The sequence below is a fragment of the Helicobacter felis ATCC 49179 genome, assembly GCF_000200595.1.
Lineage (GTDB): Bacteria > Campylobacterota > Campylobacteria > Campylobacterales > Helicobacteraceae > Helicobacter > Helicobacter felis.
Genome location: NC_014810.2, coordinates 112,610 through 170,280, shown reverse-complemented (window position 1 = coordinate 170,280; position 57,671 = coordinate 112,610). Strand labels below are relative to the sequence as shown.

General features: G+C 44.4%; 52 protein-coding genes, 2 rRNA genes and 1 pseudogene (2 of these 55 running past the window's edge). 38 read left to right on the top strand and 17 right to left on the bottom strand.

The features are described from left to right. The 5 genes from HFELIS_RS00910 to trpD form a co-directional block, all read right to left on the bottom strand. Window positions 1–1,870: the 5' portion of an acetate and sugar kinases/Hsc70/actin family protein gene (locus HFELIS_RS00910; protein ID WP_013468656.1), read on the bottom strand. Its footprint begins 803 nt before the window's first position; only the first 1,870 of its 2,673 coding nucleotides appear in the window; its start codon is at window positions 1,868–1,870; its stop codon lies off the left edge, out of view. Window positions 1,871–1,878: 8 nt separating this feature from the next. Beyond that, window positions 1,879–3,078, bottom strand: coding sequence for a coiled-coil domain-containing protein (locus HFELIS_RS00905; protein WP_013468655.1), 1,200 nt, complete (start codon window positions 3,076–3,078; stop codon window positions 1,879–1,881). Window positions 3,079–3,464: 386 nt separating this feature from the next. Further along, entirely contained in the window at window positions 3,465–4,661 is a 1,197-nt protein-coding gene (gene trpB, locus HFELIS_RS00900) for a tryptophan synthase subunit beta (protein WP_013468653.1), read from the bottom strand. Further along, a complete protein-coding gene (trpCF, locus tag HFELIS_RS00895; RefSeq protein ID WP_013468652.1) occupies window positions 4,661–6,019 on the bottom strand; it encodes a bifunctional indole-3-glycerol-phosphate synthase TrpC/phosphoribosylanthranilate isomerase TrpF in 1,359 nt (452 codons plus the stop codon). Before trpCF ends, trpB begins: the two co-directional genes overlap by 1 nt. Beyond that, a complete protein-coding gene (gene trpD, locus HFELIS_RS00890; protein WP_013468651.1) occupies window positions 6,012–7,022 on the bottom strand; it encodes an anthranilate phosphoribosyltransferase in 1,011 nt (336 codons plus the stop codon). The genes trpCF and trpD overlap by 8 nt, the downstream gene beginning before the upstream one ends. Window positions 7,023–7,100: 78 nt before the next feature. Here trpD and HFELIS_RS00885 point away from each other — a divergent pair, with 78 nt between their 5' ends. The 15 genes from HFELIS_RS00885 to ybeY all read left to right on the top strand — a co-directional run bounded on the left by HFELIS_RS00885 (window position 7,101) and on the right by ybeY (window position 19,374). After that, window positions 7,101–7,892: a glycosyltransferase family 25 protein gene (locus tag HFELIS_RS00885; RefSeq protein ID WP_013468650.1), complete on the top strand. Its 792-nt coding sequence runs from the start codon at window positions 7,101–7,103 to the stop codon at window positions 7,890–7,892. After that, a complete protein-coding gene (locus tag HFELIS_RS00880) occupies window positions 7,867–8,862 on the top strand; it encodes an A/G-specific adenine glycosylase (protein WP_013468649.1) in 996 nt (331 codons plus the stop codon). The genes HFELIS_RS00885 and HFELIS_RS00880 overlap by 26 nt, the downstream gene beginning before the upstream one ends. A gap of 50 nt (window positions 8,863–8,912) precedes the next feature. Beyond that, entirely contained in the window at window positions 8,913–9,956 is a 1,044-nt protein-coding gene (locus tag HFELIS_RS00875; protein ID WP_013468648.1) for a ribonucleotide-diphosphate reductase subunit beta, read from the top strand. Beyond that, window positions 9,956–10,588 carry a protein-L-isoaspartate(D-aspartate) O-methyltransferase gene (locus HFELIS_RS00870; protein ID WP_013468647.1) on the top strand — a complete coding sequence of 211 codons (633 nt, stop codon included), beginning with the start codon at window positions 9,956–9,958 and terminating at the stop codon, window positions 10,586–10,588. Before HFELIS_RS00875 ends, HFELIS_RS00870 begins: the two co-directional genes overlap by 1 nt. An 8-nt stretch (window positions 10,589–10,596) precedes the next feature. Next, window positions 10,597–11,637: an LptF/LptG family permease gene (locus HFELIS_RS00865; protein ID WP_041303025.1), complete on the top strand. Its 1,041-nt coding sequence runs from the start codon at window positions 10,597–10,599 to the stop codon at window positions 11,635–11,637. Further along, window positions 11,637–12,377 carry a tRNA pseudouridine(38-40) synthase TruA gene (gene truA, locus HFELIS_RS00860; protein WP_013468645.1) on the top strand — a complete coding sequence of 247 codons (741 nt, stop codon included), beginning with the start codon at window positions 11,637–11,639 and terminating at the stop codon, window positions 12,375–12,377. Before HFELIS_RS00865 ends, truA begins: the two co-directional genes overlap by 1 nt. 44 nt (window positions 12,378–12,421) lie before the next feature. After that, window positions 12,422–12,931 (top strand): isochorismatase family protein, encoded by a 510-nt coding sequence (locus HFELIS_RS00855; RefSeq protein ID WP_013468644.1) that lies wholly within the window; start codon window positions 12,422–12,424, stop codon window positions 12,929–12,931. Window positions 12,932–13,154: 223 nt separating this feature from the next. After that, window positions 13,155–13,964 carry an HrcA family transcriptional regulator gene (locus tag HFELIS_RS00850; RefSeq protein WP_013468643.1) on the top strand — a complete coding sequence of 270 codons (810 nt, stop codon included), beginning with the start codon at window positions 13,155–13,157 and terminating at the stop codon, window positions 13,962–13,964. Next, window positions 13,964–14,530, top strand: coding sequence for a nucleotide exchange factor GrpE (gene grpE / locus HFELIS_RS00845; RefSeq protein ID WP_013468642.1), 567 nt, complete (start codon window positions 13,964–13,966; stop codon window positions 14,528–14,530). Before HFELIS_RS00850 ends, grpE begins: the two co-directional genes overlap by 1 nt. Before the next feature lie 22 nt (window positions 14,531–14,552). Then, complete coding sequence (gene dnaK, locus HFELIS_RS00840; protein ID WP_013468641.1) at window positions 14,553–16,415, top strand: molecular chaperone DnaK; 1,863 nt, start codon at window positions 14,553–14,555, stop codon at window positions 16,413–16,415. Beyond that, entirely contained in the window at window positions 16,415–16,648 is a 234-nt protein-coding gene (locus HFELIS_RS00835) for a hypothetical protein (protein ID WP_041302682.1), read from the top strand. The genes dnaK and HFELIS_RS00835 overlap by 1 nt, the downstream gene beginning before the upstream one ends. Then, on the top strand, window positions 16,579–18,042 hold the full coding sequence (locus HFELIS_RS00830) for an MBL fold metallo-hydrolase (RefSeq protein ID WP_013468640.1): 1,464 nt from the start codon (window positions 16,579–16,581) through the stop codon (window positions 18,040–18,042). The genes HFELIS_RS00835 and HFELIS_RS00830 overlap by 70 nt, the downstream gene beginning before the upstream one ends. 174 nt (window positions 18,043–18,216) lie before the next feature. Continuing rightward, a complete protein-coding gene (locus HFELIS_RS09020) occupies window positions 18,217–18,375 on the top strand; it encodes a hypothetical protein (protein ID WP_013468639.1) in 159 nt (52 codons plus the stop codon). Window positions 18,376–18,385: 10 nt separating this feature from the next. Next, window positions 18,386–18,847, top strand: a complete 462-nt coding sequence (locus HFELIS_RS00825) for a putative periplasmic lipoprotein (protein WP_013468638.1) — start codon at window positions 18,386–18,388, stop codon at window positions 18,845–18,847. Between the two features lie 152 nt (window positions 18,848–18,999). Continuing rightward, window positions 19,000–19,374 carry an rRNA maturation RNase YbeY gene (gene ybeY, locus HFELIS_RS00820; RefSeq protein ID WP_231844200.1) on the top strand — a complete coding sequence of 125 codons (375 nt, stop codon included), beginning with the start codon at window positions 19,000–19,002 and terminating at the stop codon, window positions 19,372–19,374. Here the strand turns inward: ybeY and tilS are convergent. Next, complete coding sequence (tilS, locus tag HFELIS_RS00815; protein ID WP_013468636.1) at window positions 19,343–20,371, bottom strand: tRNA lysidine(34) synthetase TilS; 1,029 nt, start codon at window positions 20,369–20,371, stop codon at window positions 19,343–19,345. The genes ybeY and tilS overlap by 32 nt on opposite strands. A 91-nt stretch (window positions 20,372–20,462) precedes the next feature. Between tilS and HFELIS_RS00810 the strand changes: the two genes are divergently transcribed. Next, window positions 20,463–21,776, top strand: coding sequence for an NCS2 family permease (locus HFELIS_RS00810; protein ID WP_013468635.1), 1,314 nt, complete (start codon window positions 20,463–20,465; stop codon window positions 21,774–21,776). On the opposite strand, the gene HFELIS_RS00805 is transcribed toward HFELIS_RS00810, so the two are convergent. Next, on the bottom strand, window positions 21,773–22,462 hold the full coding sequence (locus HFELIS_RS00805; protein WP_041303021.1) for a 16S rRNA (uracil(1498)-N(3))-methyltransferase: 690 nt from the start codon (window positions 22,460–22,462) through the stop codon (window positions 21,773–21,775). The two genes, HFELIS_RS00810 and HFELIS_RS00805, sit on opposite strands and share 4 nt — an antisense overlap. A gap of 190 nt (window positions 22,463–22,652) precedes the next feature. Here HFELIS_RS00805 and hemH point away from each other — a divergent pair, with 190 nt between their 5' ends. The 12 genes from hemH to HFELIS_RS00745 all read left to right on the top strand — a co-directional run bounded on the left by hemH (window position 22,653) and on the right by HFELIS_RS00745 (window position 36,795). Then, entirely contained in the window at window positions 22,653–23,666 is a 1,014-nt protein-coding gene (hemH, locus tag HFELIS_RS00800; RefSeq protein ID WP_013468633.1) for a ferrochelatase, read from the top strand. A 10-nt stretch (window positions 23,667–23,676) separates the two neighbouring features. Beyond that, entirely contained in the window at window positions 23,677–24,312 is a 636-nt protein-coding gene (locus tag HFELIS_RS00795; protein WP_013468632.1) for a SoxW family protein, read from the top strand. Continuing rightward, a complete protein-coding gene (ccsA, locus tag HFELIS_RS00790) occupies window positions 24,302–27,124 on the top strand; it encodes a cytochrome c biogenesis protein CcsA (protein WP_013468631.1) in 2,823 nt (940 codons plus the stop codon). Before HFELIS_RS00795 ends, ccsA begins: the two co-directional genes overlap by 11 nt. 63 nt (window positions 27,125–27,187) lie before the next feature. Continuing rightward, the gene (gene aspA / locus HFELIS_RS00785) at window positions 27,188–28,600 is read left to right on the top strand and encodes an aspartate ammonia-lyase (RefSeq protein ID WP_013468630.1); all 1,413 of its coding nucleotides are present in this window, start codon (window positions 27,188–27,190) and stop codon (window positions 28,598–28,600) included. Then, the gene (locus tag HFELIS_RS00780; RefSeq protein ID WP_013468629.1) at window positions 28,600–29,916 is read left to right on the top strand and encodes a type 1 periplasmic-binding domain-containing protein; all 1,317 of its coding nucleotides are present in this window, start codon (window positions 28,600–28,602) and stop codon (window positions 29,914–29,916) included. Before aspA ends, HFELIS_RS00780 begins: the two co-directional genes overlap by 1 nt. Beyond that, window positions 29,916–30,545, top strand: a complete 630-nt coding sequence (gene thyX / locus HFELIS_RS00775) for an FAD-dependent thymidylate synthase (protein ID WP_013468628.1) — start codon at window positions 29,916–29,918, stop codon at window positions 30,543–30,545. Before HFELIS_RS00780 ends, thyX begins: the two co-directional genes overlap by 1 nt. Beyond that, complete coding sequence (locus HFELIS_RS00770; protein WP_013468627.1) at window positions 30,524–33,109, top strand: DNA polymerase; 2,586 nt, start codon at window positions 30,524–30,526, stop codon at window positions 33,107–33,109. Before thyX ends, HFELIS_RS00770 begins: the two co-directional genes overlap by 22 nt. A 45-nt stretch (window positions 33,110–33,154) precedes the next feature. Next, window positions 33,155–33,577 (top strand): hypothetical protein, encoded by a 423-nt coding sequence (locus HFELIS_RS00765; protein ID WP_231844180.1) that lies wholly within the window; start codon window positions 33,155–33,157, stop codon window positions 33,575–33,577. 91 nt (window positions 33,578–33,668) lie between these two features. After that, a complete protein-coding gene (gene rplM / locus HFELIS_RS00760; RefSeq protein ID WP_407918927.1) occupies window positions 33,669–34,079 on the top strand; it encodes a 50S ribosomal protein L13 in 411 nt (136 codons plus the stop codon). Beyond that, window positions 34,079–34,468, top strand: a complete 390-nt coding sequence (rpsI, locus tag HFELIS_RS00755) for a 30S ribosomal protein S9 (RefSeq protein WP_013468624.1) — start codon at window positions 34,079–34,081, stop codon at window positions 34,466–34,468. The genes rplM and rpsI overlap by 1 nt, the downstream gene beginning before the upstream one ends. Window positions 34,469–34,570: 102 nt before the next feature. Then, window positions 34,571–35,941: an MATE family efflux transporter gene (locus tag HFELIS_RS00750; protein WP_013468623.1), complete on the top strand. Its 1,371-nt coding sequence runs from the start codon at window positions 34,571–34,573 to the stop codon at window positions 35,939–35,941. Window positions 35,942–35,958: 17 nt separating this feature from the next. Next, complete coding sequence (locus tag HFELIS_RS00745) at window positions 35,959–36,795, top strand: J domain-containing protein (RefSeq protein WP_013468622.1); 837 nt, start codon at window positions 35,959–35,961, stop codon at window positions 36,793–36,795. Here the strand turns inward: HFELIS_RS00745 and HFELIS_RS00740 are convergent. Further along, the gene (locus HFELIS_RS00740; RefSeq protein ID WP_013468621.1) at window positions 36,792–37,010 is read right to left on the bottom strand and encodes a YdcH family protein; all 219 of its coding nucleotides are present in this window, start codon (window positions 37,008–37,010) and stop codon (window positions 36,792–36,794) included. The genes HFELIS_RS00745 and HFELIS_RS00740 overlap by 4 nt on opposite strands. A 75-nt stretch (window positions 37,011–37,085) precedes the next feature. On the opposite strand from HFELIS_RS00740, the gene HFELIS_RS00735 reads away from it, so the two are divergent. After that, the gene (locus HFELIS_RS00735) at window positions 37,086–38,312 is read left to right on the top strand and encodes a hypothetical protein (protein WP_013468620.1); all 1,227 of its coding nucleotides are present in this window, start codon (window positions 37,086–37,088) and stop codon (window positions 38,310–38,312) included. An 18-nt stretch (window positions 38,313–38,330) separates the two neighbouring features. Here HFELIS_RS00735 and HFELIS_RS00730 read toward each other — a convergent pair whose 3' ends face one another. The 7 genes from HFELIS_RS00730 to HFELIS_RS00695 form a co-directional block, all read right to left on the bottom strand. Beyond that, entirely contained in the window at window positions 38,331–38,555 is a 225-nt protein-coding gene (locus HFELIS_RS00730) for a tautomerase family protein (RefSeq protein ID WP_013468619.1), read from the bottom strand. 123 nt (window positions 38,556–38,678) lie between these two features. Beyond that, window positions 38,679–39,551 (bottom strand): formate dehydrogenase subunit gamma, encoded by an 873-nt coding sequence (locus HFELIS_RS00725; RefSeq protein WP_013468618.1) that lies wholly within the window; start codon window positions 39,549–39,551, stop codon window positions 38,679–38,681. A gap of 11 nt (window positions 39,552–39,562) precedes the next feature. Then, window positions 39,563–40,201 carry a formate dehydrogenase FDH3 subunit beta gene (gene fdh3B, locus HFELIS_RS00720; protein ID WP_013468617.1) on the bottom strand — a complete coding sequence of 213 codons (639 nt, stop codon included), beginning with the start codon at window positions 40,199–40,201 and terminating at the stop codon, window positions 39,563–39,565. Window position 40,202: 1 nt separating this feature from the next. After that, on the bottom strand, window positions 40,203–43,010 hold the full coding sequence (locus HFELIS_RS00715; protein WP_269446225.1) for a formate dehydrogenase subunit alpha: 2,808 nt from the start codon (window positions 43,008–43,010) through the stop codon (window positions 40,203–40,205). An 18-nt stretch (window positions 43,011–43,028) separates the two neighbouring features. Beyond that, window positions 43,029–43,241: a hypothetical protein gene (locus HFELIS_RS00705; protein ID WP_013468614.1), complete on the bottom strand. Its 213-nt coding sequence runs from the start codon at window positions 43,239–43,241 to the stop codon at window positions 43,029–43,031. Between the two features lie 8 nt (window positions 43,242–43,249). Next, entirely contained in the window at window positions 43,250–43,861 is a 612-nt protein-coding gene (locus tag HFELIS_RS00700; RefSeq protein ID WP_013468613.1) for a molecular chaperone TorD family protein, read from the bottom strand. Continuing rightward, entirely contained in the window at window positions 43,858–45,264 is a 1,407-nt protein-coding gene (locus tag HFELIS_RS00695) for a 4Fe-4S binding protein (RefSeq protein WP_013468612.1), read from the bottom strand. Before HFELIS_RS00695 ends, HFELIS_RS00700 begins: the two co-directional genes overlap by 4 nt. 300 nt (window positions 45,265–45,564) lie before the next feature. On the opposite strand from HFELIS_RS00695, the gene HFELIS_RS00690 reads away from it, so the two are divergent. The 8 genes and pseudogenes from HFELIS_RS00690 (at window position 45,565) to HFELIS_RS00650 (ending at window position 54,125) form a co-directional block, all read left to right on the top strand. Then, window positions 45,565–48,455 (top strand): 23S ribosomal RNA (locus tag HFELIS_RS00690). A 174-nt stretch (window positions 48,456–48,629) separates the two neighbouring features. Beyond that, window positions 48,630–48,745, top strand: a 5S ribosomal RNA gene (gene rrf / locus HFELIS_RS00685). 339 nt (window positions 48,746–49,084) lie between these two features. Next, the gene (locus HFELIS_RS09015; RefSeq protein WP_158305093.1) at window positions 49,085–49,447 is read left to right on the top strand and encodes a hypothetical protein; all 363 of its coding nucleotides are present in this window, start codon (window positions 49,085–49,087) and stop codon (window positions 49,445–49,447) included. Then, window positions 49,377–49,922: a DUF535 family protein gene (locus HFELIS_RS00675; protein ID WP_013468609.1), complete on the top strand. Its 546-nt coding sequence runs from the start codon at window positions 49,377–49,379 to the stop codon at window positions 49,920–49,922. The genes HFELIS_RS09015 and HFELIS_RS00675 overlap by 71 nt, the downstream gene beginning before the upstream one ends. Window positions 49,923–50,289: 367 nt before the next feature. Next, window positions 50,290–51,171: a c-type cytochrome gene (locus HFELIS_RS00670; RefSeq protein WP_013468608.1), complete on the top strand. Its 882-nt coding sequence runs from the start codon at window positions 50,290–50,292 to the stop codon at window positions 51,169–51,171. Window positions 51,172–51,430: 259 nt separating this feature from the next. Continuing rightward, window positions 51,431–51,936 (top strand): annotated as a pseudogene (locus tag HFELIS_RS00665) (pyruvate kinase). 946 nt (window positions 51,937–52,882) lie between these two features. Next, the gene (locus HFELIS_RS00655; protein WP_041302675.1) at window positions 52,883–53,728 is read left to right on the top strand and encodes an outer membrane protein; all 846 of its coding nucleotides are present in this window, start codon (window positions 52,883–52,885) and stop codon (window positions 53,726–53,728) included. A 205-nt stretch (window positions 53,729–53,933) separates the two neighbouring features. Continuing rightward, window positions 53,934–54,125, top strand: coding sequence for a hypothetical protein (locus HFELIS_RS00650; RefSeq protein WP_013468604.1), 192 nt, complete (start codon window positions 53,934–53,936; stop codon window positions 54,123–54,125). Window positions 54,126–54,320: 195 nt separating this feature from the next. Here the strand turns inward: HFELIS_RS00650 and groL are convergent, their stop codons facing one another. Both groL and groES read right to left on the bottom strand, forming a co-directional pair. Continuing rightward, on the bottom strand, window positions 54,321–55,967 hold the full coding sequence (gene groL / locus HFELIS_RS00645) for a chaperonin GroEL (RefSeq protein ID WP_013468603.1): 1,647 nt from the start codon (window positions 55,965–55,967) through the stop codon (window positions 54,321–54,323). Between the two features lie 40 nt (window positions 55,968–56,007). Continuing rightward, the gene (gene groES / locus HFELIS_RS00640; RefSeq protein ID WP_013468602.1) at window positions 56,008–56,346 is read right to left on the bottom strand and encodes a co-chaperone GroES; all 339 of its coding nucleotides are present in this window, start codon (window positions 56,344–56,346) and stop codon (window positions 56,008–56,010) included. A 202-nt stretch (window positions 56,347–56,548) separates the two neighbouring features. Between groES and dnaG the strand changes: the two genes are divergently transcribed. Then, window positions 56,549–57,671: the 5' portion of a DNA primase gene (gene dnaG / locus HFELIS_RS00635; protein ID WP_013468601.1), read on the top strand. 560 nt of this gene lie beyond the right edge of the window; 1,123 of the gene's 1,683 nt are visible here — the first part of the coding sequence; the start codon lies at window positions 56,549–56,551; its stop codon lies beyond the right edge, outside the window.

Here is a 57,671-nt window from a genome sequence, read left to right as displayed (position 1 = left end):
GTTCTTCCTCTAATTCATCAGCCTCGATTTGTTCCTCATCCAAACCATGTAAAAAAGAGCGCAGTTCTTCAGCGATGGTCTGCAAATTGCGCCGTCCCTCGCGTTTGTTGTCAATAAAAGCGCGCAAGGTATGTACATTAGTTACGCGCGCCTCGTAATTGGGCGTAGCGATCACAAAATCTTTTTGGCGCACTTCCTCCATATTGTCTTTAAAGACTTCTAAAGCCAAGAGTTCTAAAAGGTTTTCCCCGCCTAAGTATTTTGCACCCCCTTCGTTAAAGTGGTGCAAATCGTAGTCCTTGTCCTCATCTGCGCTTTTTTGCCAGTAACCAAAATCAAAATCTGTCGTGCCCCCGCCAAAATCAAAAACCCCATAATTGATCGCTTCTGCTCCCAAATGTTTCAGTGTGAAACCAAAGGCTTGCAACGCGCTAATGGCATAAGCGACTGGTTCGCTCACCTTCATCTCCACGATCATTTTTTCTACACGGGTTTTTTCATTCTCTCTTTTACCCTTCACATAGGGGTCAAAAATACCTTGAGGGAGAGATTTTGTTAACCCGCGGATAAAACTCTCTTTAATGTGTGTAACTTGTTCCTTTTCGTATTTGGCAGGATAGGATAAAAGATAGGTCAAATGCGCCCCCTCAGGGTTGCCTCCCATGTTGTTGATATAACGCCCTAAGAGATAAGCGTAAATCTCAACAGGGTCGGGTTTGTTTGCGCCATAGTCGGTAATATCACCCAAATCCCAAGCGATTTCCTCCTTGTCTTGTACCCGCACTTCATTGCCCGTTGTCCCTGCCCATTGTTTGAGTTTGTAGAAAAAGCGGTAATAGTGGTTGCCTGTGGCTTCTTTAAAATGCTCAAAAGCCATGTGTGAGATGCTCAAATCCTCTATATCTGTAAAGGGGCGTTGCTCTAGAGCGTTGTAATCTCTTAAGAATTTTTTATAATCGTAAAATTCCATGAAAGTAGGGTTTTCAAAATCCGCTTCTACCACCTCTTTTTTAGTGTCTAATGTCCCAATGGCAAGCAGAATCTTACGGCTATTCGCGTCTAAAATTGCTGCTGTGGTGCTCTTAGTGCCAAAGTCTATGGCGACCACTTCAGCCTTGCGATTAAAGACATCTTGGTCATTTAAGGGGTGGCGGGTGTTGAGGGTGTAGCGTTCATCGGCGGTAGGTTCAGGGAAGCAAAAGGTGATGGTATCTTGGTTATTGGTATTTGGGAGATGGATGTCCCAATGCCCAGCATTAGGGTCTTCTAAGAGATTGTGATTGTAGGGGTCTAGGTTGATCGCCCTCATATCCACTTCTAAGAGCCATTGTTTGAACTCCAAAAACGCCTCTTTGCTTAGACGGCGCATTGCGTTGTTTTGCCCTAAAATTCTCTTAGCGCGCGCTAATTCTTGGGGGGTGATACACGCTTGGCTAGCGCTCGTATTGTCTTGCAACCACGCTAATTCTTCTATAAGAGCGAGCAATTCTTTAGAAGGGTCTTTAGGATTGGCTGCACAAATACTATCGATCAATTCTAACAGGCGTTGCTCGCCCTCGCTTGCCCCTCCCCCTTTTTTGGTCTTGATCTCTTTGCGGGTGAGCTGAGCGTTGCGCTTAATATGTTCGAAATCTTTTAAAAACTTGCGATCTTCTGGGCTGAGTTCTTTCAACTTAAGGGCTATGGGATGGTTGATAGGCAAAGTGATACTAGAGAGGGTTTGGCGGACTTTATCATGTTTTAAATTTAAGGGATTCATGGGTTGTTCCTTTCTAAAAATAGAATTTCTGACTAATTGCTTGATCTGATCTAGACGATCTAAAATATGCCTAACAGAGGGGCTGATCCAATGTCTTTTATGCTTAGACATGGATTTTCCTAGTTGATAACCTCAACAAGGCTTTTAAAAATATTAGAGCCCTGCTTGTAGCCTACAAAGTGCACTTTGGCTATTTTGCCCCTTGAAGGTTGTCTAGCCTCTGGGGTGGCATGTTCTCTAGGGTTATAGCTATCCCCCTCTTGCACTTGTAGGCGCGTGATCTTTGTTGAAGACTCCAAAAGGGAAAACAGGGCGTTAAAAAAGGCGATTAAGGGCTGGATTTTAGGTAAATCCTCGCGGAAGTACTGGATGTCCTCAGCAATGCACTTGAGTACAAATAAGCGATCTTGTCCTAGTTGAGAGACAAAAAGGTCGTCTAAGGTGGCATTTTTGTTAATCTCTAAGCGTTCCAACAAGCGATCGCTGCCCTTAGCTAAATTAAGCAAGTGCACAAGAGAGAGGTTTTTATAGCTCTTTGCCTCCTCCTCATAAGCTTTTGCCTCTTTAAGCTGGTTTTTTAAGTCTTGTTTTTCTTTATTGAGTGTGTCGTTTGCACTTCGAGCTTGTGTTAGCTGGCCGTTTAGAGTCTCTTTTGCCCTATTGGCTATAGTAAGCTCTTCGTTGAGCTTGTTATATTCGCCTTGCTTCTGGGTTAGTTGTGTTTCTAACTTCTGCTTTTCATTGTTTGCTTGTTGGAGTTGCTTTCTAACGCCATTCTCCCCATTTAACTCTGTATCCAGTTGATCCCGCTCTGTTTTAAGTTTTGCACACCTCGTTCTTAAACCCTCCTGTCCATTTTCTCCATCTAACTCAGCGGTGAGTTTTTGGCATTGCGCCCTTAAACCATTTTCGCCCTTTAGCTCGTTTTCAAGTCTTTGGTATTTTGCCCTTAGCCCCTCCTCTCCTTCCTTGCCTTCTAGTTCGTCTTTGAATTTATCTCTTTGAGCTCTTAAACCCTCCTGTCCATTTTCTCCATCTAATTCTGCTCTGAGATTATTTAACTCCACAAAGTGTTGTTGCTGTTCTGTCCCTAGTTGCTTTTTGAGATCAGCAACTTCTTGCTTTAAGTTCTCTTTGTCTTCTGCTGAAAGTTCATCTTGCAATCGCTCGATTTTAGTTTGGCTTGGGAGATCCTGCTGTGCTTTTAACCCTGCAATTTGAGCTTTTAAAGCCGTGAGTTCTTCATGCAAGGTATTAATACCCTTGCTTAATTTTTTTAACGCTTTGCAAACTTTACATTCATCTTTCTTTTTACCCATTGATTCTCCTAGTTTGTGGTGTCCCTCTTCTTTAAGGGCACTTTCTAACTCTGCGAAGAGTTGGAGAACATCTGGAGAATCTTGAGTAGAAGAGGTTTGAGGCTGTGCGCCCCCGCAAGATGCTTGATTATAGTTATCGATTGTTTCTTGAAGTTGGGCTTGATTTCTAGGGCGATCTGTAGAGGCTTTAGACGAGTCTACCCCCCCCCCCCCCCAGATTGATGCACCTCAACGATAATCTGATTCTCTATTTCTTGCAAGTTTAAAAAGCAAGTATATTCGCCTATAGAAAACCTCTGACTTTTTTCTTTGTCTTCACTTAAACTATTCAATCGGTAAATCAATCGTGTTAGCAATATGACCTCCTTAAAATTAAAACCCAAAGTCTAGCACAAATTTTTTAACTTACCCCCCCCCCCCCCCCGCAAAATCCCCTGCACACTGGCTAAGTCCTTATCTCCGCGCCCGCTCAAATTCACCAGCATAAGCGTTTCTTTTTGGCATTCTTGAGCGAGTTTGTGCGCATAAGCTAGCGCATGCGCGCTCTCTAAAGCCGGAATAATCCCCTCGCTTTGGCTTAAATGCACAAACGCCTCTAAGGCTTCCTGATCACTAATAGCCACATACTCCGCGCGCCCACTCTGTTTTAAATAGCTATGCTCAGGCCCCACACCCGGATAATCTAGCCCAGCAGAGATACTATGACTCTCTATTATCTGCCCTTCCTCATCTTGTAAAATATAACTCTTACACCCGTGTAAAATCCCCACACTGCCCTTACACAAAGTCGCTCCGTGTTTGTGCGTGTCTAACCCTAACCCTCCGGGTTCAACCCCTATTAGCCCCACGCTTTTATCCTCCAAAAATCCGGCAAAAATCCCAATCGCATTTGAGCCCCCACCCACGCACGCGATCACGCTATCAGGCAATCTGCCCTCTTTTTCTAAAATTTGCGCTTTTGCCTCCGTGCCGATCACGCTTTGAAAGTGTTTGACCATGCGCGGGTAGGGGTGGGGCCCGGCTGCTGTGCCTAGTAGATAATGCGTGCTAGGATAAGAACTCGCCCAATCTCTCAAGGCTTCATTGATTGCATCCTTCAAGCTTGCGCTTCCACTTTGCACACCCACCACTTGCGCGCCCAATAAGCGCATGCGAAAAACATTAGGCTCTTGGCGTTGTATGTCCTTTTCTCCCATGTAAATCACACATTCTAACCCTAACAACGCGCAGGCGATCGCTGTGGCTACTCCGTGCTGTCCTGCGCCCGTTTCAGCGATCACACGCCTTTTGCCCATTTGTTTAGCCAGTAACGCCTGCCCTAAGGCTTGATTAGTCTTGTGCGCCCCCCCATGGATCAAATCCTCGCGCTTGAGATACATTTTTACCTTAGGATTAGGGCAAAAATTTTTCACTAAAGTTAGAGGACTAGGCCGCCCTACAAAATCTGTTAAAAGGTTATTAAATGTGGCTTGGAACTCTGAATCTTGCAGGCAATCTTCAAACGCCTGTTCTAACTGCTCTAAGGCGGGCACTAATAACTCGGGCACAAAAGCCCCTCCAAACTCTCCAAAATAACGATCCATCAATACTCCCGTAACATTTTTGCCACTTGGGCGATTTTTTGCGCGCTCTTTTTACCCGGCGCGCTCTCCACTCCTGAGTTTAAATCTAAACCCAAAGCCCCCACGCCAACCGCCTTTTCTAAATTGCTCGCATTCAAGCCCCCGGCTAACATAAAGGGGTGTTCTAGTCCCTCTAAGAGTTCCCAAGAAAAAACAACCCCATTACCCCCCGCCCTAGCCCCCTTGCTATCATAGAGCACCAAATCCGCATAAGTAGCGTGCGTGTCTAGTTTGTGCGCTTTGGGTGCGACACGCACCACCTGCCACACCGGGCAAGTCAAAGAGGCTTTGAGCAGTGTCATTTGTTTAGGGCTGTAATTGCCATGTAATTGCACCGCCTTTAACCCCAATTTGTAAACCCTCTTAATGATGGTTTTGATGTCAGTTTCTACAAACACCCCTACAAAGTCAAGTTTGGGCACTTTTTTAATGAGTTTGGCAGCCTTTTTGGGAGGGATATAGCGCGGGCTGTGAGGATCAAAGATCAAACCGCCATAAATAAAGCCACTCTTATACACTGCCTTAGCGTCCTTGACTCTTTTGAGCCCACAGACTTTATTTTCCCCCAAGATGAGCTTTTTACATGCCTTTTCTAGGTTTTTTTGCGCCATTAAAGAGCTTCCTACTAAAAAGCCATCCACTGATGGGCAAAGTTTTTTAACATGGGCATGGGTGCTAATCCCAGATTCGCTGATGACAAGCTTATCCTCTGGGATTAACGCCCTGAGTTCTAAGGTGGTGTTCAAATCCACTTTAAGAGTTTTGAGATCGCGATTGTTGATCCCAATGATGGAGGCGTTTAAATCTAGGGCTCTTTTGACTTCGTCCTTATTGCTCACCTCAGTTAAAACTGCCATTCCTAACGATTTGGCTAGATCGCTAAGGCTCTTGTAGGTCTCACTTTTGAGCGCGCTCAACATGAGCAAGATCGCATCTGCGCCCATATAACGCGCCAAGCGCACCTGAAAGGGGTCGATGATGAAATCCTTGCACAAAAGGGGCTTGCTAGTGTGGGTGGCTACAAGGTGCAAGTTCTCAAACGAGCCTTTAAAATACTTTTCATCGGTGAGCACAGAAATACAAGTGGCGTATTTTTCATAAATCTTAGCGATTTTAGCTAAATTAAAGGGGCTTCGAATCAAGCCCTTAGAGGGGGAGGCTTGTTTGCACTCTAAAATAAAGCTAGTGCGCCTCTCTTGCAGGGCTTGGTAAAAATCTCTTTGGGCAGGTTTAAGATTTTCAGGCAGGTTATAGCGATTCTTTAGGGTTTGTATCTCTAATTCTTTATGTTCTAACATAGTTTTTAGCAAGTCATGCATGGCTAATTTCAATCATCCTTTGTAAATGGGTGTAGGCTTGTTGGCTTTTTAAGTGCTCTTTGGCTAGTTCAGCCCCCTCTTTAAAATTATTAGCCCTGCCTGCTAGCACCAACACCCCCGCGCTATTGGCAATAACACTCGCCTTTTGGGCGGGCGTGCCCCCCCCTTGCAATAACTCTAAACAAATACGCGCGCTCTGCTCTATGCTCTCTACTTGGATTGCCTCTAAGGGGTAACTCTCTAAGTCAAAATCACTAGGGTTTAACTCGTATTGTTGTATTTGCCCCTCTTTGAGTTCACAAACTAAAGTCGTTCCATGCAGAGCGATTTCATCACTGCTAGCACCATGCACCACTAACGCCCTCTGCACGCCCAAATTTTGTAAAGCCAAAGCGAGCGGGTAGCAGAGTTTGGGATCATACACGCCTAAAAGTTGGGCTTGTGGGCGCAGGGGGTTTAGCAAAGGTCCTAGCAAGTTAAAAATAGTGCGGGTTTGCAGGGTTTTTCTTAGGGGCGCGGCTTTAGCAAAACTGGGGTAGAAAAGGGGAGCAAAGAGAAAGGCAAAATGGGTTAAATCTAGGCTTTTAGTAATCTGTTTAGCACTTAGACGGATATTAAAACCTAGCTGTTCTAAAAGTTGCGCGCTTCCGCTCCCACTAGAGCTATAATTGCCCGCCTTAGCTATTTTTACGCCCAAGCTCGCGCACACAAAGGCACTAATGGTGCTGATATTAAAGCTCTTAAGCCCATCCCCACCTGTGCCACAATTATCCACCACTTCAAAAGGGTAGCTCAAACTCTGCCCCTCTTGCAAGCACGCTTGCACCGCGCTAGAAATCTCTAGGGGGCTCTCCCCCTTGCATTTGAGCGCGATGAGTAACGCGCTCAATTCAATATCGCTTAAATTTCCCTTGAGAATGCCTTTAAACAGCGCGTCAACTTGGGAGGGTTGTAGGTCTTGCTTGGCGCAAAGATGGTTGAGTAAATCCACAAAAAGGGGCATGTTCTACCTTGAGAATAAAGCGCGATTATAGCACAGGCGCATCGAAGACTTGCTATAATACCCTCTTTTGGAGAATGTATGCGAATCTTTATTATTCATTTATCTAAAGCCACTTGCACGCAGTGGGGGCTTAAAGAGCGCAATATTGAAGGCTTATTGCAATCTTTAGAGCAAAACAAACATCCAGTTGAGGTCTTTGAAGCGATCTATTCTCAAACCTCAGAGGGTTTACATCCGCTCGTGGCTAAACACCTACACCCCTTTTTTATCCACCCCAGTGTGCAAGCCTCCACGCCTAAAAATTGGCTGTCTTATTTGCAAGCTTGCTGGTACGCGTTCCAACAAGAGGGCGTGCCCATGAGTTTAGGAGAACTGGGGTGTTTTGCTAGCCATTATGCCTTGTGGCAGCGTTGTGTCGCTTTGCAAGAGCCCATTTGTATCTTAGAAGACGACATTGCTTTAGAACCCCACTTTGTGGAAAATCTTGACTACATCGAGTCTTATATACCTCGCTTGCATTGGGTGCGTTTGATGCATTTATTTGACTATCCTTTGGAAACAACACCCATTCTTGGCGTGTTTGAAATCAAACCATTCACTTGGGGGAGTGGCACGCAAGGCTATATCATCACTCCAAAAGCCGCCTCTAAATTTTTAAAGGCCAGTCAAAAATGGGTCATGCCTGTAGATTGTGTGATGGAAAATACCTATTTGCATGGGGTCAAAAATTATGTGATCAAGCCCTTTGTGATTCGTGAGAATAGCACTACAGGCAATATCACTAGAGATCGCAATGTTACCTGCCCTGCGCCTCTTAGATTCTTTAAAAAACTTCACCCTTATTATGTCAGATTCCAACAAAGAAAATAGGGCGCACGAGGCACTGCTAGAATGGTATGAGTGCTGCGGGCGTAAAGATATGCCCATCCGCCATTTGCATGGTCCTAACGCGCCCTATGAGGTCTATATCTCTGAAATCATGTCCCAACAAACACAAATTGGCGTGGTTTTGGAACGATTTTTTGACCCCTTTTTGAAGGTGTTCCCTACCCTCAAGGCTCTAGCCCTAGCCCCCCTAGATCAGGTGTTATTATTATGGAAGGGTTTGGGTTACTACACAAGGGCTAAGAATTTGCACAAAAGCGCGCAGATATGCGCACAATTATACGGGGGCAACTTGCCCAAAGATTACAAGCTTCTACGCGCTCTGCCCGGGGTGGGGGATTATAGCGCGCGCGCGGTGCTATGTTTTGGATTTAAAGAGGGAGTGGGGGTGGTGGATGCCAATGTGGCTAGGGTGTTGTTGCGCTTTTTTGCTATCACGCCTAAACAAAAGGGATTGGCCTCTCTTTTGCAGAGCAAAGCGGATGCTTGGCTCAATACAAATAACCCTTTTGATCACAACCAAGCCCTCATCGATTTGGGGGCGTTGGTGTGCACGAAAACCCCTCAATGCCATTTATGTCCCTTGAGTTTTGCATGTCAGGGCAAAAATAACATTCAAGAGTTTAGCCTTGCTAAAAAAAACCCTAGCGTTCCTCTAAGTTTACTTTGTGGAATCTGTGTGCAAAAGGGGCATATTTATTTGAGCTATAAAGATGAGGGGCTTTATGCCCATCTTTATCAAATCCCGCTACTGAAAAATCAAGAAATAACCCCTCTACCCTTTCTAGGTCAAGTGCGCCATAGCTACACTAAATACCGCGTGCGCGCACAGGTGTATCAAGCAAGCGTGCAGGATTTACAAGAAGCGCATTTGCAAAGAATAGCCCTAGATCAGCTTAAAAATATCCCCATTAGCGCGCTCACGGCTAAGATTTTAAAACTCGCGGGGCTTTAAACTAACTCATGTTATAACGGGGAAACCCAAATCAACTTTTAGGATGTGCTATGCAAAAAGAAACGAATGGGTCTCTTGGACGCAAAAAAATTTACAATCCTCAATCTGCAGAACCTGCTAAAGATCGCCGCATTTTTGGAGGCAACCCTACAGGCATGTTCGATCTCAACCAGATCAAATACCAATGGGCGCATAAGATATGGAAAACGATGTTACACAATACATGGTTTCCAGAAGAAGTGAGCATGCATGGGGATAAAACCCACTATCTTAAACTCAGCACGCAAGAAAAAATCGGCTACGATCGCGCCCTAGCCCAGCTTATTTTTATGGATAGCCTGCAGACTAATAACTTGATTGATAATATCAACCCTTTCATCACTTCCCCAGAAATTAATCTGTGTTTGGTGCGCCAAGCCTACGAAGAAGCCTTGCACAGCCATAGTTATGCGGTAATGGTGGAGAGTATCAGTGCTAATAGCGATGAGATTTATGAAATGTGGCGCACCGATGAGGCATTGAAAAATAAAAATGACTGCGTGGCGCAGGTTTATATGGATTTGGCACACACCCAAACAGAGCGCAATTTGCTCAAAGCCCTTGTGGCCAATCAAATCTTAGAGGGCATTTATTTTTATAGCGGTTTTAGCTTTTTTTACGCGCTAGCTAGAAGTGGGAAAATGCTAGGTTCTGCGCAGATGATTCGCTTTATCCAGCGCGATGAGGTTACACACTTAGCCCTCTTTCAGAGCATGATCCATACTCTTAAGAAAGAACGCCCCGATCTCTTTAGCAAAGACCTAGTAGAGGAAATTTTAGAGATGTTTAAAGAGGCGGTGGATTTAGAGAGCACTTGGGGGAGAGTCATCACTCAAGGCGAGATTTTAGACCTCAACCCTGTTACTCTGCGCGCTTACATCGAATATCTTGCAGACACGCGCTTGCATGCTATTGGCTTGCCTAAAATCTACCACACCAAGCACCCCATGCGCTGGGTGGATCAATTCTCTAGCTTTAATAGCCAACGCTCAAACTTCTTTGAGGCTAGGGTGAGCAATTACTCTAAGGGCAGTTTGAGTTTTGAGGGCTTTTGATGCACCGCATCCAAAACGCGCACATGTGCGCAGACATCGCCAAGCACTTCCCCCTAGAAGCTCCCATTAAAGAGGCAATTTGTGCGATCCCCCGCGCAGAATTTGTCCCCTCTAAACAACTTGCCTATACCCTAGACGCTCTTCCCATGGGCGCAGATCAATTTATCAGCTCCCCTTTAACCGTGGCTAAGATGACGCAATTCTTACAGCCCTATCAAGTGGATAGCGTGCTAGAGATCGGCTGTGGAAGCGGGTATCAAGCGATGGTGCTCTCCAAACTCTTTAGGCGGGTTTTCACCATTGAGCGCATTGAAAAACTCCTATTAGAAGCCAAAGAGCGTTTTAGAAAACTCAAAGTTACCAACATCCACACCAAATTAGGCGATGGGCAACAGGGCTGGGAGCAATACGCCCCCTACGATCGAATCTTGCTCTCAGCTTGTATTCCAGCCATCCCCCAAGCTTTGAGCGCGCAGTTAGAAGAGGGGGGGTTATTAGTCGCGCCCATTGGCAATCAGCAAAGCCAGCAGATCACCCGTTTTGTTAAAAAGAACGGGGTTTTGATTGTGGAGAGTGTGCTCGATCAATGTCTCTTTGTCCCCATTGTAAGCGGGGTTGAAAGAGGGGTTTAGGCGTGCAAATCGCTAAAAACTACATGCTCAACGCGGCAGGTCAGGTCTTTTTCTCTTTTTTTATCGTTCTTTTCTTTATTGCCTCCATTGTGATGCTCATTAGCATCGCCACTGTAACACTTGTGGTCAAACTAAGTGCGCTAGACCTTTTGCAACTTTATTTTTATCTTTTGCCCGGAACTCTCTTTTTCATCATCCCCATTACCTTTTTTGGGGCTTGTGTGATCGGCTTGGCACGCTTATCCTACGACCATGAGCTTTTGGTCTTTTTCTCTTTAGGTATAGCTCCTAGGCAAATTGTGCGCGCGTTTTTGCCCCTTTGTTTGGTAGTGAGCGCGCTCTTATTGGTGTTTTCTTTGATCTTGGTGCCCGCCTCCAAGAGTGCGTATTACTCCTTTTTGCGCGATAAAAAAGAACGAGTCGATGTGAATATCCAAGCGGGGGAATTTGGGCAAAAGCTGGGCGATTGGCTAGTATATGTGGGCAAGAGTCAGAACGGAGTTTTTGGCGATTTGGTGCTTTTCTCACATAGTGGCTTGAGCACAGAGAGTTTTATTATCGCCAAAGAGGGGCGTATCCGCAATCAAAATGGACTCTTTGAGTTGGAATTAGACCATGGTAATGCGTATTTTGCGGCCAAAGGGCAGGTGCGCAAAGTGCATTTTAAAGAACTTATTTTAAAAAATAAACCCGCTCTCTCTGAGCGCAAGGATGCGGCGTATTTGTATGGGCATGATTTTATAGGGTATTGGGGAAAAGCTTTTGGAGCCCACCCCAATGCGCACCAACAACGCCGTTTCACTCAAGCCATTTTAGTCGCCCTTTTCCCTTTAGCCAGCCTATTTTGCATCCCTTTATTTGGGATCGCTAATCCGCGCTATGCTAAGAATCTCTCCTATGTCTATGTTCTCATTACTACGGGTATCTATTTTTTGCTCATGCACATCATCAGTCAAGATTTCCCTCTAGTGGGCACAATTAGCCTGCCCATTGTGTGGATGTTGGGTTCTTATTGGCTTTACCGCTACAAGGTGGTGTGTTCTTACTAATGGGGCGTTTTCAAATGCTCTTGGCCTATGATGGGAGTGCCTTTTATGGCTATGCCAAACAGCCCAATTTGCCCAGTGTAGAGGGCGCGCTTGAGAGTGCGCTATTAAAATTAGGGATTTCTAGCCCCATTTTATGTGCCGGGCGCACAGATAGGGGAGTGCATGCCCTCTGCCAAGTGATTTCTTTTAGCACGCCTTTAAGCCTACAAACCCTGCAAAGACATCTCCCCCCTAAACTGCCTGCCCCTATTTTGTGTAAAGGTATACAAGAAGTCCCCCTAGATTTTCATCCGCGCTTTGACGCCACTTGGCGACTCTATCGCTATATATGCACGAACATACCCCCCTCTCCCTTTTTAAGCCGTTTTATCGCCCATTGTGCCTATGGACCTCTTAAGCTTATTCAAGAAGCCCTAAATCTCTTTGTAGGCACACATGATTTTAAATTCTTTTGCAAACGCGAAACACGGCACACACAGCGCACGATTCATAGTACAAAGGTTTATCAGCGCGTCCTATACAACCACCCATGCATAGTCATAGCAATACGCGCCCCCTCTTTTTTGCGCGCGCAAGTACGCTTGATGGTAAGCGCGGCTTTGGCGCACTCTTTAGGCAAATTATCCCTAGAGGATTTAAAAGCCCAAATTGCCACGCGCGCGCGCCATCATCACCTTTTAGCCCCCCCACAAGGGCTTTATTTGGCACGTGTCGCTTACCCGCCATTTGCAATCACTTAATGCAGGTCAATTACAATCCTTTATCTTATTTTAAGGAGCTTGCTATGACCCCCCATGTGATTCTTATTGACATTCAAGAAAAACTTTTTCCTGTGATGTCCCAAAAAGACGCGCTTTTGACTAATTGTCTCAAATTCTTAGAAATCGCCAAAGAATTAAAATTTCCCATTCTAGCCACAGAACAAAACCCCGACAAGTTGGGCACAACTCTAAGTGCGCTGGCTAAATACCCCTTTAGTGTTGAACAAAAGCAAGCCTTTAGTGCTTATGAGGCTTTGCAAGATAAAATCCCACAGGGCGCGCCCCTTTTTATACTGGGCATTGAAGCGCATGTTTGTGTCTTGCAAACCGCCCAAGATTTTTTAAAAGCGGGCTTTACCCCCACACTTTTAGCCGATTGCACCAGTTCTAGGGATCAGAGCAATAAGCAATTAGCCCTAGATCATCTAAGAAGCTTGGGGGCTAGGATTCTCTCTAGTGAAATTGTCGCTTTTGAGGCCATGCGCACCTACACACACCCTAGTTTTAAAGCCATCTCTAAAATCATCAAGTGATTTTTAAAAGTAGGAGGGGGTTTGCATTGAGGTTTACACCCTTAATACTTGCTATTTATGGTAAGAATTTTTAGTAAAATTACTTATATAAGTTGATATAACTTGTATCAAGTTTTGGATTTAAACGCCCAAAAAAGGCATATTTTTAGCAATATTTTAAAAAGAATGCTAAATTTTGTAAAATTTATGCTATACTGCGCCCAAATTTTTAAGAAAGGAAACCATGGGTGTTAAAAAAGAGTGGCTCTTAGAAGCGTTTATTAAAACCTATTTAGATAGCCACGCGCCTGTGGGTTCTGAAAGTTTGCGTTTAGCGCTCAAAGAGAGGCAAGATACGCAAATTTCTTCGGCCACTATCCGCAATTACTTTAAAATGCTCACTAATGATGGTGCGATGCGCCAAAGCCATACCAGTAGCGGGCGTATCCCCACTAATGGGGCCCTTAAAAGTTATTGGCGCGCTAAACTTGATTTAAGCACGCCCTTAGAAGTGGATTTGCAAAAATTACAAGAAGCGAGCCAACGCTATGAGATTTTTAGTGTGGTGGAGCGTTATAAACAAGCGGTATTGCAAGCCGTCTATAACCACAACGATCGTTTCTTAATCTTGGATTTTGAGAGCACACAAATGTTGCTTCATTACAACAAAAAATTAGAAATATTTATCAAAGACCTTATCGGGCTAGAATGTAAGGCCATTCAAAACATCGCCCTATCTGTGTGCGCGACCAGTTTAGCCAAACAGATAGAGGCGTGCTACCAAGAGCAACTTTACTTTGGACTCTGTGTGTTGGCAAAACTCTTACAAGCCATCAACTCTAAAAAACTAGAGGGGTTGTTTTTGGAGATTGTAGGGGGGAATCTATTTAGACATTTAGAACAAGGTTTGCACTTTGAAAAAATATTACCCTTAGGATTCTTAGGGGTGTTGCGCCCGATCAAAACCCAAGATGAAGAGATGAAGATGTTTTGTGTGGGTGGACTTGAACAGGATTTTGAGGGCTTTTATCATTCTATTAGAAAGGTATCCTAATGCAAGATATAGGTTTAAAAGACAAAGACGATTCAAAAAACATGGCTTCGCAGGTGGAGCAAGAGGCGGACTATCAAAGTTGTGAGGAAACCCACACCTGCCCCGTAGAAACTGCACAAGAACCTGCGATCGACTACCAAGCCAAATTTAAGGAAGCTCAGGATTTGTATTTGCGCACCCATGCGGATTTTGAAAATGTCAAAAAACGCCTAGAAAAAGATAAATCGATGGCACTAGAATACGCTTATGAAAAGATCGCCCAAGATTTATTGCCCGTGATCGACACCTTGCACGCGGCTTTGCAAAGTGCCAAGCAGGAGGGAAGCAGTGCCATCTCTGAGGGCTTGGAGCTCACTTTGCAAAAAATGCATGAGGTGTTGGCTAAACATGGCATTGAATGCGTGGAGTGCGCTTCTGATTTTGATCCCCACTTGCACAATGCGATCATGCATGTGCAAGCCGATCACAAAGAAGAGGGGCAGATTGTCGAGGTTTTCCAAAAAGGCTACAAGTATAAAGAACGCTTGTTGCGCCCTGCGATGGTGAGCATCGCTAAAAATAATTAAATTCAACACAAAGGATCTAAAAATGGCAAAAGTCATTGGTATTGACTTAGGAACAACAAACTCCGCGATGGCGGTTTATGAGGGCAATGAGGCAAAGATTATCGCCAACAAAGAGGGTAAAAATACAACCCCCTCAGTGGTGGCTTTCACTGATAAGGGTGAAATCTTAGTGGGCGAGAGTGCCAAACGCCAAGCGGTTACCAACCCAGAGAAAACAATCTATTCGATCAAACGAATCATGGGCTTGATGAGCAATGAGGATAAAGCCCAAGAAGCTAAAAAACGCCTGCCCTATAAAATCGTGGATCGTAACGGGGCTTGTGCGGTGGAAATTGCAGATAAAATTTACACTCCCCAAGAAATCTCAGCCAAAATTTTAATGAAACTCAAAGAGGACGCAGAGAGTTATTTGGGTGAATCTGTGAGCGAAGCGGTGATCACCGTGCCTGCTTATTTTAATGACAGCCAAAGAAAAGCCACCAAAGAGGCCGGCACCATTGCAGGCTTGAATGTGTTGCGTATCATCAACGAGCCCACTTCAGCGGCACTGGCTTATGGGCTTGATAAGAAAGAGTCTGAAAAAATCATGGTTTATGATTTGGGTGGGGGGACTTTTGATGTTACTGTGCTTGAAACTGGGGATAATGTCGTAGAAGTGCTAGCCACTGGGGGGGATGCTTTCTTGGGTGGAGATGACTTTGATAACCGCATCATTGATTTTATCGCCAAAGAGTTTGAGAGCGAGAATGGCATCGACATTAAAAAAGACATCATGGCGTTGCAACGCTTGAAAGAAGCTAGCGAAAACGCCAAAAAGGAATTAAGTTCGGCTCAAGAGAGCGAAATTAACCTGCCCTTTATCACCGCAGATGCCAGCGGTCCTAAACACTTGGTCAAAAAGATCAGCCGTGCTAAGTTTGAGAGCTTGATTGATGATTTGATTGAAGACACCATTAAAAAAATTGATAGCGTGATCCAAGATGCGGGTTTAAGCCGTGGCGACATTGCTGAAGTGGTGATGGTGGGTGGCTCTACGCGCATCCCCAAAGTGCAAGAACGCGTCAAAAGCTTTATCAATAAAGAGTTAAATAAATCTGTTAACCCTGATGAGGTCGTGGCTGTGGGGGCAAGTATCCAAGCAGGCGTATTAAAGGGTGATGTGAAAGATGTCTTACTGCTTGATGTTATCCCTTTAAGTTTGGGTATTGAAACTTTAGGCGGGGTGATGACTAAGGTCATTGAAAAGGGCACCACCATTCCAGCTAAAAAGGCGCAGATTTTTTCTACCGCTGAGGATAACCAACCCGCCGTGTCTATCTTAGTTTTACAGGGTGAGCGCGAATTTGCTAAGGACAATAAATCTCTGGGTAAATTTGATCTAACTGGCATCTCCCCTCAACCAAGAGGTATCCCTCAAATTGAGGTTACCTTTGACATTGACGCAAACGGGATTTTAACCGTTTCTGCTAAGGATAAAAATACTGGTAAATCCCAAGAAATCAGGATCACCGGTTCTAGCGGCTTGAGCGATAGCGAAATTGAAAAAATGGTTAAAGACGCAGAGTTGCACAAAGAAGAGGACACCCGCCGTAAAGCTGTGGTGGAGCTCAAAAACCAGGCCGAGAGTTTGGCGCATGAAACCAAAAAAGGTCTTGAAGAGCATAAAGCCAATTTAGAGGCTGGCGAAGTGGAAAAAATCCAAAACGCTTTGAGCGACTTAGAGGCAAGTGTTAAAAATGAGAACGCCACTAAAGAAGAGGTCGAGGGTAAAATCAAAGCCCTAGCTGAGGCATCCAAAAAGCTCACCGAAGCGATGATGCAAAAGGAGAAAAATCCTCAGTCTGCAAAAAAAGATGAAGATGTGATTGACGCTGAGGTGGAGTAATGCTAGAGCACTTAGGGGCGTTTGAAGCCAAACAAGAGGTTTTAGCCCTAGAGTTGCCAAGCCTGCAAGATGGTGTCCACGCCCTAGAGGGGGGCTACTATGCCAAGTTAGAACAGGGCAAAGTAGTTTGGCTCATTGATGATCGTTGCGATCACATGGGTGGATGTTTGCGCCCCTGCGGGGGGGGGGGGGGGAACTTGCCTGCCCCAAGCATTCTTGGAAACTTGATTTAAACACTTTAACTTATCAAAATGGGAGCACCAAAACTCCCATCGATCCTACCACCTATACTCATAAAAACAATACCCTAACCCTATACAAACCCAGCAATTTGCACAACCCCTTTAAACCCACCACAAGAGGCAATTTTAGCCTGCGTTACCACAACCATGCCTGTGTATCCCTTTATGGCGGAGGGTTGCACATTTTAACCGATCCATGGCTACTAGGGTCAGCGTTTCTAACTGGGTGGTGGCATGCCCATCCTAGCTCTGAGCAAGCTCTGCAGGCCTTGCAAGAAGCGGATTTGATCTATATCTCTCACAACCACCCCGATCACCTCAGCCCTCAAACTTTAGAGTTAGTCAGTAAAGATACATTGATCATTTGCGCTAATTTTGACTCCAAAAGCACACAGAAAGGCTTGCAAAATTTAGGCTTTAAGAATGTGATCCCCTTAGATTTTAAGCAGATTTATCAAGTCTCTGAGAGCGCGCAACTTGCACTGCTTAAATCCGGGGATTTTAGAGATGATAGCGGGCTGTATTTGTGCCTAGAAGGGCATGAAATCATTTTGAGTGTGGATAGCAATTTTTTAAACCAATACATTTTGCCCCAAAATTTAAGCCTATTGTGTAGTGCCTTTGCTGGGGGAGCGAGTGGTTTTCCTCTCTGCTTTGAAAATTACAGCCACGCAGAACAAGAGAGTATTTTAAAGCGCAATTTAAAGGGTGCTTTTAAAGGAGTGGAGGATTTAATGCAGGTTTGTCGCCCTAAAGCCTATATGCCCTACGCAGGGATGTTTAAAGAGAGGGCACAGCGGGATAAGATGATAGCCCAACGCAACCATAAACACTGCCCTAAAGATTATGAAAATCTTTGTAATGCTGTGCAAGCGCGCTACCTTGAGCCCAGACCTGACACCCTTTATAGCTTTACTTCTAATGGAACAAATCAACAGGAAGTCCCCACAACTCTATTAAATTTACCTGAGCCAGAAGTGGAGATTCAAAAGCTTAAAGAAACTTATCATTACGACCCAATCAAACTCATCGCCTACTTAAAAGAGGCTAATTATCACGATCGGCAGATTGTATATTTTGTGCCCACTAACGATGATTTTAGCCAAGAGCTAGGGGCTAAAGTTGTGGCAGACTTTTCTACTCAAAGCTTTAGAACGCTTGAGCCTGAAGAAACCATGCTAGAAGCCAAAGAAGGCTTTAAAATCATGGTGCTTAAAATGCGGGCAGAAATTTTAGCCTTAGTTGTGGCGCGTAAACTCCCTTTTGAGGATTTTTCCATCGGGTTTCATTGCCGTGTGTGGCGCAATCCAAATGTCTATGAAAGCGCGTTTTGGTTTCATTTCACCAATGTGTGTTGTGAGGGTTTAGGGGCGCTTGCTAACTAGCAAAAATATAGCTTGTTAACCTTGCATTAGGCTCAACTCTTTAAAATTAGAGTTTTACTTCTACAAAAAGGATTGCTATGTCTAACTCGGCTCATTGGTGCGGGGGGGGGGGGTAACTCTCTCTAATTTCTCTCATTCTTCCTTGACTTCTACTTTTCATGCAAAGGAAAATGCATGAGAGAGGGGCTTGTTTCTTTTTATATTGGTATCGCGGTGTTGGTGTTTATCTATCAATTTGTGTTTGTTTCTTATGGAACGAGTGCTTATGAGATTGGTCATGACTTTGGCATGGCGATTTTTTGGCCATTCCATTTACTCAAATCATTCTTTTAGTGGAGTTCTCATGAAATCTCTTTTTGTATTATTACCTTTGGCATTTTTGCTAGCAGGATGTGGTAGAAGCAGTGAGACTGGGGATTACATACGAGGTTGCCAGCGCAGTGGCCTAGATTACAAAACCTGTTCTTGTTTGGCTGAGAAAATTATAGGCGATGCCACAGAGGAAGAATTCAAAAACGAGGCCTTGTTACGCAAGAGAGCAGCCAATCCGGATCCTAAAATCCTTAGAAAATGCATCGGAAAACAAGACGCTAAGGAAATGATTAGCCGTGCCTTAATCAATCAAAATGTGCCCAAATCCACCGCAGTCTGTCTTGCCAAAAAGTTTTTAAAACAACTAAGCGATGAGGAAATAGAATTATTAGAAACTCCTTCCTTTGGTCCGGTTGAAAATCAAAAAGTTGAGGCGGTGCAACATAAAATTCTACAACTCGCTCAAAGTGGAGAGATAGAATCTTGTAAATAAAAGCTCTAGGGTTAAAATTTAAAAAGCGGTTTAGTATCCATGCCTCAAAATCACGCTATGATGGTGCTTTTCTTTAAAGGCAGTTTATGGAGTTTCAAATCGATGTGATCGATGAGGTGCGCGCAAATATTAGAGGTTTAGAGAACGACTTAATGCCTTTAATGGCGCATTTGGGCAAGAGCGGGGGAGTGGAATTGGTTTTAGTGGATTCAGAGCGCATTCAAGAGCTCAATAGAGATTACCGGGGAGTGGACAAATCTACAGATGTGCTAAGTTTTCCTATTGAGATGCCTGCTCAAAATTTATTAGGCAGTGTGGTGATCAATGTGGAATGCGCCCAAATGGAGGCGCAAAAGCGCGGGCACAGCCTGCTAGATGAACTCAGACTCTTATTTTTGCATGGTTATTTGCACTTGTTGGGCTACGATCACGAAAAAGATAATGGAGAACAACGGGCCTTAGAAGAAGAGATGATCCAAGTCTTCAATTTACCCTCTAGTTTAATTGTGCGCGCTGAAAATCTTTAAGGGTTTTTAGGGTGCTGGTCCATTCAGGGCCAAAAAGTGCCGGGCGCACCAGCGGGGGGATTTTTAAAAGCCTGCAGGCTTCTTTGTAGACTTTAGGCAGAATTGGCATTGTGCTCAAAAAGGTTTTAACCACATACACCAAGCCCCCCCCAAGTCCAACAATATAACGGCTATTTTTAGAGACAAACACCCCATTAAACCCTCTTTTCTCTAATTCTAGGCGTTGTTTGTAGCTCAAAAGATAACCTAGTTTTTTTAATAAGCGATCGATATAGTAGAGATTTTGCCCCCCTGCTTTAAAAACAAAACCCCCTTCAAGTTCAAGGAAATTTAGGGCCGGATAGAGGGCGTGCTTTTCTTGTTCTAAGGCTTTAAAACTGCGCACTAACCCGCTTGCAACTCCGGACAGATTTAAAAAGGGGGTGGCTAGAGTGTGGCGGATCAAATTGCGCTTAAAGTGTAAATCTGAGTTGGTGCTGTCCTCAAAATAGCGGAGTTTGTGGCGGTGCAAATAATCTAAAAGGGCACTCTTGGGCGTGTAGATAAGGGGGCGGATTAAGTGATAGTTTTTGCGCTTTTCGCTTGCACTAAAGCCTAGCAAGGTTTGCAAGCTCGCTCCTTTGCCAAGTTGCATCAAAAGCCATTCTAGCTTATCGTTCAAATGGTGGGCTAGGATTAAATGGGTGTAATTAAAGGTGTCCATCATATTTTCAAAAAATTCATAGCGCGCCTTACGGCATTTGGCTTCTAAATTCGCCCCACTAAGTTTTGCTCCCCCCACATGCACGCGCTTTTGATAGAGTTTGCCCAAAGTTTTAGCATGCGCGATCTCTGCACGCGTTTGCTCTCTTAAGCCGTGATCAAAAATGGCTAGATCAAAGTTTAATCCATGCTCTAAGAGCAGATGAAACAATGCCACCGAATCCCCTCCTCCAGAAAAACCCAATAACCCCCGCCCTTTTTGCAAAGCCTCCAATTCCTCTAAAACAATTTGCATTTAAGCCACATTTTTATTTCTACCAACTAGAATTTTCAATCCATTGTCCCACTTGCTCATTTTGTTCATCTTAAAAAAATAAGGGAAGCCCATGTTAGCGTTTTTAGCGCGTTTTTTTCAATTTAAAGAGCGCAACACCTCTTTTAGTGTCGAAACCTTAGCAGGTTTGACCACCTTTGTAACGATGGCTTATATTGCCATTGTTAATCCTGCTATTTTGCAAAAAGCGGGCATGGATTTTGATGGGGTGTTTGTGGCCACTTTATTGGCTTGTGTCGTGGGCACTCTGATTATGGGGCTAGTGGCTAATTATCCCATCGCTATCGCTCCTTCTATGGGCATGAACGCCTATTTTGCCTTTGTGGTGGTTCTTGGTATGGGGGTTGCGTGGCATAGCGCATTGGGCAGTGTTTTTATCGCTTCTGTGATTTTTTTAATCCTCTCTTTAACTGGGTTTAGAGAAGCTCTCATTAAATCCATCCCCACCTCTTTAAAGGCCGGTATTACCGCAGGCATTGGACTTTTCATCGCCTTCATTGGCATGCAAAATGCGCATTTGGTCGAGTCTTCTAGTGCGACTATTATCACTTTGGGCAATTTCTCCCAACCCATTGCCTACATGTCGCTCATTGGTCTTTTTATCACCATCGTTTTATTGGTCAATCGTGTCCGCGCGGCCATTTTCTTAGGCATTCTCATCACCGCCTTTTTAGCCTTTTTATTAGGGCATTTAAAACTTCCCGATCATCTCTTTGAATTGCCCAAACATATCGACACCACTTTTTTTAAACTGGATCTTCTAGGCGCGCTCAAGCCCGATTTAGGTGCGGTGATCTTCACTTTCTTTTTAGTGATGCTCTTTGACACGACCGCAACTATGATCGGAGTGGCCCAACAAGCAAATTTAATGCAAGGTGAGAAATTTTTAAACGCCAAAAGCGCGCTTTCTGCCGATGCGATCGCTAGCGCAATAGGGGCGCTTGCAGGCACTTCGCCCACTTCAACCTACATCGAATCGGGGGCGGGGGTGAGTGTTGGGGGGCGCACGGGCTTTACTTGCGTGGTGGTGGCTTTTCTCTTTGCCTGTTTGCTTTTTTTAGCCCCCCTAGCCAAAGCTTTAGCTAGCGTGCCGGCCATCACTTCCCCAGCTCTTATTATTGTAGGTTTTATGATGATGAGCCATTTAAGTGAAATTGATTGGCAGGACTTAGAAGAAGCCTTGCCCGCTTTCTTTGTGCTCTTTTGGATTCCTATTTCTTATAGCATTACTAATGGAGTGGGTATTGGTTTGATTATTTATCCGCTCATTAAAATTTGTCGGGGCAAATTTAAGCAGGTCCACCCCCTGCTCTATCTCTTTGGAGCTTTATTTGCGGTGCAGTTTGCCTTAGACGCGCGCGCTTAAAGTCCCTTTTGACTTCCCAACCCTGCGCATAAAAGAGCCATTCCCTCGCTTGTGAGGGTGAGGGGGTTGGGCGTGCTGTAAATCTCTCTAAGTTCAAATAACTCTCTTTCTCTTTGAGAAAAGCCCCCCTCAGGACCAATCATCACCCCTTGTTGTAAATCTTGCAAACAAGCACTACTATGTGTGCCGTGCAAATCCATGACAGCGGCTTTAGGGTAGGTTTTTAGGGCTTGTTCTGTATTTTCCAAAAATTCTAAAACCATCAGATCGCTACGCCCGCATTGCTGGCTAGATTGAATCAAAATCTTTTCAAATCTCTCTAGGTGGTGCTCAGGCCTTTGGTCTTTTTGGCTGTAGTCAGCATAGAAAAAACTAATTTTACACACGCCCATTTGGTTTAGATAGGGCAACACTTTTTCGACATTCTTAAGCGCGATGATTGCCCAAAGCAGATGGGTTTGATGCAAAGGAGTTTGGGGAGTTTCTTGGCTTTGGACACAGCGTAGGCGGGCGTATTTCTTATTAATTTCCATTTGTTGATAAAAATAAAGATAATTGTCTTTGAGGTTGCGCAGGGCCAAGAGAGTTTGTGCTGAGGTGCGCCGACTCAAATACAAATGGCGGTAAAGTTCCCCCTCTATAATCAATTCCAACTCACCTGCCTTAGGGTGGTAGCTAAATTGCATGCGCGCTCCAAGTTTTGCGCCCATTTTAACACATTCTCTTTTATAAGGCATTTCTAAGAGTAATTGCCATAGTATAAGTGTTTCTAAAGTTACTAGCTCCATCAAAAAGAAGTTAAGATGTCTACTTTGGTCTTTCCAACCTCAGAATTTGCTACCCTATAATCTTAATCAAGACACATAGGATCATCGAGTGTTGCCCTCTAGTCCCAAAGAAGCTGTTGTTTTATTAAACATGGGCGGGCCTAATCACCTAGATGAGGTCGCGCTTTTTTTGACTAATATGTTCAATGATCCCTATATTCTCTCTATCAATCCTCCTAAATTGCGCAAGCTCTTGGCTAGTTTTATCACTAAAAACCGATTGCAAAAGTCCCAAGCCATTTACCAGCGTATCGGGGGCAAATCTCCTATTGCCGCTTTGAGCGCAAAACTTGTTGCCAAACTCAACGCCCTAGACCCTAGCCGTCATTACACTTATGCCATGCGCTACACCCCTCCTTTTGCCCGCAATACTTTTCAAACTCTGCAGGCTGAGGGTTTTGAACGCCTTAAATTATTTTCTATGTACCCCCAATATTCCACCACAACGACACTCTCTTCTATGCAAGATGCCCTGAGGGCTCTTGAAACTCTCAATTACACACCCCAAATGGCGCGCATTGAGAGGTTTTACACGCATGCCCTCTATAATCAGGCGATTTTAGAAACCATTTCCAACACCCTTGTCAAACGACCCGCCAAAGATTTTGTGCTCATTTTTTCTGTGCATGGTCTGCCTACAAAAGTGGTTTTAGAAGGCGATCCTTACCAAGCGGAATGCTTGCACCATGTCAGTTTGCTCAAACGCGCTTTTGTGCGCACCTCTTTACGCTTTAAAGAGGTTGTATTGGCCTATCAATCCAAAGTGGGGCCCATGAAGTGGCTAGAACCTAGCACGGAAGCTATGATCGAGAGATACCGCCAACATAAAATCATCATTTATCCTCTAGCCTTTAGCATCGATAATTCAGAAACGCTTTATGAACTGCAGATTCAATACAAATTCCACGCCATGCGCTTGGGAGTGCCCGAATACTTGGTGTGTCCTTGCTTAAACGATCAATCCAGTTTCGCACGGGCAATCATTGATATTTTAAACACTTCCCCCGCTCCATTAAACCAAGAATTTACTCCTCAAGATTACAATGAAAATTTATCTCACTAAAAGGATTTATATGCGTTATGTGTTTTTAATGTTGCTCAGTTTGATCTTAGGAACTCAGGTGAGCATGGCTAAGGACGATGAGATCAATGAGGATATGATCAGTTCAGGCACGGGCTTTTCTAAAGAAGCCCAAGAAGAGGCGAATAATTTAGACAAACAAAGTTACGCCGGCCTAGAAGATGTGTTTTTAGACACTAAATTTATCACACCTAATGGCAAGTATATGTTGCTTGTCTTTGGTAAAAATGGGTGTTCTTATTGCGAGTTGCTTAAACAGGATATTAAAAAACATAGTAATCTTAAGGATTTTATCAAAGCCCATTACAGTGCTTATTACATCAATATCAGTTATTCTAAAATGCACGCCTTTAAAGTGGGGATAGGCAAAAAAAGCAAGGAATACAAATTCCCCACCTCAGAATTAGCCCAAATCTACGAGGTTAACTCCACTCCCACCATCGTATTTGCCAACCCTGAGGGCAAGACCATTTATGAACTTCCCGGTTACATGCCCTACAAACAATTCTTGGCCGTTTTGGAATTTGTAGGTAAGGGTTTGCACAAAGGAATTAGCAATGACAAAGAGTTTATAGAAAAATTGCGCGATTATATCCGCCAACGCACTAGGGAACTCAATGCGGCTTAAAACACTGCTTAACTTTTTCTTTGCCTCCTTTTGGACGGCAATCCCGGTGATGATCACTTATGCTACCGCCTGCGCGCTAGCGACTTTCATTGAAAATGATTACGGCACTCCAGCCGCCCAAGCGGTGGTCTATCGCACTTGGTGGTTTAATGCTTTGCATGCTTATTTGCTTATTCTTGTGATAGGATCTATGATCGCCTCTAAGGCCTTACAAAGAAAACGATGGGCGAGTTTGTTTTTTCATAGCGCTTTAGTGATCATTATTATAGGTGCGGGTATCACGCGTTTTTTTGGCTTTGAGGCGACCATGCATATTAGAGAGGATGCCACAAGCAACACGATCACCACCACAGACACCTATTTAAATATCCATATTGCCAAACAAGGCGCATCACCTCTAAGTTTCGCGCTCAAAAGCGCGCTTTCGCCCTTTTCTAAACACCTTCCCACCCAAACTTTAGAAGTTTATGGAAAACCTCTGCGTATCGAGCCTTTGAGCGTGCGCAAAATGACCACTCAAAAGAAGGATAACCGCGCGCTTTTAACCCTTAAAGTTAGCTATGAGGGGCAGAGTCAGACTTATCAAATCGTGGGGGGGAGTGGGATTGTGAGCGAGGATGTGTTAGCAGATTTTAAGGGCGTGCAAATTGCTATCAATTGGGGAGTAACCACCAAGAAACTTCCCTTTGCGCTCAAACTCAAACGCTTTGAGTTAGATCGCTATCCCGGGTCCATGAGTCCCTCTTCTTACGCTTCTGAGGTAGAAATTTTAGATGCAAAAGGCGCGCTCATCAAACCCTATCGCATTTTTATGAATCATGTCTTGGATTATGGCGGGTATCGCTTTTTTCAAAGTTCTTACGATCGCGATGAAAAGGGCACGATTCTCTCCGTCAATAAGGACCCGGGCAAAATGATCACCTATATTGGCTATGCGGGCTTGATCTTGGGCGCGATCGCCTTGCTGTTGGGGCGCAATGGGCGTTTCCAAAAACTTTCCGTGTTTCTCAAGGCGCAAAATATCACCGGGATCTTTTTGCTTGGCATGTTAGCTTTAGGAAGTGCGCATCTGCGCGCGCAGGAAGGTCTTATTGACATGCACGGGGGGAAAAGCACGCCCACACCCCTAGACAATATGGGCAAGGCGAGTCTTGAGAAGAGAAAAACAAAACTCTTGCATGCCGCTATTATTAAACGGATGAAAAATCTTAAAGCGCATTCTAAAGGGCAATTAGGATTGTTCCAACAGCTCCAAATTCAAGGTTTTGAGGGGCGGATCAAACCCCTAGACACCTTGAGCATGGACCTCATCCACAAGATCACCAAAGAAGATGGCTTTAAGGGGATGGACAATATTCAAGTGTTGCTAGGCATGATGCTCTATCCGGATGATTATAAGAGTATTAAAATGATCTATGTCGCCACACCCCGCCTGCGCCAAATTCTAGGTGTGCCTAAGAGTCAAAAGCGGGTGGCTTTCATTGATGTTTTTGGTCCGCATGGTTATAAGTTACAAAACTATGTGGAAGAAATCAACCAAAAAACCCCCAAAGATCGCGATACTTTTGATAAAGATGTCTTGCATGTTGATGAACGCGTGAATTTAGTTTATATGATCTTTAGTGGGGCGATTTTAAAAATTTTCCCCGATAAAAGCGGGAATACTTGGCTCTCCCCTGCTGATGCGATCAAAAGCCAAGATTTAAATTTAGCTAAAGAAGCCAAGCATTTTTTGCGCGCGCTTTTTGTGGGCTTTGATGCAGGCGTGGATTCTAACAAGTGGGAGGATTTACACAAGACCCTCAAGGCTCTAGCCACTTACCAACAAGAACACAGCCCTCTCTACCTCAAGCCCTCCAAAGTAAATGCGGAAATCTTTTTAAACCATAGCAATTTTTTTAACACCCTTACTCTGCCCTACTTGCTCTTAGGTTTGCTCTTGCTCGCCGTGGTGTTGGTGGCTACCTTTAAAAACAAGCCTCCGCGCGCGTGGGTGCATTGGGGATTTTATGTTGTGATTTTGTTGCTAGCTTTAGCGCACACAGCAGGGTTATTATTGCGCTGGTATGTAAGCCAACACTCCCCATGGAGTAACGCTTACGAGTCCATGCTCTATATCTCTTGGGCAGCCATTATCGCCGGATTAATTTTGCGCTCCAATCTAGCCCTATGTGCCTCTAGCTTTTTGGGAGGAATCGCGCTCTTTGTGGCGCATTTGGGCTTTATGGACCCCCAAATTGGCAATCTCGTGCCCGTGCTCAAATCCTATTGGCTCAATATCCATGTTTCCATTATCACGGCTAGCTATGGTTTCTTGGGTCTGTGTTTTATTTTGGGAATCTTAACCCTTCTCTTGTTTATCATGAGAAGTCCCAAAAGAGCCCATGTAGATAATACGATCCTCTCTTTGAGCGCGATCAATGAGATGGGGATGATTTTGGGACTTTTAATGTTGAGTGTGGGGAATTTTTTAGGCGGTGTGTGGGCTAACGAGTCTTGGGGGCGGTATTGGGGCTGGGATGCTAAGGAAACTTGGGCGCTCATCTCTATTGCGGTCTATGCGGTGATCTTGCACTTGCGCTTTTTACGCTTTGAGTTCATGCCCTTTGTTTTTGCAAGTGCAAGCGTGGTTGGGTTTTACTCCATTTTAATGACTTATTTTGGGGTGAATTACTATCTCTCTGGCATGCACAGCTATGCCGCTGGCGATCCCCTGCCCATTCCTAGTTTTCTGTATTTCTTTGTGGCGGGCACAATTCTACTCATCGCCATGGCTAGCAGGAAACGCCAATTAGTGATGCCTAAGATATGAGATACACGCTCATTAATTTTAAATGGCTACAATAGGACACATTCTATTTACTAAGGGAGTATTATGGCAACTAGAAAAGAGCATGATTTTATCGGCGAAATGGAGATTGACGATAGCGTCTATTATGGAATTCAAACCATGCGCGCGGTGGAGAATTTCAATATCACCCATGATAGATTGCTCAATTACCCTATTTTTATCCGCTCCTTTGCGCAAGTCAAAAAAGCAGCCGCTTTAGCCAATGCAGAACTGGGTCTGATTGATATTAAGATTAAAGATGCCATCTGCCACGCATGTGATAGGATCATTGATGGAGAATATCAAGATCAATTCGTAGTGGATATGATTCAAGGCGGGGCGGGCACAAGCACCAACATGAATATGAACGAGGTGATCGCCAATGTCGCGCTAGAATATTTGGGGCATAAAAAGGGCGAATACCAGTATTGCCACCCCAACGATCATGTCAATCGCTCGCAATCCACTAACGACACCTACCCTAGCGCGCTCAAAATTGCTATTTACGAACGCCTAGATCACATGACTCAAGTATTAAAAATGCTCAAGGACGCATTTGCTAAAAAGGCAAAGGAATTTGCCCATGTGCTCAAAATGGGGCGCACCCAACTTCAGGACGCTGTGCCCATGACTTTGGGTCAAGAATTTGAAACTTTTGTTTCTATGGTAGAAAAGGACATCCAGCACATCTTAGATGCGCGCAACTGGACTCGTGTGATCAACTTGGGCGGAACGGCGATTGGCACGGGCATTAACTCCCACCCCGATTATAAGCGCATTGTAGAAAAAAAAATCCAAGAGGTTACAGGCAGACCCTTTACTATTGCCCATGACTTGATTGAGGCAAGCCAGAGTACCGGATCTTATGTGCAAGTGAGTGGCGCGCTCAAACGCGTAGCGATCAAACTCTCTAAAATCTGTAATGACTTGAGGTTACTGAGCTCTGGACCGCGTGCAGGCTTGAATGAAATCAATCTCCCTCGCATGCAACCGGGTAGTTCGATTATGCCCGGCAAGGTCAATCCGGTTATCCCCGAAGTGGTCAATCAGGTTTGTTTTTCGGTGATTGGTAATGACTTAGCCGTAGCGATGGCAGCTGAGGGCGGGCAATTACAACTCAATGTCTTTGAACCCGTGATCGCCTATAAACTCTTCCATTCTTTCTTGATGTTGAATCGCGCGATGCGCACTTTAGTAGAGAAATGCATTAATGGGATCACTGCCAATGAAAAAATCTGCCATGACTATGTCTTTAATAGCATTGGCATTGTAACCGCGCTCAATCCGCATATCGGCTATGAAAAATCCGCCTCCATTGCCAAAGAAGCCCTAGATACTGGCAAGTCCGTGCGCGATATTGTGCTAGAGCGCAAATTGCTCACACAAGAACAACTCGCTGAAATTTTCCAACCAGAAAACATGGTCAGCCCTCACATTTTTAAAAAGCATAAAGACTAATGCAGCTCCTGCCTCTTGTATTTGCCGCCCTTGCTTTCAGTTTGCACGCAAAAGTGCGGCCCCGCCTCCTCTCCCCCCTGCCTCCAGCCACCCAAAGCGTGATGCCTCTTGATCCATGCAATGACGATTGCTTGAAAAAGCTCTACGCTGAGGGGCAAATATTTTCTTTTATGGCGCGCACCTCAGAGGTCCAACTCAACGCTCAAGATTCCCAAATTAGGGATGATTACGCCATTACAAATGATATTCTCAATCCACGCCCCATTAGCACAACTCAAAAGATGGGTGTGGAGTCCAAAAGAGGGGATATTCCCTACAAGGTCGCTTTGTTAGTGCCCAGAGATGTGGTGGGCAAATATAGCAATACGGCCATTAATGCAATTTTGGCCTATTTGGCACTCAAAGAACAAAATTTTATTTTTAAAGTTTTTGATAGCAGGCAAGAAGATGCTGATAGTCTGAAACGCGCTTATAAAGATATTGCCGCTCAGAACTTCCCCTTTGTTATCGCCTTGCTCACTCAAAATGGTGTGCAAAATCTCATCGCCCAAACCCCTCTCACTCTGCCAATCATCATTCCTAGTGTGCATAAAAGCCAACTCCAATGGCTCATCGATCTCCCCTCTGCTTTGAGTTTTGCGGGCATTGATTTTGCTAGGCAAATGGCTATGTTGGTGGATTTGAGCCAACGAAAACCCCTTGTGATCTACAATGACGATAGTTTCAGAGGCGAGATGTTGGCTAAGAGTTTGCGCGATTTGGGCGCGCCCGTGCTTTATGAGGACACCATCACCTTTAAAAAGGCGAGCAGTTTTTCTTTTGGACTAAGAGCTCAAGCCAAATATCTTAAAAACGCGGTCGTGATGCTCAACACTCCTGTGGTTAAGACAGGGCTTCTTCTCTCTCAAATTAGCATGCTAGGCAGAGGTCCTCAAATGTTGCTCTCCTCACAGATCAATTTTAACCTTTCGCTGTTCATGCTCACCCAACCTAAAGATCGCCGTAATCTTTATATTGCCAGTGCTATTGGCAAAATCAACCCCTATTTAGACCAATACGCTTCGATTTTAGGCGTGAATTTGGCCTATGATTGGATCGGATATACCAGCGTGGACGCTTTAGAAAACATGTTAGTGCGCACCTATGGCATCCAGGCGCGTTATTTTTCTGAGCCTCTCTTAAATGGACAAGTCATTTACACCAATACGATTTACACGCCTAAAGATTTGAGTTTTACCCCCATCACTTTTAATCGCCCCCCTGTGAGTGAACCAACTCTGTTATTAGAAGAACAAAATGATGAGGAAGAAGAATAATGCAAGTAATCCTCAAACACGCCACCCCTCTTAATTGTTGCTATGAGGCGATCCGCACCTGTTATCAGAGTTTTGCCTACAGCGATGGAGGCGGGCGCAAGGATTTAGAACTCATCGATCGCGTGGCGAATAAATACCGCCACAACTCTACCCTAGAACATCTCTTTTATAATTTTGAGATCATAGATATTAGTCGTGCGTGCTTGCAAGAACTCGCGCGCCACAGAATGGCAAGCTTTTCGGTCAAATCCAGCCGTTATACTTTAAGCGAACTCAAAAAGCAGGAGAGTTTTTTACCTTTGAATGCGCAAAATTTGGAACGCGCCCAAAAATTTCTTGTCTTTACAGGTGTCGAAGCAGTGGATCACGCCAGTGTGCAGGCTTTAGAAAATCTGCGCCTTCTCATTATCAACCATGTTAAAAATGACTATGCCAAGTTTGCCATGCCAGAGAGCTATAAAACCAGTTTGGCTTTTAGTATCAATGCGCGTAGTTTGCAAAATTTCCTCTCTTTGCGCACGGACACTAAAGCCCTTTGGGAAATTAGGCAACTCGCCTTTGCACTCTATGATGCCCTACCCCAAGATCACCAGTATTTATTTAGCGCATGCCTCAAGGATGCCCGCTGAAGCTCCATTTGGTTGATACCTTTAGCCTTCTTTTCAAGTTCTATTTTCATCTAAAGGATTTGCGCACTTCTAGCGGGACTAGCACGGCGTGGTTGAGCGCATTTGTGCGGGTGGTGCAACAGGTCTATAAACTCAAAGCCGATCATCTTGTCTTTGCCCTAGAGAGCAAGGATAACCGCCGTAAAACCCTTTGCCCCACTTATAAAAGCAACCGCACCTCGCCCCCCGGACTTGAGGAACAACTTCCTATTATCTTTGAGTGGATAGAGGCGATGGGACTTGATTCTTTTAGCATGCCCGGTTATGAGAGCGATGATGTGATCGCGAGTTTGTGCCATGTTTTCCCTGAGGCAGAGGTGCGTATTTTGAGCGTGGATAAGGACTTTTTCCAATTAGTAAGCCCGCGCGTGCTCCTATGCGACCCTAGTAGCAATACGCTTAAAGGCATAGAGGAATGCCTAGAAAAATACGGCATTTATCCGCACCAGTTTATAGAATATCAGGGCTTGGTGGGAGATAGTAGCGATGGCTATAAAGGTGTGGAGGGGGTGGGTCCCATTTATGGGACTAAACTCATCCAAGCTTTTAGCACTTTAGAGAATCTATACTATGCCCTAGAGACAACGAGTATTACAAATCCCAAACTCCCGGCTAAAATCCAGCATGCGCTCTTAAGAGATAAAGAACAAGCATTTTTAAGCCGCAGATTGGCTAAATTAGAAAGCGGTCTTTTTAACCACCCACCTACCCTAAAGCCTTTTCCTCAAGAAAACCCCTTATTGCGCATTGCAGATGCGCTTGAGCATTATGAAATGTTTGCGCTCTTGAAGCAAATCACGCCCACATATATCCCTAAAACCACCCCTATTTTGCCCCCACAGCACACCACTCCGCCCACTTTAGAAATTCTAAATCAACTATCTACATGCGCTCTCTATCTGGACTTGCAGAGCACAACACTAGGAATTTTAGGGTTAGAACCCGTTAGCTCTTTTATGCTCCTAGATTTACATGACCCACAAGCCCCTGCGTGTGTGCAAAGACTTTATGCATGCAAGTTGGTAGGTTACCAGATTAAAGAACTCTTTTTATATTTTAAACAACGCTACCAGCTTGACCTGCCCACGCATTATGAAGATGTCGCCCTGCTAGCATGGCTACACAATTCCAGTCTCGAACCTCAAATGAGCGCATTAGGAAGGCTATTTAGCTTGGAGAGCTTTAGCAGTAAGCCCCACGCGCCTTTAAATGCCGCGCAGATGGAGAGCAATACCCGCCTCATCGCTAGGGCTTACACGCACTACAAAGACACTCTAAGCCCCGATCTCCTGCAACTCGCCCGCGAATTGGAATACCCTTTACTAGCGATTTTGCTAGAGATGCAAGCGCAGGGCTTTAGCCTAGATTTGGCGTATTTTCAAACCTTAAAACAGGAGTTCGCACAGAGTTTAAACACTCTGCAAAATCAAATCCACGCCCTAGCCCATACAGACATCAATGTCAATTCCACCAAGCAATGGGCGCATTTTCTCTACCAAGATTTGGGCTTGCAGGCTAAGGGGGTTAAGAAAATTAAAACCGGGTTTTCCACCGATGAGGCCAGCCTAAAAGCCTTGCAAGAAACCTATCAAGGCGCGCGCGTGCAAGGTGTAGAGGTCGCTACGCTTTTAGACGCGCTTTTGGGCTATCGCGAACTCTTCAAGCTCCAATCTACTTATGTAGAGCCCTTGCTCACTCAAAACCAACATGGCAAAATCCACACCATTTTTTACCAGCACACTACTGCGAGCTCTAGGCTAAGTTCTGCCCACCCCAACCTGCAAAACATCCCCATACGCACGCCCTTAGGCAAAAAAATTGCCCATGGGTTCATCCCCAGCGCGCCCGATCTGCTCTTACTGGGCGCAGATTACTCCCAAATTGAGCTAAGACTCTTGGCGCACTTTAGCAATGACACGCACTTGATACAGGCATTCTTGCAAAATCAAGACATTCACCTCAACACCGCCCTAGCCCTTTTTAACGATCCACACAAACGCCATGCTGCCAAAAGCATTAATTTTGCGCTCATCTATGGCATGGGTCCTAGACGCTTGGCAGACACCCTTAAAATTAGCCAACAAGAGGCTAAAGACTATATCGATCGCTATTTTAACGCCTTTCCCACGATCAAAGACTTTTTAGACCAGCTCAAAGCGCGCATTCTCCAAGAGGGCAAAATCACCACTCTTTTAGGGCACCAACGCCATTTTGACTTTACAAACGCCACACCTAAACTCCAAGCCGAATACCTGCGCGAGGGGATCAACACCCTTTTTCAAGGCAGTGCTAGCGATCTGGTTAAACTAGCCATGCTTAAAATCCATGCGCACATTGCCAAATACCCACGCGTAAAAATGCTCGTGCAAGTCCATGATGAGATTATCTTAGAGGTTCCTAAAACTCAGGTATCCCAAATTGCCTTAGAAATTAAAACCATTATGGAGGGAATCTACCCGCTCAAAGTCCCCTTAGAATGCCATACAAGTTATGGTGCTAATTGGGGAGAGCTCAAGGATTCTTAAGAGCATATGACCAACGCGTTAAAAATATCAAGGGTTCGCAAATGGTTGATCAAGTGGCAAACCCGCCTTTTGAGTAAAAAACTCAACGCTCAAATCCTGATCTTGGGCGTATTGGCCTTTTCTAACAATTTTGACCTAGAAGCTCAATTGGAGGAGTTAAAGACTTATGTCTATAGGACAATGCCCCCTAGACTTGCGCCTAAAATCTTTGAAAGAATTGTCGTGAATGTGGCGGATTATCGCACTAATGAAGCTCTCTATCTTAAAGATCGCGCCCGTGTTTTTGAACTCTTGGTGCAAAATATCCAGCTTTACCGCTTTGTGTTGGATATATGGGAGGGCGATTCTTATAAAAACCAACTTGATATTCTCAAAATTGCCGTGCAAAACGCCTATGACAAACGCTATCATTTAGATAAGCAGAGTCAGCGGGCACTCCTCTACCAAATGCGCCAGAGACTCCTTTAGCTTAACTTAAATTCAGTTATCTATAAACTTTTGGTGCTAGAATGCCCGTTTTGATATTGATACAAGGATTGCAATGCAACTCACCAAATCCATGAAAAACACGCAGATTAAGCGCAATTGGGTGGTGCTCGATGCCAAAGATCAAGTTTTTGGCAGACTTATCACACACGCAGCCACCTTGCTTAGAGGCAAACACCGCCCTTATTTTACCCCCAATGTAGATTGTGGGGATTTTGTTGTAGTGATCAATGCGAGTAAGGTCAAATTTTCTGGCATGAAATTGCAAAATAAAGAGTATTTCACCCATTCGGGTTATTTTGGAAGTACTAAAAGCAAGACCTTAGAAGAAATGCTTGAGAAAACTCCCGAAAAGCTTTTTTATTTGGCTGTGCGGGGAATGTTGCCCAAAACTAAACTTGGGCGCGCCATGATTAAAAAATTGAAGGTTTACAAAGATGAAAAACACCCTCACACAGCTCAAGTTTCTAAGAAGGATGCCTAATGAGTAAGGTTTACGCTACAGGGAAACGCAAAAGTGCCATCGCCAAAGTTTGGTTAACCTCTGGAGGTGGGACTTTGGACATTAATGGGATGGATCTTAATGCTTGGTTGGGCGGGCATGAGTCTATTAAGATGAAAGTGATGCAACCTTTGGTGCTCACCAAACAAGAAGGTTTGGTAAGTATAAAGGCAGTGGTTTTTGGGGGAGGCTATAGTGCCCAAGCAGAGGCTTTAAGGCATGGAATTTCTAAGGCTCTCAATCTTTATGATGTGGCTTTTAGGGCAATTTTAAAGCCTAAAGGATTACTCACCCGCGACTCTAGAGTTGTGGAGCGTAAAAAATATGGGAAACGCAAGGCGCGCCGCAGTCCTCAATTCTCCAAGCGCTAGAGTGTATGGGGAAAGTGTTTTTGGTGTCTTATTGGGGGCACTGGACACTTTCTTTGTAGGTTTTCTGATAGCCGTGTGTTTTAACCAGTAATTGGGTGGCCAATGGCTATCGATCTTCATAAAGACTCTATTTTTAAGCTCTTTTTTTATTATTTTATCCCCCTCGCCTTTTCAATGATTTCTCTCTCAACTTACTCCATGATTGATGGCATGTTTGTGGGGAATAAATTGGGAAAAGAGGCTGTTGCAGCTATTGGAGTGTGTTGGCCAATATTCCCTACCTTGATTGCCTTTGAGTTGCTTTTTGGGTTAGGGGCGGCCTCGATTGCTTCTTATTTTTTGGGAAAAAATCAGGCCAAACGCGCGCGTTTAGTATTTAGCTCCATCTTTTATTTTGTGGCTGTAAGCATCACTTTAATTAGCTGGAGTTTAGTGCCCTTTAGCGATTTTATTGCCAAAATGTTAGGCAGTAGCGATTTACTCTTGCCCATGGTGTCCATTTATCTTAAAGTGATTCTCATGGGGGCTATTTTTATGGTCCTACACCCTTTGGCTGATGTTTTTGTCGTCAATGACAAGCGGCCTGCACTGGCTATGATTGCCATGCTCATTGGTTCTTTAACCAATGTGCTTTTTAACTACCTCTTGCTCTATGTTTTTGAAGTGGGCATTCATGGCAGTGCTATCGCCACAGTTACCGGACATGCGGTGGGCTTTTGTGTTCTCATGTCTCATTTTTTACTCAAGAAGGGTCAACTTTACTTCGTGCGCCGTTTTAACTGGGCGAGCATTATTTCCTCTACCAAAAGCGGTTTGCCTCAAAGTGTTTCAGAACTCAGTGCTGCCATCGTGATGTTACTCTTTAACTGGACTATCATGAAAACCGTAGGAGAGAGGGGGGTTTCCATGTATGCGATCATTATGTACAATGGGATCATCTTTTGGACAACTTTACTCTCCATTGGTCAAGCCATTCAGCCCATTGCTAGTTTTAGTCATGGGGCGGGGTATTTAGATCGCCTGCAGACAGCTTTTGTTTTTGGCTTGAAAATGTCGCTTTGTATGGGGATTGGACTCTACATTGTTTTTTATTTATTCGACCACTATCTGATCAGATTATACATAGACCAAGAACGTATGGTAGAAGATGGCTCCTTTGTGCAAGACGCCAAGCACGCCATGAATGTTTATTATTTGGGACACATTCTCTTAGGAATCAATCTCTTCTGCGCGGTGTTTTTTCAATCCATCCAACGCACTAAAAGTTCCTTTTTAATCACTGTTTGTGAAACAATTCTTTTTATTGTGATTTTGCTCCCCATCCTCAGTCATTTTTATGGTTTGATGGGGATTTGGATCACTTACCCTCTTTCACAATTTTTGGCTTTAATAGTGGCAATATTAGTGATTCGCTATGAAATCAAGAGAGGAACTTTAGGTTCTGTAAGTTGGTTTAAGAATAGGCTAGGTTAGAGTGTTATAATTAGCGCATGCAAATTAAGACTAAAATCCGCAGAGAGGGTGTGCCTTCGCTTGCCTACGATCAAGGAGTGGCCACCTCAGATCAGTTCATAGAGGTCTGCCTTGAACCTGTCCTTTATGAGCAGACAACTTTTTATATCAAAAAGCATTTTAAGGAGCATGTCAAATTTAAACACACTCTCATTTTATTAGAAGACCAAAGCCTAAAAAAAACCTACTTGCTTAACCGCCTCTTTTACGCCAAATATGCGTTGCATCCCTTTTATGACCAATTGGACGCGCAACTGCTCCTAGAAAAGATTTTGGCCCATGCGCATCTTCCTGTGGTCTTTAAAGAAAGTCCGCACCCTCACGAACACTACGCCTCTTTTTTTGCTCTAGTGCATAAGATTGAGATTCAAGCGATTTATTTGCACTCAAGAGTGGTTTTCTACTACACACACTTTATAGCAAGAGAGTTTTTGCAAAGCCTTTTTGCGCCCCATATTCTGCTAGAAACTCCCTTTGAAGATAAGAGCAACAAAAATGACTTTTTGCATGAAACCCACGCTCACCTGGACGCGCTTGAACCTCTCATGGCTCTTCAGAACTCTCACTTTAAACACGCATGTATCCACTTCATTTACCCCACTCAGGCTCTTTACTTGACAAGACAAGAAGAAATCATTCTAAAAGCTTTGCGCACACTTGGATTAGGAGTGATGCACTCAAAAGAAGAAATCAAACACCGCTACCTAGAGCTGGCTAAACTCTACCATCCCGATGCCTGCACAACAAACTCAAGCCTCTACAAGCAACGCTTTTTAGAAATTGTAGAAGCTTACGGAATTTTAAAACAACTTTAAATCAAACCCGCTCTATATTCTTGAATCATGTGAAAAATCTCATCTTTAAGATGCAATTTCTTCTTTTTAAGAGTGGAAACTTTGAGATCATCTGCGTTGTGAGTCTCTAAAGTGGAGATCTCATCATCCAAAGCATTGTGTTCCTCAAAGATTTTATTAAAATGAGGATTTTTATTTTTCAATGCCTTGATTTCATCTCTATATTCGTGGAACATGCGCCATCCTTATACTAACATATTGTATAGGCATTATAGTATAATGGGCTTTTTCATCGGCTTAAAAGGGAATTGATGGGGCGGGTGTTCGTTGCAATTTGCATGTTTGCATTGTTGTTGATAAACTTAGGGAAAGCGCAGGGCTTTAAGGATTATTTGCGCTATAACCTTGGCCTCAATCTTTTTATCATGGATCACGAAGGTTCAACTCCCTACTGGTACAATACCAACACCACTTTAAGCACGCGTTTAACTCCAGAGGTGGGTTTTGCTTTCAATTTAGGTTCTGTAGAGCAAAAGGTGATGGTAGGGGCTTTTCTTTTTCAAAATCTCCACACTTATCAAATGAATTTTCCCTCCAAATGGGGCCCTACTATTTATTACCAAGCCAGAGGACGCTCCTTTAATTTTTATGGGGGTATTTTTCCTAGAAAATACCTCATTGGCCATTACCCACTCAATGTCTTTTCTCCTTATTATTGGTTTATTGATCCTAACGCGCGGGGCTTTTTGCTCCAATATAATCCTCCCAACAACCCCTACAAAGATACCCATGTTGAAGCTGAGTTTTTGCTCGATTGGTTTGGAGGGAATTGTTACACCTGTAAATATGGGCGTAATTCTTTGGGCAATGCGATGGATCGCTTTAGTTTTACGGCTTATAGCGAACTCTCTGCTCTCAAAAGGTTTTTTATTTTAGGAGGTAATGCGCAACTTTTCCATGTGGAAGATCAGTTTCTGCTCAACTGGCCATCTCTCCCTCATGTAGGAAAAACTGCAGGCTCTGTCTATCTTTTAGACAGATTTTACTACCAGCTTTATGCCAAAACCGATTTGCTCAACGCTCTTCCCTTCATGCAAAAATTAAATTTATCACTAGGTGTTTTGGGCGACTTGGAGAGATTGCGCCAAAGCGATATTGACGTGCCTTTCAAGGTAGGCACAGGCTTATTTGTAGAAGGCCACGCCCAATATAAAGGCTTTGGTCTAAGCGATCTGCTCTTTGTGAGCAAGCATGGCGAAGATTTTTTCTATGACAGATACGGAAATGTCAACCTCATCTGTTCAAAAGATTACTGCCCCACTCCCATTTATCGCGGTGTCCCCTTTTTCCAAGCACCCCTTTATAACCGCTTAGATATTTATTACGAATTTAGAAGTGCTTTTGCGAGCATCAAAACCCAATTTGTCTACAACACGATGAGCGATTACAGCCAAGTCTACGATTCTTATCAGGTTTATTTCACCATCTCCCTAGACAGCTACGACCTCTTAAACTTCCTCCTACGCAAGCACCACTAGGGAAACCCTTAGGGTTTTTTAATCCTTTAGTTGTTCAGGAGGCGTGTGCCTTAATCGTGTGATGGTTTCTCCACCTAAACCGCAGTTATCTGTATGGATTTCATCAATAATTACGATCGTAGCCTCCCTTTTTTTGCCCAAGATGTCAACAACCAGATCGGTTACTCCACTAATAAGCGCGCGTTTTTGCTCCGTAGTAGCTCCTCCATGCTCTTTAGAGATACGAATGTTAATATATGGCATCAATTTCCTTTCTATATTTTTATGCTAAAAAGCGTCCTGACTTTAACACACCACTCTTGCAGGCAGACTTAAAAATTATTCAAACATCTTTAGAAGGCACTTGCTTGAGTATATAAGTGAATACTAAGCCCTTGTTTGATCCTGATAATACAAGCTGTGCAAAACTTTAACCTCTTCCTCTTCCTTGTAGCCATCAATCATAGAGCGCAACGCTCCCTTGATCGCAAACAAGGACATGTATAAATGCACGATGAAGAATCCCACCATCACTAAACCTAAGAAATTATGCACCAACGCGCTCAAGCGCAAGAGCGAGATTTGATAAAGTCCAAAAAAGCTAGCGATCGCGCTCAAGTCCACCGTGTTAAAATACAAAATCCCCCCACTAGCAATCATCACTAGCCCGCCCAAAGTGGCGATCCAAAACCACATTTTTTGCCCGGCGTTGAATTTATAAGCGGGCACGGATTTTTTCTCTTTGGAAAGATAGCCTCCCATGATCACTAGCCACTTGATGTCTGCTAGCCTAAAGAACATGTCTTTAAGCCACATGAAGAGCATGGGTAAGACCGCCACCATGAACACCACGCAACCCACGCTATGCGCGATTCTACAAAAGCGCACAAACGCCCCGCCCCCCAAAAAATCCCCAAAGATCATAATCAACCCGGTGGGCACAAGCAAAATAAAAGACACCCCCGCGATCCAGTGGATGATGCGGTTAAAAAGCGTGAAAAAAGGGATTTTTTGGTCGCTGTGCTTGAACTGCTTAGGTCCGATGACGAGATAATGCAAGAGAAATCCAGAAGCAACTCCTAGCACCACCGCTAAAAAAAGCCATAAAAAGTAATGCCCCTGCCAAAGTGTCCAAAGCTCCCCGAGCTTGCCCGTGTCCCGTTGTCCATAGGGCAAAATGCCCAAGATTCGCTCTTGGTCTAAAGGGAGATCGCGCGCGCTTAAAACCCCCACACCCATAAGATACAAGATCGCTCTCATCACAACCTCCTTTAGGGTATCGCGCCCTCTTTTTGGTGATCGGCTTTGGTTTTAAAATCCTGCGCGTTGGCGTATTTAGCCATGACTCGTTTTCGATAAATATTGGCAATGCTCCCCGCATCGCCCACCAAGAGGGCGTTAGTCGAACAGGTCGCCGCACACATGGGCACTTGCCCGCTGGCAATCCGATTCACTCCATATAATTCCATTTCTTTTTTGGAGTGGGTGGGCGCAGGACCGCCCGCACACATGGTGCATTTGTCCATCACCCCACGCACGCCAAACGCCCCATCTCTGGGGAATTGGGGCGCACCAAAGGGGCAGGCATACAAGCAATACCCACAACCTATACAGGTTTCTTTATTGTGTAAAACAATCCCATCTTCGCGGATATAAAAGCAATCCACCGGGCAAACCTGCGCACAGGGCGCGTCCGTGCAGTGCTGGCAGGCAATGGAGATAGATTTTTCCTTGCCCTCGACACCCTCATAAAGGGTGATCACCTTGCGCCGATTCAAGCCCACTTCTAGCTCATTGGAATGCGAACACGCGACCGAGCAGGCAAAACAGCTAATACAACGGTTGTCATCGCAATAAAATTTCATGCGGTTGGCGTTGGGGATTTGTTTTGTGGGGGTTAGATCTGCCATGTTAAGCCTTTTCAATACGGCACAAGCCGGCGTTAAACTCAGGAATCTGGGTTACAGGATCAAAGCCATAGTTGGTAACGGTGTTAGAGCCCTCGCCTCGTGTGTAGGGTTTTGTGCCCTCAGGGTAGCGGTGCCCTAAATCCACCCCCTGCAATATGCCCGCAAAACTATAGGGCATACAGATTCGATCTGGGGTTACCGAGTGGCTAAAAACTGCCTTTACCTTAATTTTAGTGCGCTCTGGCGAATGTATCCACATCATATCACCATCTTTAATCCCATGTTTGAGGGCTAAATCTGGATGGATATGGCAGAACATCTCGGGCGTGATAGCAGAGAGGTATTTGCTAGTGCGCTCCAACATGCCCGCTCCGCTCAAATTCACCAAGCGCATGGAAGCCATAATAATAGGGAACTCTTTAGCCCATTCTTCTTGGGTTTGCTCGCTAATAAAGCGCACATTCACCCTAAAGTTATTGATCTGGTCTTTGATCGCGGGGTATTTTTTTGCCAAATCGGGGCGGGGAGAGTGCAGAGGTTCGCGGTGCAAGGGGATTTGATCGATAAAACTCCATACAATGGCGCGCGCGCGGGCATTCCCATAGACACACACGCCCTTTTCATCGCATTTTTTCTGAATAAGCCCGCTAGTATCCACCTTCCAATTATCCCCCATAATCGCGCGCTCGTGGTCGGTGAGTTTGATCCCTAGCACCTTTTCAATGTTTGCTTTGGTGATTTCAGGGTAACCGCCCTTGATGGCTGAACCCTTGATTGTAACACTCTTATCGGCTAGCAAGTTCTGTCCCTTGTACTCCTCTCCAAAGCGCGCCCTAAAGCCCATTCCACCCTCTTTGGTCGGAACGCTAATATCATAAAGAATAGGGGTTCCGGGGTGCTCTGGTGTCCATGCTGGCCAAGGCAAGCCATAATACTGCCCTTTCATCGGACCATAGCCCTCTTGGGTGATGTAATCAAACATATGCCAGTTTTCTTGCTGGGCTTTGAGACGCTCGGGTGTCCAACCCCCAAGACCGATCACTTTCACCGTGCGCGCGATCTCTCTAGTGGCATCTTCGGGCCATTGGAAATTTTTGCGCACCTGCACCAATTCCCCATTTTTATCAAAATCACAGAGCATGGCCTTGGTGTATTCCTCATAAAAGCCAAATTTCTTTGCCATTTCAAACATGAGTTCGTGATCTTGCTTGGCTTCATAGAGAGGTTTAACCACTTGGCTACGCCACTGCGCGGCGCGGTTGGTGGCGACCACAATCCCCTCACATTCAAATTGGGTCGCGATGGGTAGCACATAGAGATTATCTGTGCGTTCCGTTAAAATCGCCCCCTCATTCAAAAAGGGCTCGGCAATGACCAACAAGTCCAGCTTGTCTAGTGCCTCTGCGATCTTGACCTTGTGGGCTAGCGAGCTGATTCCATTGCCCTGCACCCAAAGCCCCTTAATGGGTGCGCTGGAGTGGGTGGGGTTTTTTTGCAAGACACCCTCATACCACAAGGAGACGCTAAAGCCCTTTTTGAACATCCACTCAGGCGTAAAAAAGCGCTTTTGCAAATATTCATAATCCACGCCCCAGCATTTGGCATAATAACGCCAACTCGCCTCGCCTAAGCCATAGTAGCCGGGCAGATTATCTGCCAAACAGCACATGTCCGTTGCCCCCTGCACATTGTCATGCCCGCGCACAATATTACAACCTCCGCCCTTTTTACCCATATTGCCTAGCACGAGTTGCAAAATGGAGAGTATGCGCGTGTTTCCACTGCCCACGCTGTGTTGGGTGATGCCTAGAGCCCAAGCAAGGGTAGCTGGTTTTGCTTGCGCAAACACACGCGTAGTTTGGATGAGTAAGCTAGCCGGCACACCGGTAATGTCTTCCACCACTTCGGGGGTGTATTTTAAGGCTTCTTTTTTGATCTCCTCGATCCCAAAGGATTGGGTTCTAATGACCTCTTTATCTTCCCACCCATGTTTAAAAATCAAATGCAACATGCCATAAATAAAGGCGATGTCAGTCCCTGAGCGAATCCGCACATAAATATCTGCTTTGGCCGCGCTCTTAGTGAAGACTGGATCGATCACGATGAGTTTAGCGTTATTGCGATCCTTAGCCTGCAAGAAGTGCTTAAAGCCAATAGGGTTACTCACCGCCGTATTAAGCCCGATCATCAAAATCGCTTTAGAATGCCCGACAACGTCCCCAAAGTGGTTTGTCATCGCACCATACCCCCATGTATTCGCCACACCGGCGACTGTGGTGCTGTGTCAAATACGGGCTACATGATCGATATTGTTCGTCCCATAAAAGGCAGCAAATTTACGCCAATAATAAGCCTGCTGGGAGTTCATCTTAGCACTCCCCATAAACATCATGCTATCAGGTCCGTATTTTTCGCGCATAGCGATCATTTTGCTACTAATCTCCTCAATGGCCTGATCGTAGCTAATGCGCTTCCACTTGCCTCCCTCTTTTTTAAGGGGGTATTTTAAACGCATTTTGGATTTGACTAAGTCAATCTGATCCACGCCCTTACAACAGTGGCTGCCCGCGCTAATGGGGTGATCTTGGGCGACATCTTGGCGGATCCACACCCCATCTTTAACCTCTGCGATGATCCCACAGCCTGCTGAACAGATACTACAAATGGTTTTAACTCTTTTGACCCCCTCATGAGGATCGATCACACTCTCTTTTTTGCTACTTTTAGTATTGGCAAAGGCGAGAGTTGCGCCCGCTCCTGCCCCAACCGCACCCATTTTTAAAAAGGAACGCCGACTTAATTTTCCCATGTTACTTCCTTTCTCAAATCACCACACACTTTTGTAGAAAATCTCCCAGGCGGGGGTTTTGTGGTAAAGAATTTCTTTCTTATTGCTCTTGCCCACCACCACACCATTACTATCTGGGTCTGTGTTAGCAAAGGGTTTTTCGGGCATGGTGGCTAGCAAACTCTGCCCGGCTAAAGCCCCTGCCCCCAGCATTCCTAAGCGTTTCAACGCCTTGCGCCTATTCTCTAGCATAGAGCCTCCTAATGCAGGTTGAAAAACAACCTCTCGTGTTGGATAAATGCACCTAAGGTTATAGCGTAGTTTTGGTAACACACGCTTTTTTCATGCGTGCTGATAGCCTCCAAGAAAGCATCGCTAAAAAGGTGAAAAAAGTCTTTGAAGAGTTTTTCATGTAGACTAAAAAAGACGGAGTCTGTAAGAAGTTGTTGTAAAAAGGCGTTCATCATCAAAGTCAAAAAGGCGAGATCGTCCTCAGCGGTGGGATAGGGGAGGGTGTGGCTCTCTAGGCGTAAGCCTGATTGTTTTAAAAGCGCGATCGCCTCAAGGCGTTTTTTGCCATTATCCTGCCCTTCCAAATAATAGGACGCGCTCAAGGGCACGAAATCATAGCTAGGAGAGAACAACACTGTGTTTTGTTCCTCTCTAAAGGACTCTAAACCCTGCGCCAAAAAGGTGTCCAATTTTTGCCACGCGCACCCGCTCTCAAGATCAAAGGGGTAGTTTTTAAGGTGATTGACCAAAGTTTTTAGTTCATTAAACACGCTCTCCTCTTGCACAAACACCACCATATAATGCCAAAGGCGGTAATATAGCGCGCGTGCGGTAATGAGATTGGAATCTAGTGGATTCATTTTAAAATAGAGTTGATATCTAGCATGTCTTCGAGCATGATTTTAACCTTGCAATCAGGACAGGCGTATAGTGTGGCAATTTTACGCGCATCTCCTTGAAACTTGGGAGTCATGATTTGGGCGATCTTGTGCACGCTTTTAGTCGTGCCAATAGGTTTACCACACATTTTGCAGGTAAATAAGCTGTCCTTCGCCATAATCTTAGGGACAAAATACGCCGGGTTTAACGCGATTCCATCGCGCTCCAAGTGTAGACAATTCTTTTCAGGACAGGTTGCCTCACAATACCCGCAAGTGGTGCACAAACTGGGGTTAAAGAGTAAAGTATAGGCGTTGCCATCTACACTCAGCGCTCCGGTATTGCACGCCCCCACGCAAGAGAGGCAAAGGGTGCAGTTGTCTTTAATTTCTATGTGCCCATAGCGGATAAACTCCCCACACCCCACCTGCCCATAATCCCCCTGCTCTATCAAAAAGCCCAAGCGTTGGGCAAAAAGATCTCTTTTCGTGCGTGTTGGAATAGTGGGAGGTGTGTAGGGGGAGCTTAGTGATTGCGCGTCCTGCAAGCACGCTTGCAATTCTTCTGTAGTGCGCGCCACTAAAATTGCCTCTTGATGGCAAAGGTGCGTATAAATTTCATTGAGCAGAGCGATACTCTCTAAAGTGCCTATGCCCAACTCTTGGGTCGCATAGATCACGATCTGGCTTCCACTCTCTTGCACCCAAGTAAGCAGAGCGACCTGCTCTAAGATATTTACATTTAAGCAAAGGGGTAAGACCTCTTTTTTAAGCGGAGTGTTTGGCAGTTCTGCTTTGCAATCGATCAAAAGAGGGATATACCCCCTGTAGAGTTTGGCAACTTCTTGCATGCACTCTAAGTTAAAGCTAGAATAGCTTAAGCTCCCGCTAGGACACACAGCAATGCATTTGCCACAATCAATACAACTCTGGTGATCGATCACCAAATGACGGTTATCCTCACATTCTAAGTCTTTCTCTCGGGCGATTTGTGGGTCTAATTTGCTGATGGCTTGAGTGGGGCAGACTTCACTACACTTTCCACAACACTCCACGCGCCGTTGGTGGTATTGGCAAATCTCTTTATTATAGTTAAAAAACTCGATCAAAGAGCCCTCTTGAGTAGGGGTGTATTTGGTGTGGTCGAAATCAAATTGTAATCCATGCGCCTCGTAAAGTAGACTGAGACTTTGGGCGAGTTCTAGGGGAGTTTGTGCGCTATTTTCTATAAAAAAATTTACCTCCTTAGCCACCCTCTTAGTTCCCTGCAAAGCCACATTGCACACTACGCACTCTATGTCTTGATCGTGTTCTAAAACCTTAATGTGATCGTGCAACACCACATCCGGGTAAGTAGAGTTTTTCATATAAATAAATTCAAACATGAGAATATTTTAAGACATTTAGTTAAACGAGCGTTGTGCTTGATGCCAAAGTTTTAGTAAAAACTCCCAAAACTCCCAAAACTTTAAGCCCCTCCTAAGCTTTACAGCTATATAATGCGCTTTTGCCTAAGCAAATGGGGGTTGCAGTTAATCCTGTAGCTCGAGCATTTAGTTTAGTGTTTTTTGATGTTTCATTGTCAATAGCCTATGTAAAGGTAAAAACTACAAAGCCAAAGAATTATACTCAATAAGGCGGTAGAAATCTTATCAAGGCAGTTTAGCGGATATGCTAACTGAAACAAACAAGATATTTAAGAGTAGATGGTGGATGCCTTGGGTAGTAGAGGCGATGAAGGACGCACTAGACTGCGATAAGCTGCGTGGAGCTGTCAAGAAGCTTTGAGGCGCAGATGTCCGAATGGGGCAACCCAACTTGCAGCAATGTAAGTTACTCTATTTAGAGAGCGAACCTAGCGAAGTGAAACATCTCAGTAGCTAGAGGAAAAGAAATCAACGAGATTCCCTCAGTAGTGGCGAGCGAAAGGGGAAAAGGGCAAACCGCGTGCTTGCACGCGGGGTTGAGGACGACAACATTCAAGGGGATTGTCTAGCAGAGTTACTTGGAAAGGTAAGCCATAGAAGGTGATAGCCCTGTATGCGAAAGACAAGCCCTAGATAGTCGGATCCAGAGTAGGCCAGGACACGTGAAATCCGGGCTGAAGCCGGGGAGACCACTCTCCAACCCTAAATACTACTACTACACCGATAGCGCACAAGTACCGTGAGGGAAAGGTGAAAAGAACCGTGGGTAACGGAGTGAGATAGAACCTGAAACCATCTACTTACAATCATTCAGAGCCCTATGATTTATCAGGGTGATGGACTGCCTTTTGCATAATGATCCTGCGAGTTGTGGTGTCTGGCAAGGTTAAGTGAAAACGAGCCGTAGCGAAAGCGAGTCTGAATAGGGCGCTTTAGTCAGACGCTGCAGACCCGAAGCCAAGTGATCTATCCATGGCCAAGTTGAAACGAGTGTAACAGCTTGTGGAGGACTGAACCCGTGCCCATTGAAACGGGCTGGGATGAGCTGTGGATAGGGGTGAAAGGCCAAACAAACTTGGTGATAGCTGGTTCTCTTCGAAATATATTTAGGTATAGCCTCAAGTCATAACAAGAGGGGGTAGAGCTCTGATTGGGCTAGGGCTGCTCGCCGCAGTACCAAACCCTGTCAAACTGCGAATACCTTTTGTTGTATCTTGGGAGTCAGGCGGTGGGTGATAAAATCAATCGTCAAGAGGGAAACAACCCAGACTACCAACTAAGGTCCCCAAGTTCTATTCTGAGTGGAAAAAGATGTGTGGTTACTCAAACAACCAGGAGGTTGGCTTAGAAGCAGCCATCCTTTAAAGAAAGCGTAACAGCTCACTGGTCTAGTGATCATGCGCTGAAAATATAACGGGGCTAAGATAGACACCGAAGTTGTAGATTGCTCTTTTAGAGCAGTGGTAGAAGAGCGTTCTGTGCAGCACTGAAGGCATACCGGTAAGGAGTGTTGGAGCGCACAGAAGTGAGCATGCAGGAATGAGTAGCGATAAGATGCGTAAGAATCGCATCCGCCGTAAATCTAAGGTTTCCTACGCGATGTTCGTCATCGTAGGGTTAGTCGGGTCCTAAGCCAAGTCCGAAAGGGGTAGGCGATGGGAAATAGGTTAATATTCCTATACCAATTAGGGTGTGCGATGGGAGGACGCATAAAGTTAGGTGAGCTAGCTGATGGAAGTGCTAGTCGAAGGGTGTAGATTGGGAGAGAGGCAAATCCGCTCCTGTATTTGAAACCTGACAGGCTCTTTAAGGTCTTCGGACCAAGAAGAGAATCACTGATACTATCGTGCCAAGAAAAGTCTCTAAGTTTAGCCCTAATTGTCCGTACCGCAAACCGACACAGGTAGATGAGATGAGTATTCTAAGGCGCGTGGAAGAACTCTCTTTAAGGAACTCTGCAAACTAGCACCGTAAGTTCGCGATAAGGTGTGCCTACGCAAGTAGGTCTCAGCAAAGAGTCCCTCCCGACTGTTTACCAAAAACACAGCACTTTGCCAACTCGTAAGAGGAAGTATAAGGTGTGACGCCTGCCCGGTGCTCGAAGGTTAAGAGGATGGGTTAGCCGCAAGGCGAAGCTTTGAATTGAAGCCCGAGTAAACGGCGGCCGTAACTATAACGGTCCTAAGGTAGCGAAATTCCTTGTCGGTTAAATACCGACCTGCATGAATGGCGTAACGAGATGGGAGCTGTCTCAAAGAGAGATCCAGTGAAATTGTAGTGGAGGTGAAAATTCCTCCTACCCGCAGCAAGACGGAAAGACCCCGTGGACCTTTACTATAGCTTAGCACTGCTAATGGGAATGCCATGCGCAGGATAGGTGGGAGGCTTTGAAGCAAGACAGCTTTGGTGCTCTTGTGGAGCCATCCTTGAGATACCACCCTTGGCGTTTTTGTTAGCTAACTGGCTTATGTTATCCATAAGCAGGACAATGCTTGGTGGGTAGTTTGACTGGGGCGGTCGCCTCCTAAAAAGTAACGGAGGCTTACAAAGGTTAGCTCATGGCGGTTGGAAATCGCCAGTTGAGTGTAATGGCACAAGCTAGCTTAACTGCAAGAGAGACAACTCAAGCAGAGACGAAAGTCGGTCATAGTGATCCGGTGGTTCTCGTGTGGAAGAGCCATCGCTCAAAGGATAAAAGGTACCCCGGGGATAACAGGCTGATCTCCCCCAAGAGCTCACATCGACGGGGAGGTTTGGCACCTCGATGTCGGCTCATCGCATCCTGGGGCTGGAGCAGGTCCCAAGGGTATGGCTGTTCGCCATTTAAAGCGGTACGCGAGCTGGGTTCAGAACGTCGTGAGACAGTTCGGTCCCTATCTGCTGTGGGCGTAGGAAAGCTGAGGAGAGCTGTCCCTAGTACGAGAGGACCGGGATGGACATGCCACTGGTGCACCAGTTGTTCTGCCAAGAGCACCGCTGGGTAGCTACGCATGGTTGTGATAAGAGCTGAAAGCATCTAAGCTCGAAGCCAACTCCAAGATAAGCTTTCCCTGAAGCTCGCATGAAGACTACATGTTTGATAGGGTGGGTGTGTAAGTGCAGCAATGCATTTAGCTAACCACTACTAATAGAGCGTTTGGCTTGTTTGGTTGATAAGGTATCACCGCCTTGTTGAGTGTAATCAAAGCTTTGTAGCAAACTGGAGCGTAGGTTATTGACAGCTTGAGGACAAAGTGCTAGAATAGCGCGTTTGTTCTTGAGTGGGTGTTGTTTAGGCTTAGAGCTTTTAAGCTTGGCAACACCTAGAAAAGCTTCTTGCTTTTCCCTGTGTCCCTAGTGGAGAGGAAATACCCAGCCCCATCCCGAACCTGGAAGTCAAGCTCTCTAACGCCGATGATACTGCCCTTTGCAAGGGTGGGAAAGTAGGGTGATGCGGGGGAGATTTAAAAGTATTTAACAAAGTATTTAACAGTGTGTTCATGTGTTTTATAGGATGAAATGAGGGGTTTTTGGTTTTACTCACTGCTTAGTTTTTGGGTCTCGTGCGCCTAACAAAAAGAAAGGGCATTAAGTTATGATTAAATCGTTGTTAAAACATTGCGTTTCTTTAGGGTTTAGGACAATGTGGCGTTTTTTCCCTAATCTGTGCAAAACTAACTGCCTGAGAGCTCTAAAGGCTCTGCAGTGGTTCGCTCAACGCGATCGGGACTTGCACATCAAAATTTGTAGTTTATGTAGCTTAGACGACATGGTGCTTTGGAAACAAATGGTGGCTAAGTTGGAAATTTGGTTGCAACAAAATGGTATTAATATGGCAACATTTGTATCCCTAATCCCTAAAGAAAACACTTTTTATCGTTTTGAAGAGATTTATCATATGTTTGCTGATGCTCGCCTCACTCATGCCGAACATATAGAATGGGTTATTTTTAACTTAAAATTTTTAGAAAATTTACAGGTGCGCACCGAATCGGGGTGTAGAGATTTCTTAGATTTACAACAAGTGAGATTCCATACATTAAAAGACACTACGGGGGGGGGGGGGGGAATACCACTTCTTTTTAAAAACCATGCGAGGTTTTACCTATCAAGAAGGTTTTCTATGGTTAGAAATTTCCTTCACAAAGGAAAATACCTCTAAGCGTCTATACGCTTCTCCGCTGTGTATCACCCCCCAATTGGACTTGCTCATCACTAGTGTCAAGGGTGAAACTTTAGTGAAAGGTGAGGCGCAAGTAGACCAAGAATGCATTAGATTTTTAACCAAGCATTGTTGTTGCCACCCTGCCGCTTTTTTGGTGGAATTGCAAAAGATCCTCACCCGAATCTTAGGTCTAAACAAAACTTTAGGAATCCCCAATGCAGCGCAAGTGAGTTATGTTAGGTATGCGGGTCGCCGGAGACTTGTGCGCGATTATGATGATTTTTTTATGAAACGCGGAGCAGACGAGGTGGATTTGGTAGAGATTGGAGGGCGCACTTACTATAATCTCCCCCATGCCCATAGAGACATCACATATTACCCCCAAAAAAAACGCTCGATCCGTAAAAAACGCTGGCAACTCTTGGATACTATAGAAGAAAATTTTAAAAACATGTTACACAGACATGACTAAAAACATAAAAGTCAACCTAATAAAGCCAAAGCACAGGAGCACAAGGGCAAAAGCTGGTAGTTAGATAAGGCGGGTTACACCCTTTGCAAGGGGGGGAAATTAGTATGATGTGGGGGTAGGGTATTTTTAATTTTTATACTAAAACTTCTTAATTCCTCATTGATTAAAAGTAAGTAAAAAGTCTTTAAGCTCTTTCAAATTTAATAAAAAGCTATAATAATTTTCTCATTTTCTAAATATCGCTCATAGGTTTAAAGGAGATGCCATAAAAAAGTTTGTATTTATAGCTTCAATTCTTGCCCTACATTCAAATCTTGGAGCATTTGATAAACAAATTTTACAAACCAAACAAGCCACAGGAATCAATTTGCCACAAAGCGAATGGACTAAGCCTAAAGCATTGCAAGATGATGGCTATATTGATGAAAGCAAGATGCCAAAGAATTCCAAGTATTCTCAATTAGTCATCTTGGGGAACAAGATTTTGAATGAAACCACATATCATGTAGGACCTCAAGCCAAAGATCCAAAGAAGCGTTTTGCAGGAAATAATCTTTCTTGTTCTAGTTGCCACGCCCTAGGTGGAAGTATGCCTAATCATGCAGGGTTTGTAGGCATTTATGGTCGTTATCCACAACATAGCCCACGCTCCGATGCTGTAGTTACACTTGAAGAGCGCATCAATGGTTGTTTTGAAAGAAGCATGAATGGAAGAAAGATGCCCATTGATTCTAAAGAGATGAAAGCGATGGTAGCTTATATGCATTGGATTTCGCAGGGTATTCCTGTGGGTGCAAAAACAAAGGGTCAAGGAGTAGGAAGAGTCGCATTTTTAAGCCGTTCAGCCGATCCTAAGAAAGGAAAAGTTGTTTATCTGGAAAAATGTGCGGCTTGTCATCAAGAAAATGGTCTAGGGGTCAAAAATAAAGAAAGAAAGGGTGGCTACTATCTCTACCCTCCTCTATGGGGCAAAGATTCTTATAATACTGGCGCAGGTATGTATCGACTTATCAAAGCAACTTCTTATATCAAAACAAATATGCCTTTGGGGAATCCAACACTGACATTAGAAGAAGCTTATGATGTCGCAAGCTATATTAACTCTCAAAAACGCCCCATCAAGAAAAATCGAGAAAAAGATTTTCCCGATAAAAGAATCAAGCCTTTGGATATGGATACTGGATCATATGACGATCCATTCCCAACAACACAGCACAAATATGGACCTTACGACAAGATGCAAAAATAATCTAAAACCTTATTTGGCAATTTAGCAATATGGAGGTTTCCTCCATATACCAATCTTTCCCATTCACATTTATAACAAAGTAGCTTCCCTTGCAAGGGTGTGATTGGTAAAAATTGTTTTGTTTTTTTAGGACTTGGCTTTCTGCATTCAAATTTCTTTAAGTTTTTATGTGTAATCCTTGGGGCTAAAATTATGGATTTTAGGGGACTAAAGTTAAGGATAGGGTAAGGGTACATAAATATAAAATTAGGAGGTTTTGATGTTTATGGATGTTTCAAATGTCCCTTTTCAAGAATTTTGGCACATGCAGATTCACCAACAACACATGCAGGTAAAATGGGATGTGATAGATGTGCGTCAAATTTTAGAAAAATATAGCTTCATTGGTCTAGCGGATCGGAAAGAGGGAGAAGAGCAAATTAGAAATTTCTTAGAGGTGATGCGGGTAAATGACATTGTAGCGATCAAACATGGGCAAGCACTCGTTGCTCTAACACAGGTCATCGGCGGGGCGTATGACATTAGAAAAGATCGCGCATTATGTTTTAGCGAAGAAAAAAAACCCTTCAGTAGATTGGATGCATTACAGGCGACCCGTTAAGATTTTAGATTGGGCAAGTGAGGGGCAGACAATCCCACAAGGAAGAGGCACTTTAAACAAATGCATAAGCCCGGGGGCAGAAACCTCACAGATTATTATGAGGTGGTATGAATAAGGTAGAAGAATCCTTAAAAGCCAAAGGTCAAAGGGTGGTTTTAGTTTAAAAATCTCTCGTTGCACCTCCCTTGCAAAGCTGATCAAGCGGGCAGTGCGCGGAGGTTTGTGTTCTTGTTTCTCTCTTGCTTCTTTTTAGATTTTTTCTTCACTTTGGCGTTGTGTTTTTCCTTATTTGTTTAAATAGAATGCAGGGCTCTGTTTGTTTTTAAGATGACTTTAGTCTTGCCCCGTGTGCTATGTTATGATTTTAGGATAGCATAAGTGGCATTTTAATAGACTGCCCCTCATTTATCTATAAGAGGTCCAAATGCAAAATCGTTGTGATGTAAAACAAGTGCTATTAGTGGTATGCCTTTCTGTATTCAGCATATCGTCTTTATGGGCAGAGGAAATCACAAACAAAGGGAGAGTTTGGGGGGGTGCTATTGGAGGTGGCATAGGAGGTGTTTTAGGGTGCTGGGTTGGCTCCTATGTATGGAGTCCTCTTGTAGGTGGATCACTGGGGGCTTTAGCGGGTGTGATCATTGGGAGGGAAGTAGGCGAACGCGTGCAAGATTTTTTCTCTCCTCCAAAACCCCAACGCCCAGAACCTAAACCTGTAAGTGGACCAAAGCCAGCTTGGGGTTGGGATTTTAGTGGGTTTGATCGCCCTATTCCTTAAGGAGCTAGTATGAAAAACCTAGTGGTGGTTTGTCATGTGGGTGAAGTATTTATAAAAGTTAACTCACGCTTAGAATTATCTCTTTAGTTTTAAGGCTTTTTTGCTGTGTCCCTTGGATTTGTTACGCTCTAGCACTATCTTTAAAAAACCTCTTTTATGTATTCTGCTACAAAAAAACGCTTAATCCAGAGTAAAAAATAGTTTTAAAATTTAACATTATTTTTAAATGACTTCGGCTAGCATGATTACTTCTCAAATTTCATAAAAAGGTGGTTTTATGGTTTTCAAGAAGACAGCGGTAGTTTGTTCTCTCTCTCTCTCTTTGCACATCCCTGCTAAATGCTGAAGATAGTGGGGGATATATACAGGGTGGGTTTCAGTATTCAAATTTTTCGGGGGTCAATACAGGAAACTTTACATCTTGGTGCGTAAATTCAAATTTATGCAACCAATCAAATAATACTTATCATCTCCCTAAAACCACAACTACGACTTACAATGGCAATCTTTATGGGGCAAACATCCAACTTGGATACAAACAATTTTTTGGACAGAAAAAACATTTTGGATTGCGCTACTATGCCATATTTAGCGGACAAGGGGGGAGTGGTAGTCCCTCTTATGGTTCTAGCACTCCAATCTCAGAACAAATGGGAGTAAACCAACCCTCCGCTAATCTATTTTATGGAGTGGGTATAGATGCTCTCTTTAATTTCTATGAAAAAAATCACCGCACCTTTGGTCTTTTTGCTGGCGTGATGATTGGGGGGAGTAGTTGGTTGATGGGTGGAGATACGGCTGAAAATGGGGGTTGTCGTTGGCAAAACTCATCTCAAGGCAACGCAGTTGGTCCTTGCTTCACCATGAACAACTTTTGGAAACAACAAGCAAATACGGCAAGTGAACCCAATAGTGGGGGCGAAGCTACTTTCTCACCTACTTTCGTGCAATTCATTGTCAATGTGGGCCTTAGAACTAACTTTACTAAACATCAGGGATTTGAGTTTGGTGTGCGCATCCCAACGATTAATGATCCCTATTTTACAGCAACAAACACAGCTAGTGGACTTAATGGTCTTTTGACAAATTATGGCAACCCCGGCGGTTCAGATTCTAGATACACCATCACCTTTAGACGCAATGTGGCCCTTTATTGGAACTATGTCATTAACTTCTAATGCACACACTCCTTATAACTAAAGCCAGCACCGATTTTATTTTAACTGAGAAAATTTAGGATGTGGCGATAACATTGGTGGATGGTTTAAGTTGGGGCTAGGTGGAATAGAGGATTTTGAAATGCGGTGGGGTTAAAACAAAAAGATTCGTTATATAATTTGATTCGTGTTGTAAAAGTATTTGAGCAAGAAATGGAGGACTCTTATGAATACTCTTGAGAAAATTGTATCTTTTGCTGTGAGTAGTGTTCTTATCGTTTATGCAGGGTATTACTTATACCAAGGTGTTTTTCAAAAAGATGCAGGTCAAAAAAACAAAGAAAGAGCGCACGAGATGTGTGAAACATTAAAACAAAAGGGTCTTGCATTTATGAAAAATCAAGAGTGTCAAAAATAAAACCAAGTGTCTTACCAAATAAGTCCAATAATTTTAAAATCCTTGTAGTTTTCACGCACAAAGGTGTAGTCGTTATGACTCAAAAATATTTATAGCGCAACTTTTGGAAACGCAGATTTTCTAAGAAAAGAGATTTTTTAGCCGAATACATAGCAGAAGTTTCCCCTCCTTGCCCCCTCCAAAGGCTAGGCTAGATTACATCATACCGCCCATGCCACCCATACCGCCCATGCCACCCATATCAGGCATTGCAGGAGCTGGTTTATCTTCTTTGACTTCATGCACGGTAGCTTCTGTAGTCAAGAGCAAGCTAGACACAGATACGGCGTTTTGCAAAGCAATGCGCGCCACTTTAAGAGGATCAATAATGCCTGCTTTAAACATATCCACATATTCGCCATTGCTTGCATTAAAGCCATAATGCGCTTCTTTGTGTTTTTCCACTTCATTGACCACCACGCCACGATCATAACCCGCATTAGCTGCGATTTGCGCTAAAGGGGCTTTAATAGCGCGCTTGATAATTTCATAGCCCACTTTTTCATCTTCGTGCAAATTTAGGTGCACTTTTTGGGCTGCACGGATGAGAGCTGCACCCCCACCAATCACAATGCCTTCTTCAACAGCCGCTTTAGTTGCAGATAAAGCATCATCCACGCGATCTTTTTTCTCTTTCATTTCCACTTCAGAAGCCGCGCCTACTTTGATCACGGCTACGCCACCGCTAAGTTTGGCTAGGCGTTCTTGGAGTTTTTCTCTGTCGTAGTCGCTGGTAGTGGCTTCGATTTGGGTTTTGATTTGGGCGATGCGATCTTTCACATCGTGGGCTTTACCTTTGCCATCCACGATAGTGGTGTTGTCTTTATCGATCACAATGCGTGCAGCCATACCTAGATCGCTCACATCGGCATTTTCTAGGGTTTTGCCCAATTCTTCAGAAATCACTTGTCCGCCAGTCAAGATCGCGATGTCTTTAAGCATTTCTTTACGGCGATCGCCAAAACCGGGGGCTTTCACCGCTGCCACATTGAGCACACCCCTGAGTTTATTCACTACTAAAGTAGTAAGGGCTTCGCCTTCGATGTCTTCAGCGATGATCAATAGGGGTTTGCCCTCTTTCATGGTGCGCTCAAGCAAGGGCAAAATGTCTTTCATGCTAGAGATTTTCTTATCAGTGAGGAGGATATAAGCGTTTTCTAGCTGAGTGGTCATTTTTTCGGCATTGGTTACAAAGTAAGGAGAGAGGTAGCCACGATCAAATTGCATACCCTCAACCACATCAAGCTCGTCCTCAATTCCCTTAGCTTCCTCAACGGTGATCACGCCATCTTTGCCCACTTTTTCCATCGCATCGGCAATGAGTTTTCCGATTTTTTCATCAGAGTTAGCCGAAATGGTGGCTACTTGGGTGATTTCTTCTTTACCACCTACTTTTTTGCTAGATTTTTTTAACTCCGCAATGATCGCTTCGCTAGCTTTATCCATACCGCGTTTAACCTCAATGGGGTTAGCCCCAGCGGTGATATTGCGCAAGCCCTCTTTGAAAATGCTGTAAGCTAGAACGGTTGCGGTGGTGGTGCCATCACCTGCGGCATCAGCAGTTTTGCTGGCCACCTCTTTAACTAGCTGTGCGCCCATATTAGCCACAGGACAGGCTAGTTCGATTTCTTTAGCCACGCTCACACCATCTTTAGTAATGCTAGGCGCGCCATAGCTTTTTTGAATAAGGACATTGCGTCCGCGAGGTCCCATCGTAACTTTCACGGCATCGTGAAGTTGTTTGACGCCTTCAAAGAGTTTATTGCGTGCGCCATCGGAAAATTTGATTTCTTTAGTTGCCATTTCTAATCCTTTGTAAAATTTGAGTTAAGTGTAATTGTTCTTAGTGATTGTGGCAGCAGTTGCCCTCGTGTTTATGATCGCCTTTGTGGTGTCCATGCCCATGACAGCAAGAATCCACCACGCCTAGCACATCTTCAAGTTCTAAAACCATAAATTCCTTACCATCTAATACGATCTCTGTGCCTTTGTATTTGCCAAAAGCCACCACATCGCCTTCTTTAAGGCATTTGCAACCTTCGCTGATTTTATGGCTCACTGCTTTCACTACGCCCATTTGGGGTTTTTCTTTCGCATTGTCAGGAATAATAATCCCAGAAGCGGTCTTTTTTTCTTCCTCTAGTCTTTCAACTAGCACTCTTTCGCCTAATGGTTTAAACATCGCGTCTCCTTATGCAATAAAATTAGCACTTAAAAAAATTAAGTGCCACGATACTAGCAAAAAAACTCGATTAAGTCAAGACTTAGGACAAGTTTAAAATATTTTACTAATAAAACTTTATAGTTAAAGACTAAAGTTTATTATTGATTATTCTATCAATAATCTTTTTGACAAATAAGTTCATCTTAGCTACTATGCGCCCATGATCACCCAAGAATCCCTAGAACAGCTTAAGCAGGTTGCTGACATTGTGGCTGTAACGCAAAATTACCTAGAACTCAAGAGGGCGGGTAATCTTTATGTGGCTATCTGCCCTTTCCATAATGAAAAGACCCCTAGTTTTACTATCAATCCCATGCGCAATAATTTCAAATGTTTTGGGTGTGGCAAGTATGGCAATGCGATCACCTTTGTGATGGAATACGAGCAATTGGATTTTGTAGAAGCGGTGCAAAAGCTCGCCAACATGTTTTCTATCTCTTTGCAATACACCACCACCCAACCTAAACACCCCCAAGAATTAGACCTCTTAGAGGAAATGACGCGTTGTTATGAGGGATTGCTAAAGCACCACAAGGAGGCGCAGGATTATTTAGCAAGTAGGGATGTGCAGGCTAAAAGTGTGCAAGAGTTCCGTTTAGGCTTTTGTGTAGGATCGCGGGTGTTAGAGCAGATTCAATGCCAGAGATTGGATAGGCAAGCCCTTTTAGAGCTAGGAGTTTTAGGGCAGGATGAGAGGGGGAGAATCTACGCGCGCTTTCATAACCGCCTGATCTTTCCTATCCATAATCCCAATGGAAAAATCGTAGGTTTTGGGGGGCGGATTTTACAACCCCAAGCCAATGTAGCTAAATATATCAACTCCCCTCAAAGCGCGTTGTTCAATAAGTCTAAATTACTCTATGGTTATTTCCAAGCACGCCAAGATATCGCCAAAAGCCAAAAACTCATCTTAACAGAAGGGTATTTAGATGTGATCTTGCTCCATCAAGCCGGCTTTAAAAGCGCAGTTGCCACTCTAGGCACAGCTCTAACCGAACAACACTTGCCCCTCATTGAGCGTTTTAATCCGGATGTGGTGGTGGGTTATGATGGGGATAAGGCGGGCAGAGCAGCTGCGCTTAAGGGGGCTAAAATGCTCGCACAAGCCAATAGATTGGGGGGGGTGGTGTTATTTGAAAATGGCTTAGACCCAGCAGATATGATTACCCAAGGGCAGGTGGAGGGAATAAGCGCGCTATTAAACAAACCTATCCCTTTTGCTGAGTATGTAATACGCGCCATTTATGAGCGCATCGATCGCCTTGACCCCTTGTTTAAACAAA

Excerpts from the sequence above, each read along its gene's own strand:
- HFELIS_RS00850 (WP_013468643.1), top strand. The coding sequence starts at position 13,155 with ATGGGTGTTAAAAAAGAGTGGCTCTTAGAAGCGTTTATTAAAACCTAT.
- HFELIS_RS00650 (WP_013468604.1), top strand. The coding sequence starts at position 53,934 with ATGAATACTCTTGAGAAAATTGTATCTTTTGCTGTGAGTAGTGTTCTT.
- rpsI (WP_013468624.1), top strand. The coding sequence starts at position 34,079 with ATGAGTAAGGTTTACGCTACAGGGAAACGCAAAAGTGCCATCGCCAAA.
- HFELIS_RS00875 (WP_013468648.1), top strand. The coding sequence starts at position 8,913 with ATGCAAAAAGAAACGAATGGGTCTCTTGGACGCAAAAAAATTTACAAT.
- dnaK (WP_013468641.1), top strand. The coding sequence starts at position 14,553 with ATGGCAAAAGTCATTGGTATTGACTTAGGAACAACAAACTCCGCGATG.
- HFELIS_RS00825 (WP_013468638.1), top strand. The coding sequence starts at position 18,386 with ATGAAATCTCTTTTTGTATTATTACCTTTGGCATTTTTGCTAGCAGGA.
- HFELIS_RS00770 (WP_013468627.1), top strand. The coding sequence starts at position 30,524 with ATGCCTCAAGGATGCCCGCTGAAGCTCCATTTGGTTGATACCTTTAGC.
- HFELIS_RS00905 (WP_013468655.1), bottom strand. The coding sequence starts at position 3,078 with ATGGGTAAAAAGAAAGATGAATGTAAAGTTTGCAAAGCGTTAAAAAAA.
- HFELIS_RS00805 (WP_041303021.1), bottom strand. The coding sequence starts at position 22,462 with ATGCAATTTAGCTACCACCCTAAGGCAGGTGAGTTGGAATTGATTATA.
- HFELIS_RS00735 (WP_013468620.1), top strand. The coding sequence starts at position 37,086 with ATGGGGCGGGTGTTCGTTGCAATTTGCATGTTTGCATTGTTGTTGATA.
- HFELIS_RS00870 (WP_013468647.1), top strand. The coding sequence starts at position 9,956 with ATGCACCGCATCCAAAACGCGCACATGTGCGCAGACATCGCCAAGCAC.
- aspA (WP_013468630.1), top strand. The coding sequence starts at position 27,188 with ATGGCAACTAGAAAAGAGCATGATTTTATCGGCGAAATGGAGATTGAC.
- trpB (WP_013468653.1), bottom strand. The coding sequence starts at position 4,661 with ATGGATCGTTATTTTGGAGAGTTTGGAGGGGCTTTTGTGCCCGAGTTA.
- thyX (WP_013468628.1), top strand. The coding sequence starts at position 29,916 with ATGCAAGTAATCCTCAAACACGCCACCCCTCTTAATTGTTGCTATGAG.
- ybeY (WP_231844200.1), top strand. The coding sequence starts at position 19,000 with ATGCCTTTAATGGCGCATTTGGGCAAGAGCGGGGGAGTGGAATTGGTT.
- truA (WP_013468645.1), top strand. The coding sequence starts at position 11,637 with ATGGGGCGTTTTCAAATGCTCTTGGCCTATGATGGGAGTGCCTTTTAT.
- HFELIS_RS09020 (WP_013468639.1), top strand. The coding sequence starts at position 18,217 with ATGAGAGAGGGGCTTGTTTCTTTTTATATTGGTATCGCGGTGTTGGTG.
- tilS (WP_013468636.1), bottom strand. The coding sequence starts at position 20,371 with ATGCAAATTGTTTTAGAGGAATTGGAGGCTTTGCAAAAAGGGCGGGGG.
- ccsA (WP_013468631.1), top strand. The coding sequence starts at position 24,302 with ATGCGGCTTAAAACACTGCTTAACTTTTTCTTTGCCTCCTTTTGGACG.
- HFELIS_RS00855 (WP_013468644.1), top strand. The coding sequence starts at position 12,422 with ATGACCCCCCATGTGATTCTTATTGACATTCAAGAAAAACTTTTTCCT.
- HFELIS_RS00700 (WP_013468613.1), bottom strand. The coding sequence starts at position 43,861 with ATGAATCCACTAGATTCCAATCTCATTACCGCACGCGCGCTATATTAC.
- HFELIS_RS00750 (WP_013468623.1), top strand. The coding sequence starts at position 34,571 with ATGGCTATCGATCTTCATAAAGACTCTATTTTTAAGCTCTTTTTTTAT.
- HFELIS_RS00675 (WP_013468609.1), top strand. The coding sequence starts at position 49,377 with ATGCGAGGTTTTACCTATCAAGAAGGTTTTCTATGGTTAGAAATTTCC.
- HFELIS_RS00705 (WP_013468614.1), bottom strand. The coding sequence starts at position 43,241 with ATGCTAGAGAATAGGCGCAAGGCGTTGAAACGCTTAGGAATGCTGGGG.
- HFELIS_RS00810 (WP_013468635.1), top strand. The coding sequence starts at position 20,463 with ATGTTAGCGTTTTTAGCGCGTTTTTTTCAATTTAAAGAGCGCAACACC.
- HFELIS_RS00745 (WP_013468622.1), top strand. The coding sequence starts at position 35,959 with ATGCAAATTAAGACTAAAATCCGCAGAGAGGGTGTGCCTTCGCTTGCC.
- HFELIS_RS00730 (WP_013468619.1), bottom strand. The coding sequence starts at position 38,555 with ATGCCATATATTAACATTCGTATCTCTAAAGAGCATGGAGGAGCTACT.
- HFELIS_RS00830 (WP_013468640.1), top strand. The coding sequence starts at position 16,579 with ATGTTTGCGCCCCTGCGGGGGGGGGGGGGGGAACTTGCCTGCCCCAAG.
- trpCF (WP_013468652.1), bottom strand. The coding sequence starts at position 6,019 with ATGCATGACTTGCTAAAAACTATGTTAGAACATAAAGAATTAGAGATA.
- HFELIS_RS00780 (WP_013468629.1), top strand. The coding sequence starts at position 28,600 with ATGCAGCTCCTGCCTCTTGTATTTGCCGCCCTTGCTTTCAGTTTGCAC.
- HFELIS_RS00885 (WP_013468650.1), top strand. The coding sequence starts at position 7,101 with ATGCGAATCTTTATTATTCATTTATCTAAAGCCACTTGCACGCAGTGG.
- groL (WP_013468603.1), bottom strand. The coding sequence starts at position 55,967 with ATGGCAACTAAAGAAATCAAATTTTCCGATGGCGCACGCAATAAACTC.
- HFELIS_RS00740 (WP_013468621.1), bottom strand. The coding sequence starts at position 37,010 with ATGTTCCACGAATATAGAGATGAAATCAAGGCATTGAAAAATAAAAAT.
- grpE (WP_013468642.1), top strand. The coding sequence starts at position 13,964 with ATGCAAGATATAGGTTTAAAAGACAAAGACGATTCAAAAAACATGGCT.
- HFELIS_RS00835 (WP_041302682.1), top strand. The coding sequence starts at position 16,415 with ATGCTAGAGCACTTAGGGGCGTTTGAAGCCAAACAAGAGGTTTTAGCC.
- HFELIS_RS00725 (WP_013468618.1), bottom strand. The coding sequence starts at position 39,551 with ATGAGAGCGATCTTGTATCTTATGGGTGTGGGGGTTTTAAGCGCGCGC.
- trpD (WP_013468651.1), bottom strand. The coding sequence starts at position 7,022 with ATGCCCCTTTTTGTGGATTTACTCAACCATCTTTGCGCCAAGCAAGAC.
- HFELIS_RS00695 (WP_013468612.1), bottom strand. The coding sequence starts at position 45,264 with ATGTTTGAATTTATTTATATGAAAAACTCTACTTACCCGGATGTGGTG.
- HFELIS_RS00880 (WP_013468649.1), top strand. The coding sequence starts at position 7,867 with ATGTCAGATTCCAACAAAGAAAATAGGGCGCACGAGGCACTGCTAGAA.
- groES (WP_013468602.1), bottom strand. The coding sequence starts at position 56,346 with ATGTTTAAACCATTAGGCGAAAGAGTGCTAGTTGAAAGACTAGAGGAA.
- HFELIS_RS00795 (WP_013468632.1), top strand. The coding sequence starts at position 23,677 with ATGCGTTATGTGTTTTTAATGTTGCTCAGTTTGATCTTAGGAACTCAG.
- rplM (WP_407918927.1), top strand. The coding sequence starts at position 33,669 with ATGAAAAACACGCAGATTAAGCGCAATTGGGTGGTGCTCGATGCCAAA.
- fdh3B (WP_013468617.1), bottom strand. The coding sequence starts at position 40,201 with ATGGCAGATCTAACCCCCACAAAACAAATCCCCAACGCCAACCGCATG.